We start from the raw sequence: 56,733 nt of genomic DNA, 5'->3' as shown, positions 1-56,733 counted from the left end.
ACCATCCGCCTCACCCGCGGATTCACCTGTGTCGATGCCTCCACGGGCAGGCGGGCCGACCTCGCGACGTGCCCGCTGCTCACCGTGACCATCGAGAACTAGCTTCTACGCGGTATTGCGGCTGCCCTCATCGCGAAGCTCCCGTCCGTGCGCGACGAGCGCGTAGATGATGAGCACGTCCACCGCGATCACGATCAGAGACCACCACGGCTGCACGGGGATCAGGATCATCTGCACAAATGCGCTCAGCGACGCGAGAATCACCGCGACGATCCGGGCCCAACCCGCCCCGCTGAAGAACAGTGCGAGCGCCGCAATCACCTGCAGCGCCCCGATGATGAGATTCCACCAGGCCCAGCCCTCCACATTGAAGATGAAGAGGCTGCCGTTGACGGAGGCGAAGTAGGCATCGGGCCCGACGAGCGCCACGATGCCCTGGATGACGTTGAAGCCTCCGTTGATCACCAGGATCACTCCGGCGAAGACCAGCCAGTCGGCCCACCCCGATGAAGACCGACTGTGTGTGATGTTGCTCATGATGTCGACCACCTTCGTTGTTTGATCTGCCGCCGACCGGGTGATCGACGCAGCCGTTCCCTTGTCGACCACAGTGTGGGAGCTGCGGGATGCCCCGGCCTCACCCTCCACGGATGATGCCGCCCCTCCACACCGCGCCAGAGGATCGAGCCGGGGTTCGACGACGGGCCGGAGCGACATGACACTGGGCGATACTCCGGGGCGGACGTCGGCAGGGGTGCCCGCGGCCTGGCAGGACCGCCTCGCCGCGAGGCATCCGCACTCCCAGTCCGGCTATTGGGTCGTGCTGCTGCTCATTGCGGTCTCGTATGTGTTGTGTGCCACTCAGGCGTCTCCGGATCCGAGCGCACCCGCCCTGCTCGTGCAACTGGCGACCGTCGCGGTCACTCTCTGGGTCGCGCACGTCGGACCGGTGCTTCGTCGCACCGGCTGGATCGTGCTCGCCGTGGCAGCCGTGGCCATCATCGCGGTGCGCCTGGCAGGAACCGAGGGACACGTGCTGGACATCGCGCTGTCCGCCGCCTCGATGCTGGCGTATCTCAGCGCACCGGTCGCGATTCTCTCCCACCAGATACGCCGTGGTCGGGTAGACGGTCAGACCCTGTTGGCGGCCGTCGCGGCCTATGTTCTGGTCGGGATGTTCTTCACATTCGTGTTCAACCTGACTGCGCTGGTGACGGATGTCCCGATCTTCGGCGACGCGCACGCGGACACCCTCACCAGCCAGTTGTTCTTCTCCTTCACCACCCTGACCACCACCGGGTACGGCAATCTCGTGCCCGTCGGCCAGTTTGGCCAGACCGTCGCGATCGTCGAGGCAATCGCGGGGCAACTGTTTCTTGTCATTGCGGTGGCGCGGGTGGTAGCCGGATGGGAGCGACCCCGGCCTTAGTGGCCCGCACGGTCACCCGCCCGGGGTGAGGCTGGCGGCCCGCGCCGACAGGACCATGGGCAGCGATTTCATCGTCGGACCGCGGCTGCCCCGTGCGCCCCTCTGCCCACACTCTCTGCCCGCCCCACGCCCGCCCAGTGAGGAGCAACCGTGACGACGCAAGAGGCGTCGACCTCCAGCACGGAAACGAACAAGCTCAGCGTCCCCCATCGTCGGTGCCGAGCTCGGCCGTGGCCGCGGCGGTGGCCACGGCATGACGTGCCCGATCATTCGCGAGCCGGTCGACTTCTGACCATCGGACACGCGGTCGACCCTAACGAGTGAGTTCGTCCTCAACAAAGGCGGGTTGTGCCAACGTGATCGCGGGGATCGTCGCCACCAGCGCGACGGCGAGCAGGAACACCAGCGGCAGGCTCCACGCGCCGCTCAGGTCGTGTAGCAGTCCGACGAGCAGCGGGCCGAGGGCGCCAAGGGCGTAGGCCACCCCCTGGGCGAAGCCGCTGAGGGCGACCGTGCCACCGTGGGTGCGGGTGCGGGAGTTGATGAGCACGAGGCTGACCGGGAACAGGATCGACCCCAATCCGATGAGCACGACCCATACCAGGGTGAGCGATTCGGGGGCGACCAACAGCCCGAGGAAACCGAGCACGAAGCTCGCGATCCCCGCGACGATCAGCCATCCGACGTTGCGCAGCCGGGCCGCGAGCAAGGGCACCACGAGCGCGCCCGGCACGCTGATGATGCCGGTCACCGCGAGGAGCACGCCGGCCTCAGTTGGGGTCGAACCGGCGACATCACCGAGGATCTCGGGCAGCCAGGCGAAGACCGCGTAGGTGCAGATCGTGCTGGTGGAGAAAAGCAGCGTGATCGACAGGGCCGCGCGCGACCGCCACAGCCGGGTGACGAGCGCGTCAGTCGGGGACTCCACGCTGCCGTCGTCCACAATTCGTGCGCGCCGCTCTCGCACGATGATGACGAGCCACGGCACCAGCGCGACGACCGACGTCACCGACCAGATGCCCAGCGAAAAGCGCCAGCCAGCCTGCGCAGCTAACGGGGCCGCGAGAGCCGCGGGCACGGCCGTGCTCACGCCGACGATGCAGCCGTACACCGCGGTGAGGAGGGCGACCCGGTCCGGGAAGTACCGCCGGACGATGGATGGCAACAGTACGTTTCCGATGCCCGTCCCGGCGAACGCGAGAGCGCTGCCCACAAGAAGAACCACGAATCCCGGCGCGAACGCGCGAACGAGGTGCCCGACCGTCATGAGCACCAGCGCGAGCACGATGCCTCCGTCGAGACCGATGGCGCGGGCGACACGCGGCGCCATGACCCCGGAAGCCGCAAACAGAATGGGCGGCATGGTGCCGAGCAGCCCGACACCGGTGCCCGAGATCGGTATGTCTACGCGAATGTCGCCCAGGATCGGTGATATCGCCGCCACTGCCTGGCGCAGGGTGAACGCAACGAGCACGATCCCCAGCAGCGCCGCGGTGCGTCCGGCCCAGATCGGGAGGCGACGACCATCGGGCATCCCCCGAGTCTAGGTCTCGCCCATGAGCGACTCTCACGATCGACATTGACATCGGAGAGCGGATGTCCCGAGCTCGGGTCAGTCGTCCGAAAACTCTTCCCCGATGAGCCACATGTCGGCGGTGGCCCGGTAGGCCTCCAGGTCATCCGCCGCAAGGATGTCCTGAATAGCCTCCTCGCGTGCAGCCACGTAGACGCTCCTGCCATAAAGATCGTTTCCCACGACCCACGCGCCGTCCCGTGGGATCTACCAGGGCGGACCACTATCTCCGCCTGATCCCGTGACTGGATCAGCACCATCCGTGACGCTGCCATGCAGAATCTGCATCCGACGCCGATAAGGAGTCTCAATGCTCTGGGCGTGCGGGAACCCGGGGCGGCTGGCCCCGTACCCCTCCCAGATCATGAAGTAACAGTCATCGGGTGTCGTCGTGTGAGCAGCAAGAACCCGTGCCAAAGCGCGCGCGGTTGGCTGGAAAATTCCGCCTTCTTGCGGGGCCTCCGCGGCTGACAACGAAGCGACGTCGTTCCACGACGTAGTGGCGTTCATAGCGGTACCCACGATTGACGCCCATGACCGGGGGTGGCCGGTATCCCAGTCGACCGGATTCATCACGCGGGCAAAGGACGCACCGTCCAGACGAAGATGCTCGCCCACGTGCCATCCGCTCCCCTGGCGCCTCAGTAGGTGTTTTGTCTCCGGCGGGATGTTACGGGCGGGGAGGAGTGGCATCTTCGGAGCCTAGAACGCGCAGCCCTCAAGTCCACGGACCCAGCCGTCCGACACGGGATCTGTTGCGTCGCGACCTCACTCCGGGATTCTTCCACCGTTCCGCAGCCAACCCCATTCGATTCCGCCGTGGAGGAAGACGACAGTCCCGTTAGTGTTTCCCCACACGTCGATCCACCCCTCGGGAGTGTTCGGGCGGTCTACCAAGTTCGGCTTACTTCCGGGCTTGATCCTGGAGACGACGTCCGGCGCTACCCAGACGGGCTGGCAGCCCGCGAATCCACCACAGCCACACAGCTCGTACGCCAGTAATGCCCCATCAGCGATGAAATTCGCCGCTCCGTGGGGAGTCGTGGTCTGCCACAGCATCAGAGGCATTCCATCGTGGTCGAAGAGCTCGCCGTCCTCGTTGAACCCGCTGGGGCGTATGGCCGGCTCCTTCGGCACGTCGACTCTGCCCGACGACGGCGCGGCTTCGAGCTCGCGGACAAAATCGGCGAGCGTCGGCTTGTGTTTCTTGGGCACACGCCAATGATCCCGTGGATGCCCGACAAAAGATAGAAATGGTCATCGTCCGACCGAGGGGTATTCGCGCGCTTAGTGGGCGCCGCCGAGCGACGAGCGGAATGTCGCATCATCCAAGGCGGCGACGGGCAGTTCCGGGCGGTCCTTGGCACGGAGCCCATCCAGAAGAAGAACGAGGTAGCGCCGCCACAGGTCGGGGCTCTCGTCGCTCAGCCGGTACACGGCATCGAGCATCGCGAAGATCGGCAGGATGTCTGTGGCGCCGATCCCTTCGCGCGCCACGCCCGCGGCGCGCGCCCTATCAAAAAGCGGTGATACGCCGTCAAGGATTCTGGCGGCGGTCTGATCGAGAGGCGTGCCGGTTGCCGAGCCGAGGAACATCGCCGTCAGGCCGCGATCCCGAGCCTGATTCGACGCGGTCACCTCGAAGAAAGTAACGAGCGCTTGCCACGGGTCAGCGACCTCGAGGGCCTCGTGGACACCGGCCAGTGCTCCCTCGATGGCTTCCTCATACAGCGTCTCGATGATCTGCTGCTTGCTGTCGAAGTTTCTGTAGATGGTTCCCACGCCGACGCCGGCGTGCGCGGCGATGTCCTGCAGTGTCGCCGTGAGCCCCTGCTCTGCGAAGACTTCGCGGGCAGCCTGCACGAGTCGCTGATTGTTGAGAATCGCGTCTGATCGTCGTGCGCGGCTGGGCCTCTCGTCGTCGCTCATCGTTCCAGTCTCGCGGAGTGGGCGAGCACTGAGCTCCGCAGTTGTTCGGCCAAGCACTCGAGCTCTTCTGAAACGGCGGCCGAATCCGTTCGAAGAGGCCCGGCGGCAGAGCTCCGCAGAAAGAGCCTGAAGACAGGGACGAGGATTGCTGCGGGAAGGACGCTGAGGATTCCGAACGGTCTCGGAACCGTCGCGTTGGGCATAGCCGCCAGGCTCCGCTTGAGCTCGTGCACCATCGAGCGGAGCCTGGGCCGATCTTGCGCCAGCGCCTCCGGACCGCCGGCTGCATGGACGGCGAGTCCGAGCGGCACCTCGAATGCGGCGTGGGTGCGGAGCCAGGCATCCATTCTCGGCTCGATGGCGACGGCGAAATTGGCACTGCGGAACATCTCGACGATCCGTTCGAGGCGTTGCGTGGTGCGCCCGTCCGGCTCACCGATCGGCATCGCCAGGCGCGTTAGCCGAGTCTCCGGCCGGTAGCGGACAACGTCGCCGTCCATCACTCCGCCCTGCGTGGGGAAACCGAGAAGTACGCGGTTGTGTCCGACCACGTTTCCCAGCGGTGCGGGGCCAGCGGCCCAGTTCACGAGAAGGAGCACGTCGCCGCGCTGCCCCGCCAAAGAGTGAAGCACCGCGTCCACCTGATGGGTGCGGACGAACACCAGGATGAGGTCCCAATGACCGCTGGGGTTGTCCGTCACGGGAACCGCCACCGACCGTGTGGCACCGTGATCTCCCTCGGCAATCAGCACCCCGTTCTCTCGGATCGAGGCAAGTCGAGAGGCCCGAGCCACGACGGTGACGTCGACTCCGGCTTCGTACAGGCGGACGGCGTGGATGCTCCCGAGGACACCGGCTCCATAGACGAGGATTTTCATGGGGCGACTCCCTGCACTCTGTTGCGGAACAATCTATTCCGCTTCTTGGCAGTGTAACGGAATATTCGGTTCCGGATAATATTCCTCACTCACACGTCGGGACTGTCGCGCCCGCGACCCGCCATCGCCCACTTCAGGATCGGCGCGGCCACTCGCCATTGCGCCGCTTTCCAGATGACTGCCCAGACCCGGATACCGAGTTGCGTCATGGGCACGAACATCCCGACCCGACCGGGCAGGAGCTTCCGCGCCTCCTGGGCAGGACGACGCATCCGGTCCTCGTAGCGAGCGAATGCGTCCCCGATGGGCTCCGTCCCGTCGGCGAGTTCTTGGGCAAGCACTTCCGCGCCGAGCAGCGCGAGCGCCGTTCCCAGCCCTGAGAGCGGGCTTGCGCACCAGGCGCTGTCTCCGAGGAGTACGACGCGTCCGTCGTGCCACTTTGGAACTGCTATCTGGTCGTAGGTGTCCAGAGCGAAGTCTGCGGCATTAGGGGCGCGCGAGACGATCTCAGCGGCCCGCCAACCCACGTCGCGGAATGTTCGTTCCAACAGGTCGAGTTGCGCGGCCCGGTCGCCGCGTGGCGGGAGCGGTTCCGTCGTACGGAACGAAAGGCCAACTTCCTGCGTTCCCGCGTGGCCGGGTCGGGCCTCGACCATCAGCCCGCCGGGTGCATTGTGCATGAGGAACCACCCGTCGAGCGGCGGCGTGTCAGCGCGCTCATCGAGCGTGTACCAGGCGTGCGCGATGCCAAGGGAGTTCCGGAACTGTTCTTCCTCGCCCCATCGGATACCTCGCACCCGCGAGTGGACACCATCAGCTCCCACGACCACGTCAAAGTGATCAACATCGCCAGACCGGAATCGCACACTCACGCCATCCGGTCGGTCGTCCAGTGACTCCACGGTCTCATTGAATCGATAGCGGATCCCGGCGCTTCCGACATTGTGGAGGATGCGGGCCAGGTCAGTGCGCAGGACCTCCTCTTTCGACACGAAACCCTGACCGTCGAAGGCTTCGACCGGCATGGCAGCCAGATGCTTACCCGTTTCGTCGATCCACGCCAGCCCACGCTGTGCCACGAGACTCGCCAGAACGGTGTCAAGAACTCCCATCCGCGCCAATACCTCGCGAGAGCCGGCGCGGAGATCGACGGTCTGCCCACCCTTGCGAAGGCCTGGCGCGATCTCGGCAACGGTTACCCGCCAGCCCTGCCGGTCAAGGAGCACCGCGAGTGCGTCTCCTGCAATTCCTGCTCCGACGATGAGGGCGTGTGCCACAGTTTCTCCATTCGATACAAATGCGACCTTTCTCGCATTAGAGTATGTCGATCGACAAGGTTATGCAAGTAATTTCGCGTTAGCATTGACTCATGGCGCCAGAAACAGGTGAGCTTCGCCCCGGAGGGCGCACCGCAAAGACACGCGAGTCTGTGCATGCCGCAGTACGAGAACTTGTAGCTGAAGGCGGAGCCGCTGCAGTGACAATTGCCGCTGTTGCGACGCGGGCCGGCGTACACCACGCCACGATCTACCGACGGTGGAGAACCCCCGAAGCGCTCGTGCTCGATGTTGCAGCCAGCGATGTCGCAGTGGCATTCGTCATCCCGGCGAGCGGGGACCTCTCAGCCGACCTCACGGCCTATCTCGAACACCTCATCAGCGATCTCTCGCGACCCGGCAGCCTCGGGTTTTTTCGCGCGATGGTGGCCGCCGCTGAGGCTGGTGGCATCGATGCCGCGCAGCAGTTCAGCGGGCCCCGTCTCGAACAGCTTCAGGCGATGCTTGACGCCGACGGGGCAACCGAACTTACCTCGGTCGACCTGTTTGAACTCGTGCTCGCGCCGGTATTCATGTGGGCGCTTCTCTCGGGGATCGGTATCGACTCGGCTGATACAAACGGTCCGAGTGTGGACAGGATCATCAATAACGTGGTCGCTGTGCGGGCCCACCGTAGCGTCGAGTTCGTAGACAACCAAGGCACCTGACGCCTGGCGATGCCACGACGCGGGGCCGTTGCGACCAAGGCAGAATGCAAGAAAGCCCGGCACAATGCCGGGCTTTCTTCGTTGTGACCCCAACCGGATTCGAACCGGTGTTACCGCCGTGAGAGGGCAGCGTACTAGGCCGCTATACGATGGGGCCGTTGCGACAACTTGACGAGTATGCCACATATCGGGGGCTCCTGCCAAAACGTCTCGCCGTTTCGGCGCGCCGCGGGATACCGGGGCGCCCACCCGCCGAGACCGCCCGCCTGCTGCCGATTACCAGGTGCGGATATCCGCGGCCACCGTCGCGGCGAGGTCGGCAGCCATCATCGGATCGAGGCGGGACGTGATCATCATGCCGATCTGGCTCGCGGTCAGCAGGTCGGCCTTCAGCCCCGGGTCATCCACTGCCTGAATGGATGCCACGGAGTTCAGAAACGCCGTCCGCACACGCGTTCGATACGCCCGCACCATGTCGGCAGCTGCTTCGTCGAGATCGTCGAGTTCCATCGCGGTGTTGAGCATGAGGCATCCGCGGGACGCGATCGCGCGGGGCGCGGTGCTAAAGAGCCTGCCGAGCGACGCGAAGTAGGCGAGCAGCTCATCACGGCCGGCGCCAGGCGCCTCGAGCGGACCGAGCAGGGGACCAATGATGCCGTCGAGGTAGCTCTGTGCCGCGCGATCGAACAGTCCCCGCTTGCTGCCGTAGGTCTCGTACATGCTCGACTTGCTGAGTCCGGTGGCGGCCTGGAGCTGCGCGAGGGAGGTGGCGGCGAACCCCCTCGACCAGAAGACATCGCGCGCGGCGGTCACGACCGAAGCGTCGCTGAATTCCTTCGTGCGCGCCATGACGCTCCCCTCGCAGCAGTCGCGCAGTCACATTGACTTTGCGAACCAATCGGTCCAGTATAGCAATCAGGACCGATCGGTTCGAAATGACTGACCAGGAGTTCTCATGCTTATCGCCGCCATCGTCTTCGCCAGCCTCGCCGCCCTGTTCCACATCGCGGTGTTCTTCCTCGAGAGCGTTCTGTGGACCCGTCCGGCAATCTTCGGCCGCTTCAATATCGCCTCGCAGGAAGACGCGAACACGATTCGCCCAATGGCCTACAACCAGGGCTTCTACAACCTCGCCCTGGCGATCGGAGTCGTCGTCGGCATCGTGCTCCTCGCCCAGACCGGCGACGCCTTCATCGTGGGCAAGACGCTCGTGATCTTCGGCACGGCGTGCATGGCGATCGCCGGCGCGGTACTCGCCTCGACCGGACGCAGCTACCTGCGGTCGGCGGCGCTCCAGTTCGTCCCGGCGGCACTCGCTCTGGTCTTCACGATCGCGGCGTAGCCTCCGGCGTCACCGGCGCGAACACCCGCAGCGCGCCGGGCACGACGTCCAGCTGCACGGGCAGCTCCCCCACCCGCTCGCCATCCGCATACGCGACGACACCGGATGCCTCGATCCGCACCGAACTCGCCCGGTGCACGCTCACCCGCGGGTGAGAGAGGTGAGTGCCGGCGAACACCCGCGGAAAGATCCGCAGAAAACTGAGCCGGCTCAGCGGCTTCACCACCATCACGTCCAGCAGCCCATCATCGAGCAGGGCATTCGGGGTGACCCTCATCCCTCCCCCGATGGACACGTTGTTGCCGGCAGACACCAGCAGCGCGGCCGTGTCGAGCTGCACGCCATCGAGGGTCATCCGGTACTCGATCGGCTTTATTCGCACAAGTTCGATGAGCAGGGCCAGGATGTACCGGCTCTTGCCTCGCGGATACCGCAGCGCGTTCGCCCGCTCGTTGACCATCGCGTCGAATCCCGCAGAGAGCACGCTCGCGAACCACTTCGTCTCGCCGATTCCCCAGCGCACACGGACCGCGTCGATGGTGCGGGGCTGCTGTTGGAGCAGCCGCAACAGAACGGCGAGCGCCTCGTCGGGATCGCTGATGGGCAGGCCGAGTCCGCGGGCCATGTCGTTGCCGGTTCCGCTGGGGATAGTGCCGAACGGAATGTCGGTGCCCGCGAGTACGTTCACCGCGAGGCTCACCATGCCGTCCCCGCCGACCACGACGAGGGCGTCAGGCGAACTCGCCAGCGCAAGCTGCGTGGCCTCGAGCAGTGCGGCGAAATCGCTCTTTTCCAGCACTGTGACGTCGTGACCTCCCGCGCGCAGCCCCGTGATGACGCGCGGACCGACCGCGGTTTTCGACCCAAATGATGCGGAGGGATTGATGGCAACAATGAGTCTGCGCGGCACCGGTGTCGTCATCCCCCGATTATGGCGGGTGACGAGCACCGGGCCGCGATGGAGCGGCCACTGGCGCGTGGCGAGCCGCCTGCCTTTGGCGGCCCCTCTGCCCGCTATTTCGCCAGGTCGAGGCGGCGCAGCAACTGCGCGTTCGCCGCCACCACGATCGTCGAGGCGGACATCAGCACGGCGCCCACGGCGGGCGACAACAGGATGCCCCAACCAAAGAGCACCCCCGCGGCCAGCGGGATGCCCAGAATGTTGTAGCCAGCGGCCCACCACAGGTTCTGCACCATCTTGCGATAGGTTGCACGGCTCAGCGTGATTGTGTCGGAGACACCGCGCGGGTCACTGGACGCCAGCACGATTCCGGCAGATTCGATCGCGACATCCGTTCCCGCTCCGATCGCGATGCCGACATCGGCCTGGGTCAGCGCCGGCGCATCGTTCACGCCATCGCCGACCATTGCCACGCGGGTGCCACCCTGTTGCAGACGCTTCACGACGTCGGCCTTCTCGCCCGGCAACACCTCGGCGAAGATCTCGGTGATGCCGAGCTGGGATCCAACCCAGGCGGCGACACCGTGCGAATCGCCGGTGAGCATTGCGACGCGGATGCCCCGGGCGCGCAGCTGCGCGACGGCCTCTGCCGACTCGGCCCGAATCACATCGGCCAGCGTGATCGCACCGAGCACGTCGGTCTCGCTCATCAGGTACACGACGGTCTTTCCCTCGGATGACGCGTCCGCCGCAGCGCTGGCGAGAGTGGAATCCACCTCGAGCCCGCGTTCGGTCACGACGCGGGAGCTCGCAACGGTGAGAACCTGCCCCTCCACCGTCGCCGAGGCGCCCCGTCCCGCGAGCGAACCGAAGGCACCCGACAGCGGAACCGCGAGGGACCGGCCCGACGCCTGCGAGACGATGGCGCGGGCGATCGGATGCTCGGACTGTGCCTCGACCGATGCGGCGAGCGCGAGTACCCGGTCGGCGGTCACGTCGGCGGTCGCGGGCAGCACATCGACGACGCCCTGGCGTCCCTCGGTGAGCGTTCCGGTCTTGTCGAAAAGCACGACCTGCAGGTTGCGGGCGTCCTCGAGGGCTGCCCGACTGCGCACGAGAACTCCGCGCTTCGCCCCGATGGCGGTCGAGAGTTGTGCGACCAGCGGGATTGCGAGGCCGAGGGCGTGGGGGCACGCGATGATGAGAACCGTCACCACCCGCTCGATCACGAACGCCGGGTCATCCGGTGAAATAAACAACCACGCGATCAGGGTGATCACCGCGGCGGCCAGCGCCACGTAGAACAGCAGCGCGGCCGCCCGGTCTGCCAGCACCTGCGCGCCGGACTTGCTCGCCTGCGCATCGGCAACGAGCTTCATGACTCCGGCGAGCGCGGTGTCATCACCGGTCTTGGTGACGCGCACGGTGAGGGATCCGGATCCGTTGATACTTCCCGCGATGACCGTGGAACCGGGCGTCTTGCCCACCAGAGTTGATTCGCCCGTGAGCAGCGACTCGTTGACCTCGGACTGGCCGTCGGTCACCTCGCCATCGACGGGGACGGCGGCTCCCGGTCGTACGAGCACGCTGTCGCCGACGGCGAGCTGCGCGACGGGCACGGCCATGACGTGGTCGCCGTGCATGAGGTCCGCCTGGTCGGGAATGAGTTTCGCGAGCTCACCGAGGGCGTTCTGCGCGCCCATGATGGCCGACATCTCCACCCAATGGCCGAGCAGCATGATCGTGATCAGGGTGGCGAGTTCCCACCAGAAGTCCATGCCGGGGAACCCGAGAGTCACCGCGGCGCTGTAGCCGAAGGCCACCACGATCGCGAGCGAGATGAGCGTCATCATGCCCGGCTGGCGGCCCTTGATTTCCTGCAGCCCGCCCTTGACGAAGACGGTGCCGCCGTACACGAACAGCACCAGCCCGAAGAGCGCGGGGATGTACTGGCTGCCGGGGAAGCGCGGCCCGTCGAGGCCGAGGATGTCCTGCAGGCCGGTACTGAAGACCATGGTCGGGATGGTGAGCACGAGGCTCAGCCAGAACTTGCGACGGAACATCCCGGGATCGTGGTGCGAATGGTCGCCGCCGTGACCCGCGTGCGCGTCATGACCCACATGCGCGTCATGATCCGCGTGCGCGTCGTGACCCGCGTGAGGGTCGTGACCCGCGTGAGGGTCGGACACCGGATGACCCGCGCCGCCGCCCTCGGCACCGCCCGAGGCATCCCGAGCAGAAGGAACGGCCGTGGTGTGATCGTGGCTCATGGTCACTCTCCCCTGTTGTTGTTGAGTTCGTAGACCTTGAGCAGCTCGTCGATCGCCATCTGCTGCTGATCGCCGCCGGCCGCGAACATGTCGGTGACGTGGGTGCGCAAGTGGTTCTCGACGAGCAGCTTGTTGAGGCTGCGCAGCGACTTCTGGATGGCGAGGGACTGCGTGATGATGTCCATGCAGTAGTCCTCGTTGTCGATCATCTTCTCGAGGCCGCGCATCTGCCCCTCGAGGATCTTCGTGCGGTGCAACGCACGCTTCTTGATGTCTGCGATCATGCCTCGATAGTACCCCCCGGGGGTATTAATTGCGAGGGCCGGGCGTACGCTGACAGCCATGCGAATCACAAAATACGAGCACGCGAACTTCGTCGTCGAACTCGACGGCAAGAACCTCGTGGTCGACCCCGGCGGGTACAGCACGTCGCTTCCCGCGCTCAACAATGTCGTCGCGATCGTCGTCACACACGAGCACGCCGATCACTGGACCGCCGACCAGCTGACCCGCATTCTCGATCGCAACCCGGGCGTTCCGATCTTCGGACCGGCCGGATTCGCCGCGGCGGCGGAGGGCTTCGACGTCACGGTCGTGACGGGAGGGGACAAAGCGGATGCCTCGCCCTTCCACCTCGCGTTCTATGGCACTACCCACGCGGTGATCCACTCATCGATCCCGCTCGTCGACAACGTCGGCGTGCTCATCAACGACACGATCTATCACCCGGGTGACTCCTACACAGTGCCTCCGGTGCCGGTGGACGTGCTCGGCGTTCCCTCGAGCGCCCCGTGGCTGAAGATCGGCGAGGTCATGGACTTCATCGCCGAGGTAAAGCCGCGGCGCTCGTTTGCCCTGCACGAGATGGTGAACTCCGACATCGGCAACACGATGGCCCGGGCCCGCATCGCGTCCGCCACCGAGGCCGCCGGCGGCCAGTTCCTCCCGCTCGTCGCGGGCGAGAGCATCGAACTGTAGTCCGCGCGAACGCTCTACCTGAATCGAGGTACCCACGACGATCATGACCGAACTGCGATATCGCGAGCATCAGCCGGGACCGCGGTGGCTCCGAGCGGTGGGAGTCTTCTGTGTCGCGATCCTTCTGCCCGTCTCTGCGGTAATGGCCAATGCCGTTGCCCAACGGTGGGGAACCGGTTCGGCGCTGTGGGTGCTGGCCTGCATGGTGTTCTTCATTGTCGCGATAGGTCTGGCCTCACTCATCTGCCTGGCCAACACGATTGACATCCGCGTAACGCACCGCGACATCACCGGTCTGGTTGTGCCGTTGCGAGTCTTCCGAATACATACTGAAGAAATCACCGCAATCGAGCCAGCCACAGTGACTCCCACGCACGCCGGGGGCATCGGCTACCGGGTCACGCCCTCGGCACGCTACCTGCTCTTCAACGCCGGCCCGGCGGTGCGGATCACGACCCGGACGGGGCGGATCTACGTCGTGCGTTCGCTTCGACCCGACGCGCTGATCGCGGCGATCGAGCCAGCGAAAGCTCCCCGCCAGTAGCGGTGGCCGTCGTCGCGCCCGGACGTCCCGGCGCCATCACCGCCGCGACCGCGAGACCGATGGCCACGGCAAACACTGCCATGGACGCTCCGATGGTGAGGCCGTCCGGACGCACGATGGACTGACCGCGCAGCGCCTGCCAGGTCAGCACCACCAGAACCGCGGAGTAGGTGGCCGCCGCAATCGCCACGAGGCGGCGCTGGGTCACCGCCGATCGAAGGGCTGGCACCCGCCGGGCGACCAGCGCGAGCACTATCGCGATGATCGGAATCACCTGCAGTGCGTGCATACCCACGAAGTGCGGGATCCGCAGGTCACCGGCGACGGTGCTCCAGCCAAGCAGAGGCAGCCCCGGACCGCCGTCCTCCACTCCGACGGCATGCGCGCCCGCAATGCCCTGGAAATCGTCGAGCTGCTGCGCCGTCGGCCCGGTCATCAGGAACGCCAGCGCCATGCCCACCAGCGCGAGGATCGCACCGGCGCGAATTGCCAGCGTGCGGGCGCGGTCGCCCATCGGGTTGCGGAACAGCACGATGCTCACGAGGAACGTCATCATCCACACCACAACGATGGAGGTCGCCATGATCGACCAGAGCGTGGTGTGCAGCGGGGTCGACACGTTGAAGTGACTGGTCTCCCCCACCGCGGCGACACCGACGATGATGACCATCTCCAACAGCAGCCCGACGACGCTGACGGTTCCCGCGATCCACGCGATTCGTCGGAACCGCTGCAGCTGCCCGATCAGCCACGACAGCGTGACCGCGTAGATCCCGATCGACAGCGCGAACTTGAGCGGCTTGAGCCACAGGTCGACGCCGGTGACCTGACGATGGTCCACGAGGGCGGCAATGGATGTGAACACGGCGAGCACGGTCATTAACGCCGCGAGCCAGAGAAGTGGACGGTGCCACCGGACGAGTGTCATGACATTCTTCCTCTCGGAAAACCTAGGGAGTAGCGGATGACCCGCTGTCAGGGGATTCCTCGCCGCGGGAATCCCGTTCCGGCGAGGGGGCACCGTGGTACCGGCGATGAGAGACGTTTTCCTGCGCGATGCGCCGCAGTCCTGCAAAAAACGTGTCGCCGAGAACGGTGCCCACCACGACGACTTCGGCCATATCGGAGCGGTCACCCGACGCCTCGACGGCATCCAGATCCGCTTCGGCAACGATTTCCGCGGCGCGCGCGTAGTCGGCCGCCGTAGCGGTGAGTGATTCCCGCCCCAGTGAGATGTAGGCGTCGATCACGTGACCGGCCATGGCGATGCCCGGGTTGTCTTGCGAGACCGACCATCCCTCGGCGTCGATGAGCCCGACGACGCGGTTGATGCCCGCCGACGCCGAAGTGGCGGTCGCCCGCGAAAACTGTGGTGCACCGTTCTCGTCCGTCTGCGGTTCCCCAACGATGTCCGACTCCGGGATGCTCAGCCCGCCCGCGATGGCGTGCTGCGCGATGCCAAAGGTCCAGTCCAGCGGCATGTTCTTGTCATCGATGGCCGCGATGACGTCGCGGGCGGATGCCACGGACAGCCCGCCCACCTCCAGCAGTGCCCGCACCAGGCGCAACCGCTCGACGTGTTCGTCGCCGTAGCTGGCCTGGTTGGGGCTCGTGCGATCCCCCGCCGCGAGCAATCCCTCCCGCAGGTAGAACTTGATCGATGGCACGGGCAGGCCGCTCTTGGCACTGAGCTCGGAGATCCGCATAACGGATACTGTAACTACTGATAGTGCCGCTGTCTATAGTGACAGGCCCTCGGCGGCATAGTGCGCGGCCAGGCGCCGGAATCCCTCGTCCAGCGAGACCGCGGGAACCCACTGCAGATCGTCCCGCGTGCGGCGCTGGTCGAACCAGTGGGCGGTGGAGAGTTGCTCCGCCAGGAAGCGCGTCATCGGCGGTTCATCCGCTCCCGGCGCCACGCGCCACACCGCCTCGATCGCCGATCCCGCCGCGCGGGCCACGACGGCGGGGACTCGCCAGGCGGGTGCAGCGACTCCTGCCGCGGCGCAGATTCCCGCGAGCAGCTCCGCGACGGGCCGGGGCTCGCCATTGGTCAGCACGTAGGCGTTGCCATGCACGGCGTCGACGCGGTCAAGCGCGGCCGCGATTCCGGATGCCGCGTTGTCGATGTAAATCGTGTCGATGAGGCCGGCACCGTGGCCGAGCAGCGGCAACCGGCCGGATCGCGCGCGGTCGACCACCCGCTCCACGAGCTGGGTGTCACCCGGTCCCCAGACGAGGTGCGGACGCACGACAACGATGCGGAGCTCGGGCGAATCGGCGGCCAGCGCGAGCAGCTCGGCAGCAGCCTTCGTGCGGGCGTAATCACCGCGGGCGTGTGCGGGATCGGCCGGCAGCGCGTCATCCCCCACAATCGACGACCCCGCGTGTGCGACGGACGGCGACGACACGAAGACCATGCGTGGCACGCCGAATCCTCGCGCGGCGGCGATCAGCGCGCGGGTGCCTCCCACGTTGACGGCCTCGAAGTCGGCCGGGTCGCCCGCGAGCGAAACCTTCGCGGCCAGGTGCACGATCGCATCGACACCATCGACGGCGAGGGCGATGTCGGCGGGATTCGTGATCGACCCGAGAAAGTCGGTCGCTCCCCGCACCCCGGACGGGCGTCGCTGGAACGTACGAACCTCGTGACCCGCCTGGAGAATCTCGGCGACCGCCGACCCCAGGAGCCCACTCGCGCCGGTGACGAGCACCCTCACGGGCGGACCATCCGCCCGCCGCCAAGGATCCGCGCGGCCCAGAGCGACAGCTTCGTTCGGTCGATCTTGGAGTTGTGGCGAATGTCGGTCGGCAGGTGCGGAAGCACGATGACGGCCGCGACAGGCTGGGACACGGATGCGCGGACGCTGGCCGCGAGCTCCGGCGAGGCCAGCGACACGCGGCGCGCGGGTGGCTGGGTCTCGATGATCGCGACGATGGCCTGCGTGCCGGCCGGGCCGATTCCGACGGCGGCCGCGCGGGACACCGTGGGGATCTTCTCGAACGACAGCTCAAGGCCCACGGGCGTGACCACGCCGGTGGGAGCGGCGATGACGTGTGGAAGGCGTCCCTCCACCCAGAGGCGTCCGGCGGCGTCGAAGTGCCCCACGTCCCCCGTGCGGTGCCAGCGTTCCCCGGCGATCGCACCGATGCGTGACGCGCGGTCGGTGCGCCAGAGACGGTCGTAGTGGTCCTTGAGGTGCGGTGCGGAGACGACGATCTCGCCCGTGATGCCTGGCTCGGTCGACAGCTCACCGGTGGCCTCGGCACTGGCGTTGAGCGCGCTGATGCGCACGCGCGTGGTGGCGGTCGGGAGCCCGACGCAGACGCCGCCGGGGCCGTCGGCATCGACGGCAAGGGCTGCCTCGCGGATTCCCTCGAGGGTGATGTCCGTCATCAGCAGGCCCTCGGTCATGCCATAGGGCGTGTGGGCGCTCGCGTTCGGCATGAGGGCGGCGATCGCGGTCAGCAGTGGTTCGGATACGGGAGCTCCGGCGGACAGGAAGTCCTGCACACCAGCCAAGGCGCTCCGGTCGAGGTCGGTGAGCGCGGCGGAGGTAGCAACCACGTTCGCGACAGCAGCCGGCGACAGGAACACCACGGTCGCCTCGACAGCCGCGACGGCGGCGGCCACGGCGGACGCGGTGAGTGTCTTGGGCGAGGTCACGTTCATGTCCGGCGTGACCGAGCGGGCGCCGAGTGCAGGACCGAGCAGCGCGAACGGTGCGAATCCGGCGACGAGCCCGGTGCCAACGCCGACCCCGTACTGGCCGGACAGCGCTTCGACGATGGCCGAGAGCTGGTCGTGCGTGTACACGACGCCCTTGGCGGGACCTGTCGATCCCGACGTGAACAGCACCGCCGCGACATCCGTCGCCGCAGGCTCCTCCGGAAGCGCCTGATCGACACCCAGCTCGACGATGTCGGCGAGTGCGTGTGACAGGCCGAGGGCTGCTCCCGTGGATGCCGGGTAGCGCACGGTCGAGATTTTTTGTCCGGGCCAGCCGAGCGCGCGGGCGGCGACCAGCCCGGGCAGCTGCCCGATGACGTGATCGGGCCACGCACCGCGCACGGCGCGGGTGAGTCCCCGCAGGCCGAGGCCCGCATCGGCTATAACCACGATCGCGCCAAGACGCAGGCAGGCGTACAGGACAGCGGTCAGGTCGGCCCCCGGCTGGATGAGGAGGGAGACCCGGTCACCCTTCTTCACGCCGATGCGGTTGAGTCCCGCGGCGATCTGGTTCACGCGCTTCGAGAGCAGCTTCCAGCTGACGACCCGCGGACCTGCTCCCTGTGCGGGAACCATTTCGATGAGCGCTGTCTCGTCGCTGTCACGAAGCTCGTCGAGGTAGTGCCACAGGCGATTGCGCGCGGGCGCGGCGTCGCCGAGCAGCAGTCCGGGAGCGACACCGACCTCCGGGTGCTCCGCGGCGGCATCGAACGACTCGAGGGAGGCGAGTGCTTCGAGCGACTCGAGCCCCGCCTGGTCGGCGAGCCAGGTGAGCACGGATGACGCGTAGTCGACGTCCTCGGCGATGAGGTGTCCCGCACCCTCGAAACGGTGCACGTCGGCGTGGGGCATGCGGTCGACGAGGTCGTCCAGGTACCGGTCGCCGAAGATGGGATCGCGCGGGCCCCACAGCATGAGCGTCGGCACGGTGAGGCGGGTGAGCTCGGACGCGATGCGGTCGAGTTCCGGGGTGCTCTCGTGCGCGGCATCCACGGGGATGTCGGCGACGAATCCACCGATGCCGCCGCGGCGCTCGGCCGTGCGGTACGGCGCGCGGTACGCGTTCTTGACGTCGGACGCGAGGGGCGGATGCGCCAGGGCAAGGGTCGTCTCGAGGAACGCCGGAGTCGCGACCGTGGCACGGCCGAGGATTCCGGGGCCGAGCGCGAGACGCAGGGGCGCGGGAATCGGCGATGACTCGGGCTGGTGAATCGCGGTGTTGAGCATCATGACGCCGGACAGCAGGTCCGGGTGGTTGACGGCCCAGCCCATCGACACGACGCCGCCCCAGTCGTGACCGAGGGTGACCACGGGACCGTCGAGTCCAATGGCGGTGGTGAAGTCGTCGAGGTCACGCACACGGCGGGCCAGTGGACGTGCAACGCCCGTGCGCTCGGAAAAGCCCATGTCGAGCTGGTCGACCGCGATGACGCGCCATGCGGGCTTGCCGTCGAGCGCGGCATCCGTCGCCTGACTGACCAGCGACCGCCACAGGTACGACCACGTCGGGTTGCCGTGAACGCAGAGGATCGTTCCCACGGGCGTGACGCCGAGCTGCGCCAGACGCGGGCCATTGTCGAGAACATGCCAGGTGCGCGGTGCGCCGTCCTGGGCGCCACCGATGACACCATCGGACTCGTGCACGTCGATCAGCCGCGAGAACGCGGGATCGAGCCCGGGCAGGTCACTCGGGGGAAGAGTGGCCGGTGCGGGCACCGTCGCGGCCCGGGGCAAACGCGAGGTCACCAGGCGATTTCCATCATGGCCGTGTTGAGGCCGGAACCGACGCCCATAAGCAGCACGCGGTCGCCCTTCTTCAGGGTGGACGCCTCCTGCGCGAGGGTGATCGGGATCGACGCCGGTCCGACATTGCCGTACAGCGGGTAGGTGACGGGAACGCGGGTCTTGTCGAGACCCGCGGCCTTCACGATGGCGTTGGTGTGCACCGACGAGACCTGGTGCATGATGTAGCGGTCCATGGTAGCCCAGTTCCAGTCGCGCTTGGCTTCCTTCCAGGCGGAGACAACGAGGTCCATTCCGCCCTTCAGCAGCGCCTTGGCGTCGGTGAACATGCCGTCGACGCTGCCAACGCAGAGTTCGTTGAACTCGGTCGCGGCGCGGGTCACGCCACCGAGCATGCGGTGGCCTTCGGGATGCGCGTCTGCCGGGCCGAGCACGGCGGCTGCCGCTCCCGATCCCAGGGTGAGGCTGGCGAACTCGCTCATGAAGTCCTTGCGGTTCATGTCGCCACCGCTGAGCCGGTCGATCGTGTTGTTCTGAATGTCGTCGGCGTCTTCACCGTCGATCACGATGGCGTACTTGATCTGGCCGGCGTCGATGAGCTGCGCCGCGAGGGCCATGCCGTTGACGAATCCGAGGCAGGCGTTGGCGATGTCGAAGTTGGTCGCGGACGAGGGAAGGCCGAGTCCGTGATGAATACGGACGGCGACGGATGGCTCGAGGTGCTTGCGCGTCACGGACGTGTTGATCAGCAGCCCGACCTGCGACGGGTCGATGCCCGCCTCGGCCATGGCCTGCTTGCCAGCGGTGATGGCGGCGTCGTCGAAGAGCTGGCCCTCGGCCCAGTTGCGGCGTTCGTACACACCGGCGACGCGCTGAAGGAGTCCCTTGGGGAGGCGGAGGCGGTCGAGGACCGGTTTCAGCCGTCGATCGATGTCTTCTGAGGTGGTGATCCGCGGGGCGATGAAACTCGCGACCGACAGGAGGGCGACGTTGCGATGCGTCGTCGTTGCGTTTCCGTCCAACGAAAATCCATATCCAGTTGTAGCTGCTGACAAAAAGGTGGCTGAGCGGCGCTCTGATCTAAAACTAGCCGTTTTCCAGACACCGGCTGTACACGCTACAACCTTGGGCTGGACGCCTCCTGCGCGCCGCCTATGGGTTGACAGCCGGGCGTCTGGGGAGCGTTAAGGCACTGGCGCCCGCCGCCGTCCCGCGGAAGTCAGCGCAGGCCCGAGCGGTCCTTGGGAGTGCGGCCCATGTTCCAGCGGGCGACGAAGAGACAGACGAACTGAACGACGACTCCCCCGATCATCACCGGCAGAAGCACCGTGACGTGATCGTTGTGGGTGAGGAGGTTGAGAATCAGCGCGACAACCCACAGGGCCATCCCGGCGAGACTGAATCGAACCCAGCGACTGTTGACCATGATGCGCCCAGCGTATCCGACCCGACTCGGTAATACGCCGGACGCATCACGGTCCTTACCGCCGCCGAAGTGTGGAGTGGCGGCCGCGGCCGCCCGTGGTGGAGGAGAATCCCGCGCGGTACGCGAGCAGGATTGCCCCGATCAAGAGAAGGCTCGCACCCACGATGGACGGCGCGATCGCGTCCGCTCCCGTCTCGGCGAGAGTGTCGGTACCCGTGCCGTTGCCGTTGCCATTCCCGTTGCCGCCGCCACCGCCGTTGCCCGTCCCGCTACCGGGGGTGGCCGACGGGGAAACGCTCGGTGTGGTGCTGGGCACGGCGGACGCGGTGGGCCGCGGTGTTGCGGACGGCGTCGCCACCGGGGTGGGCGTTGCGCTGGGCGTCGCTGACACTGACGGGACGGGTGCGGCAACCGCGGTGCACCCGGTCGGTCGGTTGATGACGTTGGAATCGAGGGTCACGGCACCCGTGCGGGCGAACAGGCGTCCGGTGATCGTCGCGCCGGTCGTCGCGGTGACCGACGCCTGGGCGAGGATGGTGCCGAAGAAGGTAGACGCGGTGCCGAGGGTGGCGGAACTGCCCACCTGCCAGTACACGTTGCAGGCCGAGGCTCCACCGGTGAGTACGACACGGCTGGCGGAGGCGGTGATCAGCGTGCTGGCCGCCTGGAAGATGAAGACCGAGCTCGCGTCGCCGGCGAGGGTGACGGTGCCGGTAAGTCCCAGCTCGTTGCCGGAGTAGACGCCGGGCACGAGGGTGAGTCCGGCGAGGTCGCCGAGCCCCGACGTCAGCGGGGAGCGCCCGGCCGCGTCGTTGTAGGCAGTGGTGACGGCGGCCTGGGCCTGCGCGGCCACGGCGTCGGTGGTGTGGACCGTGCCGTTGGAGACGAGTCCGGGCGGGAATCCGGTGATGGATGACCCGGGGCTGACGCCCAGATCGCCCTGCACCGTGGTCGACAGGGTGTTGGTGACGGCTGTCGCACCGAGCACGGAGAAGCTCTCGGCGGTGCCAAGTCCGACGGACGACTCCGCGGCGTGGGCAGGAGTGCCACCGCTGAGAACCAGCAGGGTGCCAGCCGCTATCGCCAGCGCCAAAGCGAGCGGCACCTCAAGCTTCATCCGGATCGAACGAGCAGTCATTTCTATCCCCCACTGCGCGAAAGAAGGTGCCGCACAGATGCGGCGCTAGCAAACACGATGTTCGCTAAACCTCTTGCCGTGACGCTAACAGGAGAGCCATTGTGGGCCCGAGGGTGGTCAATTCGAGCATCTCGGTCTAGTATCGCGCGGCGCCCCCGAAACTAGGGCGTCTACCTCCGCGAGAGGGCGAGACAAAAGAGCCGGTGACAGGATCAATAGATCCCCGCCACCGGCTCGATTCTCACGTCGGGGGCCTACGCGGCCGCGGTTCCCGCAGCGATTTTGCGCGCGGCCAGTGAGACCGCAAGATCGAACGCGTGCTCGGTTGCACCGGTGTTGACGATGTTTTTTCCCACGATGTCGAACGCGGTTCCGTGGGCGGGGGTGGCGATCGCCACCGGCAGCCCACCCTGAACCGTCACACCGGCGTCGAACCCGATGAGCTTCATCGCGATCTGTCCCTGGTCGTGGTACATCGTGACGATGCCATCGAAGTCCTTCCGCTTGGCGGCGAAGATCGTGTCCGACGGGAACGGACCCGTGGCGTCGATACCCGCTGCGCGCGCGGCCTCGACACCGGGGGCGATCTCGTCGATCTCCTCGCGGCCGAAGTTGCCGTTCTCTCCCCCGTGAGGGTTCAGCGCGGCGACACCGATGCGGGGAGCGTCGAGGCCGGCGGCGCGCAATACCTCGTTGAGGAGCTCGATGGCAGCGGTCACCGCGGGGGCCTTGATCAGGGCGGCAACCTCGGACAGCGGAATGTGCGAGGTCACGCGGGCGGTGGTGATTTCATCGAGCACATTGAGTTCGGAGGTCACCCCGGTGGCGCCGAGCTCCTGGGCAAACCAGCGCAGTTCATCCTCGTGGTGCATTCCCGCAAGCTTCAGGCTCGTCTTGTTCAGCGGCGTGAAGACAATCGCGTCGACCTTGCCGGCGTTGGCCAGATCGAGGGCACGGCTGAGCTGGTGCATCGCGCGCTCCCCCGCTTCCTTGCTGACCTCTCTGATCGGGATGGGGATCTCGGGATACGAGTTGTCGTCCAGCAGCGTGGCGAACCCGGGCTTCGGTTCGTCGCTCAGGGGAATCGTTACCCCGGCGGTGGCGGCGGCGCGATCCAGCTCCGCGGCATCGGCGAGGACATAAACCTCCGCCGACTCGAGCGTTCCGGGACGGGCGAGCAACTTTGCTGCGAGCTCTGGTCCGACTCCGGCGGGGTCACCGAGGGTGAGGGCGATGCGCGGTCGACGCGCGGCGGGCGTTGTTGTCATGATGCGACCTTCTTGTTGTCGGGGGTGGGTGTGGATGAAGTTGTCAGCGCCAGAGCCTCGTCGAGAACAGCAGCGAGGTTACCGATGTCATGTCCGAAGCGGCCGAGAAAAATCCCGTCCAGCTCGGAGAGAAGGGGAAGCAGGCCGGGACCGGCGCTGCCTCCGTAGATAAAACTGACGCCGAGATCGGGATACCGCGCAACGACGAGCGCGCGCAGCTCATGGATGACTGCGTTGACGTAATCGGGGGCGGCCGGGGCATCCGCTCCTATCGCCCACACCGGCTCATACGCGATGAGCACGTCGGCGGTCTGAGCGGATGGCACGACCGCTGTGATCTGGTCGAAGCAGAACCGAGCCGCCTCCTCCGGCGTGCTGACATCAAGCTCACCCACGCACAGCAGCGAGGTCAGGCCCGCGGCGGTGGCGGCGGCGTGCTTGCGCTCGATGACCTCGTCAGTTTCGTGGAACAGGGAGCGGCGCTCGGCATGGCCGATCTCCGCGATGCGGACTCCAATCTCCGCCAGCATCGGCGCGGGCGTCTCGCCGGTGAAGGCTCCCGTGGAGTATCCGAGATCCTGTGCACCAACGAGCACCCCGGTGCCTGCCAGCAGAGCAACACTGCGGGGAAGGAGGGGCGCCGAGGGAATCACGAACGGAATGACTCCATTGGTAGCGAGTTCCGGGCGCGCCACCACCGTGTCCCGCAGTTCGGACAGCCAGTCCAGAGTCTGCGCGAAACCGAAGTAGGCCTTGGTGCTGACCCCGACGAAGATCGTGGATGGCACAGTCAGTCCTGCGGAGCTTCCTCGTAGCTGCTGATCGCAGCGACCTTCTCCGCAGACGCCGAGGACTCGTCGAAGCGGTAGTCGAGCCACTCGCCCACGAGACGCTTGGCCAACTCGATGCCGATGACGCGCTGGCCCATGGTCAGCACCTGCGCGTTGTTGCTCAACACGGAGCGCTCTACCGAATAGCTGTCGTGTGCCGTGACCGCTCGGATGCCGGCAACCTTATTGGCCGAAATTGCGACGCCGAGCCCGGTGCCGCAGAAGAGCAGGGCGCGGTCGGCCGCCCCATCCGCGACAAGCCGCGCGGCGGCAACGGCGACGTGGGGGTAAGCGGTGTGCCCATCGGCATCGACCCCGACATCCACGACCGAGGCGACCCGGGGGTCAGCTTCAAGCATCTTCTTCAGCACGTCCTTGTAGTCAACTCCGGCGTCGTCGTTTCCGATGACAATGCGTAGTGGTTCGCTCATGGTTCTAGTCCTTCTGTGTCGGATCGGTCGCCATGGCATCACTGATCGTCACGGCTATGCGGGAAAGCGAGGTGGCCCCGGCATCGGGGTGGCCGAGGCTGCGCTCGACATGGGGACGCGCGCGTCCCAGGCGCGGTTTGAGCTGGGCCGTGGCGGCGGCGGCCTGCAGTGAGGCCTCGGCCGCGATTGCCCACGCCGCGGGTAGGGGCAGGTCATCGCCGACGGAGGCACTCAGTCGTTCGGCGAACGGAACGAAGGCGTCGACGAGGGTCTTGTCCCCCACCTGCGCCTTGCCGAGTTTCTGGATGGCGGCGAGTGCCGCATCCACCGCGACGCTGACAGCCGCCGGATCAATCGCGGTGTCGGAGGGAAGACTCGCGCCGGCAGCGGTGAGCGCGATCCCCCACAGTGCGCCGGAGGTTCCACCTCCGTGTTCGGACCACGCCTCGCCGGCTTCGGCGAGAAGTTCCTTGAGGCTGCCACCTTCGGCGACAACAACCTCGGCCGCGCTCACCGCGCCGCTGACCCCGCGGCTCATGCCGATGCCGTGATCGCCGTCACCGGCGACGGCGTCGATTCGCCCGAATTCTTCTTCCGACGCGAGGATCATCGCGTGCACCACCCGGGCGTAGCCGAGGGCAGCAGCGGCACCGGCGGCGTCGATCGTGCTGGCTTTCTGGCGGGACGCGGCGACGGTGGCCCCCGCCGCGACCGCGGTATCGAGATCCGCTGCGATGCGCGCGGTGCGGTAGCCGGGAGTATCCGCGGGCGCGTCCCACAGGTTTTCCAGCTCGTCGTCGACCCAGAACAGCGTCAGGGACACACCTGCCATGTCGAGGCTGGTGACGAGCTCGCCGCTCTCGGACGAAGCGATCTGCACACCGGCATCCGATAATAAGGAATGAATCGCACCGAAAACCACGAACATTTCCTCGTACTTGAACGAGCCAAGGCCATTGAGCAGCACAACGGCGCGCTGCCCTTCCGGTGTGGTGATTCCCTCGGGCAGTTCGCCGAGAAGACGGGACACGAGCAGCTCGGCCAGTTCTGGAGCGGTCGTCACGGGCACCTCGCCGAGACCCGGCTCCCCGTGAATGCCGAGGCCGATCGCCATCATCCCTTCGGGCACGGTGAAGAGAGGCTCGGTCGCGCCCGGCAGAGTGCACCCAGTGAAAGCGACGCCGAACGTGCGGGTGCGATCGTTGGCACGGTGAGCGAGGCGCTCCACCTCGTCGAGGGAGGCCCCCGCCTCCGCGGCAGCTCCCGCGACCTTGAAGACGGTGAGGTCGCCGGCGATTCCCCGACGCTTGCCGATTTCGTCGGCGGATGCACTGGCGACGTCGTCGGTGACGGCGATCATGCGGGCGTCAATCCCGTCGCCCTTCAGCCGCTCGACTGCCTGGCCGAACTGCAGCACGTCACCGGCGTAGTTGCCATAGGCCAGCAGAACGCCGGCACCTCGCTCGACGGCATGCGACACACGGTATGCCTGCCCGGACGATGGCGACGCGAAGATGTTGCCGCACACAGCGCCGGAGGCGAGACCCGGGCCAACGAGGCCGGCGAACGCGGGATAGTGTCCGGAACCGCCGCCGATGACGACGCCGACGCGACCGTCGGGAATGACAGTGGAACGGATGACTCCGCCGCTCGCGCGGCGCACGTGCCGCGGATTGGCGAGCACGAACCCGTCAATGGCGGCATCGGCGAAGGTTGTCGAATCGGTGATGAGGTAGGTCATGCGCGGGTCTCCTGCGACGTAGCGGGCAATAGGGTGCGGAGGTAGTCGGCGTTCAGGCCGCTGACGGCAAGTCCGTCACCGCCGTAGTGCTCGCAACAGATCACGCCCTGGAAGCCGAGGGCGAGAGCGTCACGTACGGCCTCGCGGTAGTTGATGAAGCCGAGCATGAGGGGCGCGGGCGCGGTGAAGATGCTTCCCGTCGCGGCATCCTCATCCCGGTAGTAGTTCTTTACCTGCCAGTAGTTCGTGTACGGCAGCGTCTTGGCGAGCATGTCGCGCCAGTCTTCGATCTCACGGTGCATGCGCACGATGTTGCCAATATCCGGATTGAGGCCGACGTTCGGGAGATCGATGTCGTTAATCAGGCGCACCGCCGAGTCGGCGCTGCCGAGGAAGGTGTCTTCGTACATCTCGAGGGAGACCTGCATGCCGTAATCCGCGGCATGGTTGCCGATCTCGCGGAATCGAGTGACGGCAAGCTCCCAGGCATCGAAGTCCTCGATGGGGTCGCCGTCGCTCTTCGCGTTCCAGAACCAGAGTTGCTTCTTCTGCTCAACGGTGAGGGGCCGGTGCAGTCCGAGGGACAGCACCCCGGTACCGAGGGCCGCGGCGGCGTCCACGGTGCGATGCGTGTACGCGAGATTGTCGTCTCCGGTGAGGGGGTCAATGACACTGCGCCTCGTGATGGACAGCGCGGGGGCATCCATCCCGGCACTCGACAGAGTCTGCTGGAAATCTGCGAAGCGCTCAGGCGTCAGGTCTCCAATGCGCACCCAGCTGTCGGTGAGGTCGATCGAGGCGAACCCGACAGAGGCGACCTGGCGGAGGGTATCCAGCCAGACGTCGACGGACGCGTCCTGCACGCTGGGGTGGGAGAACTGGTGGAGGGCGGCCGCGATGGGCCAGCTCTCTCGAGTGAATGACATAGACACCTCGTCGTGTGGTTCGGCTGAGCCAAAATCGTAGGTCGTACTTCCTATACGATCCACCCGACGGTACGGATTGTCAAATGTGGGGAGTGCTGGGTTAGTGCTCTCCGGCGGCGTCGGCGACCGCTCGGGTGCGCACTCCGCAAATGTGTTCGTCCATCCCGGCGCGGGCCGCGTCGGCGTCCCCGGCCTTGAACGCGTCGAGCACCCGGGTGTGCTCCGCGATGGCCGGGCCCGCGTCGCTCACTCCGAGCCCACCGAAGAGCCGGAATCGTTGCACGTGACCACCAAGAGCCGTGTACGCCGCGAGCAGGAACCGGTTGCCCGTGCTTTCGGCGATCAGGCGATGGAAACGCTCGTCAGCCTGCCAATACGGGCGGATCGTCGCGACCGAGTCGGCCTGCTCGGACGACCGGTCAAGGTCGACGATGGTCTGTTCGAGCTGTGCAACGAGAGCGTCCGTCGACCGCGAGCAGGCGAGAAAGGCATTCTCCGGCTCGATCAATTGTCGGGCGTTCATCAGCTCGACGACTTCCTCGAGCGAAAAGAGGGGGGCGACGCGGTAGCCCTTGAGCGCCGTGCGGATAACCAGGCCCGTTGATTCCAAGCGTGCAAGCGCCTCCCGGATGGGCGTTTGTGAAATCTCCAGGTCGCGGGCGAGCGAGTCGATGTTGAGGGCTTCGTCAGCCTCGAGGCGCCCATCCATGAACGCCACCATCAGCTCGTCGTACACGTGGTCCGCGAGAACTTGACGGGATAACGTGCCGCGCGACGAGGGTCCGATTGCCATGCTTCAGGGTAACGCCGCGAGGATCACTCGGAGAAGCTGAACTTGCACAATTCGATTTCGTGGATCATTCTTCCTATAGGAAGTTTTCCGTCGGGCCGCGACGGCATATTGTTTTGTAGCCTCCCTCGGCTATCCGCCCAGAGGTATTTCAAAGGAGAAATCGCACAGTGCATTCAACTCTCTTCACCGTGATCAGCGGGATCCTCGCGATCGTGCTGTTGGTGATCCTGATCACCCGCGTGAAACTGCATCCGTTCTTCGCGTTGCTGATCTCCAGCATTCTGCTGGGCATCGTCAATGGGCTGGATGTCACGACCGCCGTCTCCACCTTTACCGATGGCTTTGGCAAGCAACTTTCGGTGACCGGCGTGGTAATCGCCCTCGGTGCGATGCTGGGTGGCATCCTGATTCGCTCGGGCGGCGGCGACCGCATCGCCGACGTCATCATCGGTAAGCGCAAGATCATCTGGATGCCCATCAGCGTCGGTCTCGTCGCGCTGATCATCGGACTTCCCAACCTCTTCGAAGTCACCTTCGTCCTGCTCGTGCCGCTCGTGTTCTCGATCGCCAAGCGCCTGCACGTCAGCCTCCTGGCCGTGGGAATTCCCATGGCGGCGGGACTCATGACGGCACACGGCTTGCTTCCCCCGGGCCCGGCTCCGATCCTCGCCGCGACCGCATACGGCGCCAACATCGGAACTACCACGCTGTATGGCGTCATCGTCGCTGTCCCGGTACTGCTCGTCGGTGCCTGGCTGTTCCCCCGCGTCATGCGAAAGTACATCGGCAAGGACGTGGGCATGGACCCGTCGTCCCCTGCCGCCAGCGCTCACATCGGTGGAGATCTGACGCTGGCCCGTCTTCGCGAGCCAAGCCTGGCCGCTGCCCTCAGTTCCGTCCTGCTTGCCCCCGCCCTCATGATCATCGGCACCATCGGGCTCGACGTCACCCCCAAGGGTTCGTTCCTCGTTCCGTTCTTTGAGACCATCGGCAACCCGGTGCTGTCACTGACCTTCGCCGTCATCCTCGCCTTCATCGTTCTGGGAAGGGGCTCGGGATTCACCCTCGTCGACATCCAGGCGATTGTGCGTTCAAGCATCGTGCCGATCGTCAGCTTGCTGCTGATCATCGGCGCCGGTGGCGGCCTGAAGACGATCCTCACCGCGATCGGACTGAGCGACATCATCAGCGGAGCCGCACAGACCTGGGCCATCCCGGCCGTGCTTTTCGCCTGGATTGTGGCAGCGATTTTCCGCATCGCGCTCGGTTCGGGAACAGTTGCCGTCTCCGCCAGCACGGGAATCGTCGCTGCGCTTATTGCGGCAGATCCGTCGGTCAACCCTGCCCTGCTGGTGCTCGCAACCTGTACCGGCGCCATGATCTTCTCGCACGTCAGCGATGGAGCCTTCTGGTTGTTCAAGGAGTACTTCGGGCTGACAGTTCCGCAGACTCTGCGCACCTGGAGCCTGTTGGTCACTGTGCAGTCAGTCGTTGGGCTCGGAGGCATCCTCGTTCTCGGCGCCTTCGTCGGCGGGCTTGCCTAGCCGCACGCTGAAGTACCGGCACCGGCCCGCGCTCCCCCACGGGGATCGCGGGCCGAGCTCGTTTAATCCGCATTAACCACAAAAGCCCCGGTATGGCCGGGGCTTTCTTGCTGTGGTGATGAGTTGTGTTGCGGGTAAAAACAGACGGCTGAGGCATCCGTCCAAAGTCGCACAGTTCGGTCACGGGCTAGATATTCAGAGTAACACCGCCACCGGAAATGGGCGGATGGGAGTGCGGCCGTCCCCTGGCGACCGATGGACGTCGCTCTATTTCAACGACGTAAACACTGCGTTGCAAACATGATTCAACATGAGCAACCGTCACAGCAGAGCAGTAGCGTCTCTCGGTAAGCAGAACGTTAACTCCCGCTTAGCGGAATGAGCCTCATGATTTCTGAATCCACGGCAGCCGTCGTCAACTCCCCGGAGCCGACGAAGGACCAGCTGGGCGAGCGCCTGAGGACCGCGCGTGAGCGCGCACGGTTGTCGACCCGGGACGTTGCCGCCCGTGCGGGAGTCAGCGCCGGCTTCATCAGCCAGCTCGAGAACGGCAAGCGCGGCGCTTCGGTGGGCGTGCTCAAGCGGATATCCACGGCCGTCGGAATCTCCGTTGCCGACCTGCTCTCGGACGAGGCGCCCGCGTCCCGTCCGGTGCTGCGGGCCCACCAGCGGCCCGTGCTCTCCAGCGACGGTGGTCTGCAGAAACTGTTGCTGTCACGACCGCCCATCCAGCAACTCGAGGTGTACGAGGGCACGTTCGAGGTCGGTGGGTCCACGGGTGCGGAAGCCTACGCCCACGACAACGCTCAGGAGCTGTTTTACGTGCTGAGCGGGCACGTTCAGATCTCGATCGGCGAGGAGAACCACATCCTCGGACCGCGCGACAGCATCGAATACCTCTCCTCCATCCCCCACCGCGCGGTCAACATCGGCGCGACCGAAGCGCAGGCCATCTGGATCACCTCGCATTTCACGCCCCCACAGGACCTCAACCCGTTCACCGCCCCGGCGCCAGCCCACCAGACCTCAGGGACTTCCTCATGACAACTTCCGAACGCTTACTCATTACCGGCGGCCACGTGTTCACCCCCGCGGGCGTCGTGGAAGAACCCGTCCTCATCGAGAACGGCGTCATCACGGCGATCGGGCCCGATGCGCTCGCTGTGCCGGGCGCCACCGAGATCGATGCGGCGGGCGGCACCGTCTCCCCCGGTTTCCAGGACAGTCACGTGCACCCGTATCACGCGGGCCTCGACATGATCGCGTGCGACCTCACTCCGTACGTCACCGCCGACGGCTACCTCACGCGCATCGCGGAGTACGCCGCCGCCAACCCGGATCTCCAGTGGATCACTGGCGGCGGCTGGTCGATGGATTCGTTCCCCGGTGGGCTTCCCAGCGCCGCGGCCCTCGATGCGATCGTGCCCGACCGCCCCGCGTTTTTCCCCAACCGCGACGGTCACGGCGCCTGGGTCAACTCCAAGGCCCTCGAGATTGCCGGAATCGATGACTCGACGCCGGACCCGTTTGACGGTCGCATCGAACGGGACGCGGACGGTCATGCGATCGGCACGCTTCAGGAAGGCGCGATGGGATTTGTCGCCAGCCACGTGCCTCTCCCGAGCCAGGACGACATGGATGAGGCCCTCGCGATTGCACAGCAACAGCTGTTCTCCTGGGGTATCACCGGCTGGCAGGACGCCATCGTGGGCGCCACCAACGACACCCCCGATCCGCTGGACTCCTACCTGCGCGGTACCGCGTCCGGCGTGCTCAAGGCCCACGTGGTTGGCGCAATCTGGTGGGACCGCAACCGGGGGCTCGAGCAGATCCCCGAAATCGTCGCGAAGCGCGAGCGCGCTCTTGCCGGCGGATTCCGGGCGACGACGGTCAAGATCATGCAGGATGGCGTGGCCGAGAACTTCACCGCCGGAATGCTCGAGCCGTACCTCGATGCGTGCGGCTGCCCGGGCGAGAACACCGGCAAGAGCTTCGTCGATCCGACCACGCTCAAGGAACTCTCGATCGAGCTGGATGCCCTTGGCTTCCAGCTTCACTATCACGCCCTCGGCGACCGGGCCGTGCGCGAGGCGCTCGACGCGATCGAAGCCGCCCGTGACGCGAACGGCGACAGCGACCTGCGCCACACACTCGCCCACATCCAGATCATCCACCCCGACGACATCCCCCGGTTCGCGGAGCTCGGCGCGGTGGCGAACATGCAGCCGTTGTGGGCGCGGCACGAGGCGCAGATGGACACCCTCACGATTCCCTTCCTCGGCACCCGCCGGGCAGGCTGGCAGTATCCCTTCGGTTCGCTGCAGCGGGCGGGGGCGCCGCTCGCCTCGGGAAGCGACTGGCCCGTCAGCACCGCCAACGCCCTGGAGATCATCCATACCTCCGTGAACCGGGCGCCCGCCGGGGCGACCGGCGCTGCCGCCCTCCCCTTCCTCGGGGAGCAGGCGCTGTCCCTCGCCGATGCGCTCATCGCCCACAGCCTCGGCACGGCGTTCCTCAACCATGACGAGGCACGCTCCGGCAGCATCGAGGTGGGCAAGGCGGGCGACATCGTGATCCTCGACCGGGACATCTTCGCTGCCCCCGTTGCCGAGATCGGTTCCGCGAGTGTCGCCTACACGATCATCGGTGGAGAGGTCGTCTACTCGGCGAGCACCACGGAAGCGGTGTCGGCGTGAGTGTCATCGATACCGGCGAGTCCGCGACGGCAGCCCTCGCCGGCGCACCCGGATCTGTCGAGCTGCGGTCGCTGACCAAGCGATACGGAACGGCAACGGCCGTCTCCGATCTCAGCCTCAGTGTGCAGGCAGGCGAGTTCCTCAGCCTTCTTGGGCCCAGCGGATGCGGCAAGACCACGACCCTGCGGATGATTGGAGGCTTCGAGTTCCCGGACGACGGTTCCATCCAGATCTCCGGAAAGCACGTCGAAAACCTGCCGCCGCACAAGCGTCCGGTGAACACCGTCTTTCAGGCCTATGCCCTTTTCCCGCACCTCACGGTCGCCGACAACGTGGCGTACGGACTGCGCCGCAGCGGGGTCGCCCGCTCGGAGATGGCCGACCGGGTACGTCGATCTCTCGACATGGTGCGGATGACGGCATTCGCCGATCGCAAACCCGCACAACTCTCTGGCGGCCAGCAGCAGCGCGTCGCGCTCGCCCGCGCCCTGGTCAACCGCCCCGCGGTGCTCCTGCTCGACGAACCCATGAGCGCCCTCGACCGAAAGCTGCGCGAGGAGATGCAGGTCGAGCTCAAGCTGCTCCAGAGCGAACTCGGCACCACCTTCATCTTCGTCACCCACGACCAGGAGGAAGCGCTCTCCATGAGCGACCGGGTCGCCGTGATGAAGGACGGCGGCATCGAACAGATCGGTACCGCGGCCCAGGTATACGACGCGCCGGAGTCCGCCTTTGTCGCGGGGTTCATCGGACGGCAGAACGCGTTCACCGGCACGATCGAGGGCTTTGATGCCACGGGGACAACTGTGCACACGCCCGATCTGACGCTGCGCTCGTCCCGGCAAGCGAGGGGTGAGATTCCCGCCGCCGTGGGCGGAGCCGTGACCGCCTCGGTGCGTCCCGAGGCGGTAATAGTGGATGCCTCGGCGGCGGCCGCCACCCACGGCATATCGTCGCCGCCCAACACGGTGCACGGGGTGCTGCGCGGGGTGTCCGAACTCGGTCACAGCCTTCAACTCGTCATCCATACCGCCAGTGACGCCCAAATCCTTGCCCGTTTGCCGCGCTCAGCCAACCCGCCCACCGAACTCGGCTCGCCCGTTGTCTGCTCGTGGATAGCGGACGCCGTACGCCTCTTCACCTCCTGAACGACTGTCCTTCCGCACTCCGCATTCCGCATCGCCTCCCCCATCTCCCGATTCGAAAGTGAAGCAATGGACCAGCCACAGAACATCCGCATTCTCCTTCCGGAAGCCCTTAAGAACTCCCTCTCCCGGCGCACGGTGCTTGGCGGAGCGGCCGCCGTCGGCATTGCCGCCTTCCTCGCTGCCTGCGCCAGCCCTGGCGGCGGCGGCTCGGCGGGTGGTGCGCTCAACATCTACACCTGGGGCGAGTACGACGATCCCAAGGTGCTCTCGGCCTACACCAAGTCGAAGGGACCGACTATCACCCTCGACTCCTATGGCTCCAACGCCGAGATGATTTCCAAGCTCAGCGCCGCGAAGGGTACGACCGGCTACGACATCTGTGTTCCCACCCATTCGTCCGTCAAACAAATGGCGACCGCGGGTTTGCTCACGGAGCTCGACCTCACCAAGCTCCCGAATATGAAGAACCTGAACGCCGGCGTTGTCGACACCCCCTTCGACCCGGGCAACAAGTACTCGGTGTGCAAGGACTGGGGATCGACCGGCTACGTCTACGACACCACCGTGATCAAGCGGGAACTGACGTCGTGGGCCGACTTCCTTGATGCCGCACAAAACGAAGCCTCGGGAAGCTTCTCCCTTCTGGAGGACCAGGGCGAGGTGGCCTTCACCTACTTCTACGCCAATGGCATCGATCCCAACACGACGAACAAGGCCGACGTCGAGGCGTACCGCAAGTTTGTTCTTGCCAAGATCGCGCCTCACGTTCAGACGTTCGAGTCATCCACCAACGCCTCAATTTCGACGTCGGCGCGTGCCCTGATCCACTGCTGGAACGGTGACGCCCGACTCGGCCTGCTCACCAACAAGGAACCCGACCGGTACAAGTGGGTGTGGCCCACCGAAGGTGCGAACCTCTGGCAGGACAACTGGGCGATCGTCAAGGGAGCCCCGCACGAGGATGCCGCTTACCAGTTCATCAACTATGTGCTCGATCCCACCGTCTCGCTCAAGGAGCTCACCTACGTGGGATACAACACGGGCATTGAGGGCATCGAGGCCGCAGCGACCGCCGCCGGCGTCGAGCGCACGGACCTGATCTTCATCAGTGACGAGATCATGTCAAAACTGGTCTACAGCCAGATGACCTCCATGGATGGCACGATCATCAGCATTTACGACGAGCTCAAGGCTGCGGCGGGCGCATGACCACGATCGAGGCGCCGGCGGCGGAGGTGCCGATCGCTCCGCCGCCCGCCTCTCGGCGGTGGCTCCGGGTGCCGCGAGGGATCGGCGCCCTCCCGATCGGCCTGTGGATCCTGCTGTTCTTCATCCTGCCGTTCGGCCTGGTCGTCTGGTACAGCTTCGGCTACAAGCCCGATATCTACACCACTCACGACAACGATGTGCTCTCCTTCGACCGCTACGTGGAGGCTGCGTCTCCCGCGTTCTTCGCGATCTTCGGGCGGACGCTGAACATCTCCGTCATCGGCACGATCCTCTGTCTGGTGATCGCGTTCCCGATGGCGTACTGGATGGCCGTGAAGCTCGCGGCCCGCTGGCGTGGGGTGGTCCTCGCGCTCGTGTTGATCCCCTACTGGACGAACTTTCTCGTGCGCACCATCGGGTGGCAGATCTCGCTCAGCCCCGATGGTTTCGTATCGAATGTGCTGCAGAGCGCGCACATCATCGACACCCCGCTGAAGGTCCTGTACACCTCCGGTGCTGTGCAGCTCGGTGTCGTCTACAACTACCTTCCCCTGATGATCCTGCCCCTGTACGTCGCACTGGAGCGCCTGGATCCCAGGCTGCTCGAAGCGAGCCGCGACCTGGGCGGCACGGCATGGAGCACGTTCTGGCGGGTCACCGTTCCCCTGACGTCCCCGGGCGTGACGGCGGGCCTTCTCCTCGTTTTCGTCCCGCTGATGGGTGACTACATCACCCCCACCGTGCTGGGCGGAGCCAAGGGAAGCATGGTCGGCCAGATGGTGGCCGGGCAGTTCCAGAGCGCCCAGAACTGGGCGCTGGGGGCGGCAATGGCCGTGCTGCTGATGTTCGCGATCTTCGGCACAAGCGCGGTCGTGGGCGGCCTCCTGAAGCTCGTCGGCCGGATCACCACGGCCGCAACCTCCCTCACGCTGTCACCGAAGGAACCGTTATGACCACGCCCCGCATCGGTCGCCGACGCCGAAAGTCTCCCATCGACGCTCTGCTGTCCATCTGGGGTGTTCTTGGCCTCGCATTCCTGTTCTTCCCGATCGTCGTCATCGTCATCTTCTCGTTCAACACGGGGCGCACCCTGCAGGCGTTCGAGGGCTTCGGCATCCAGCCCTACCTCGACGCGCTCGCCAACCCCGCCATTACCAACTCGATCTCGGTGTCGCTGATAACAGCCGCCGGGGTCGCGGTGGTGTCCACGGTGCTGGGCACGTTCGCAGGTATCGCCCTCGCCCGCCGTGCTGGCTGGTGGACGCCCGGACTTCTCGTGCTGCTCGGTCTCGTGATGGTCACCCCGGAGATCGTGAGTGCGATCTCGCTGCTGCCCTGGTTCGTCACCCTCGGCGTCGACTGGGGGCTGACGGGATTCAACATCGGACAGGTGCGTCTCATCATCGCCAACTCACTGTTTTCGAGTGCAGTCGTTACCTTCATCGTGCGCGCGAGGATGACGGGAATGAACGAGTCCCTCGAAGAGGCGGCAGCCGATCTGTATGCCTCACCGTTCCGGCGATTCGTCGACATCACGCTTCCGCTGATCCGACCGGCGGTCATCTCCGGTGCCCTGCTCGCATTCACGCTCAGTCTCGACAACACCGTCGTCTCCTCGTTCGTGTCCGTGGCAGGTTCCACGCCCTGGCCCGTCTACATCTTCGCCTCGCTGAAAGCGTCGCTGCGGCCAGAGATCGCCGCCATGTCTACACTCATGCTCGTGCTGACCCTGATCGTGCTCGGAGTCGTGGCCCTCGTGTTGCGCCGGGATCCGGGCGGATCCGGCAGCGGGGCAGCGGGCCTCGCCGGAACGATGGTGGGCCGATGAACGCCCCGTATCCGGAACCGGTGAACGGCGGCGTCTCGTTCTGGTGGAACGACCTCGGACGCTCCCCCGACCGGGCGCCGCTTCCCGGCTCCACGAGTGCCGACGTGTGCATCGTCGGTGCCGGTTACACGGGCCTCTGGACCGCCTACTACCTCAAGAAGGTGGCCCCGCACCTGCGCATCGTGATCCTCGAGCAGCGCTTCGCCGGGTTCGGCGCCTCGGGACGCAATGGTGGATGGCTCACCAACGAGATCACCGGTGGACGCGGGTCCTATCTCGCCTCGCACGGCAGGGATGCGGTGGGCCGCCAGCAGACGGCAATGAACGACACCGTTGACGAGGTCATCAGGGTGGCCGCGCTCGAGGGCATCGACTGCGACATCGTCAAGGGCGGTGAGTTCACCGTCGCGACAAGTCCCGCGCAGCAGTCACGCCTGCTGGGCGCCGTCGCCGAAGCCGCCGAGTGGTCGATGACCGATGTCGAGTTGCTCAGCGCGGCCGAGGCCACCTCCCGTATCAATGTGCACGGCACGACGGGCGCCATGTGGCACCCGCACTGCGCCCGCATCCACCCGGCCAAGCTTGCAGCGGGACTGGCCCGGGTGGTCGAGGCGCTCGGCGTCGAAATCTACGAGGACACCCGGGTCACCGAGATCCGGCCGCACGAAGCAGTCACCGGGTTCGGCACCGTCACGGCCGACACGATTGTGCGCGCCACCGAAGGCTTCACCGCGCAGCTCAAGGGTCTTGGTCGCACCTGGCTGCCCATGAACTCGTCCCTCATCGTCACCGAGCCGCTCCCCTCCGACACCTGGGATCAGATCGGCTGGAACGGGTACGAGACTCTGGGCGATCAGGCGCACGCCTACATGTACGCCCAGCGCACCGCTGATGATCGCATCGCGATTGGCGGTCGCGGCGTTCCCTATCGCTACGGTTCGGGCACCGACAACGATGGCGCGACCGACCCACGCACGGTGGGCCTCCTGCGGGACATCCTGACGCGCTTCTTTCCCGCCACGGAATCCGCGGCGATCGAACACGTCTGGTCCGGTGTGCTCGGCGTGCCCCGCGACTGGTCCGCCACCGTGGGCCTCGACCCAGACACCGGACTGGCCTGGGCCGGCGGCTATGTCGGTACCGGCGTGACGTCAACGAACCTCGCCGGGCGCACCCTTCGCGACCTCATCCTCGGCACCCCCAGCGAGCTCACCGAACTCCCCTGGGTCAATCACCGCGTGCGAAAATGGGAACCCGAACCACTTCGCTACATCGCCGTGAAGGCGCTCTACGCCGCATACTCCGCGGCGGACCGGGCGGAAGCGAGCAAACGGAGCACCACCTCCCCGATCGCCACCATGGCCGACATCGTGTCGGGCCGGGGACACTAGCGGTACAGCGGCCGGAGGTACCTACTCCCCGCGCGAGAGCACGACCGCCGAGCCATCCGCCCGGGGGTCGCTCGCGGCGGTCACGCCGTCGATTCCCACGGCGATGGCATTCGCCTGGCCGACAAGGTCACCGAGGTCTGGCACCGAACGCACGGGCATCCCCTGTTTGCTGATGCTTGTCAGGGACGTCTGAGCGACGGATGCCTCGGCGAAGACCGTGTCCGCACTCTCGCCGTCATCACTGACACCCACAATGGCGCGCGGCGCGTCAACGGCGGCGGAGACGTCTGCTCCGTCCCACAGGCGCAGGAGCAGTTGCGTGTGCACCTGGGGCTGCCCTTGCCCACCCTGGGCAGCGAGCACCAACCGGAGGTCCTCTCCCTCGGTGACGATGAGCGGCATGAGGGTATGCCGGGGCCGTTTGCCCGGCTCGATGACGTTAGGGGATGCCGGATCCAGAGAAAACGACGTGCCACGGTTGTGGAACAACACTCCCGTGTTCGGTTCGAGTACGCCCGATCCGAAGGCCCAGTACACGCTCTGGATAAGCGAGACCGCCATGCCGTCCGCGTCGAGAACCGATATTCCCACCGTGTCACCGGCCGCGCGCGGCACGCCGGGGCGCGCCAGAGACGCGGTCGAACGGGACAGCTCCGACCGTGGATCGAGCAACCGGGCGAGGTCGACGGCAGCGAATTCTGGATCGGCGAGGAGCTCGTCCCGCAGGGCGTTGGCGTCGCGGAAGATGCTCATCAGCTCGCCAAGCCCGGCGCCCAGCGGATCCGCGATCGGAGTCCCCTCGAGTGCGGCGAGCGCCCGCAGCACCATGAAGCCCTGGGTGTTGGGACCACTCGTGTGCACGCCGAATCGTCCGAACGTGCCACTGATGGGCTCCTCGACCTGCGCGTCCTGGCGCGCAAAGTCGGCAAGCGTAGCGACCGACGCGTGCGCCCGGAGGCCGGCAACGAGCTGGGCGGCGATGTCTCCGGTGTAGAAGTCCTCGGCTCCGTGCCGCTGCAACCGACGGAACGTTTCGGCGAGACGAGGTTGCCTAAGGGCGTCGCCGAGACCCAACGGTCGACCGCCGGGGACGAACAGGGCACCGGCACCGGGGTCCGACGCCAGAAGGCCATGGGCTTCCGCGATGTTGCGCGCAAGATCGCGGGCAACCGGCACGCCCTCGTCGGCGTGCACCACCGCCGCATCGAAGCAGTGTGACCACGGCAGTTGCCCGCCGAGTCCGTGAAGGACGTCCCACCCGCGCACGCCGCCGGGAATGGTGACGGTGTCAACACCACGGGCGGGAAGTCGGCTCCCGTGGACGGCCCGCAGGCGTTCACCGGTCTGTGCCTGTGGCGCGCGTCCGGATGCATTGACGCACCGCACCACGCCGTCCGGTGTTCGCACGAGGGCGATGAGGTCTCCGCCGAGCGCGACATTATGTGGGTACACCACTGTCAGCACTGCGGCGGCGGCAATGGCGGCATCGATCGCGGAGCCGCCCTCCGCGAGCACCGCCTCTGCGGCATCCGTTGCCAGCACGTGCGGTGTCGCGACCGCACCGCCAAACGTCCGCGGCAGCTGGCGGCTACTCATCCTTCCGCGCGGGCACGCTCACCCGCTTACGCCCCTCCGGCAATCCGGATCAGCTTCTTGTTGGCGAATTCTTCGAGCGCATACCTGCCCATCTCCCGACCGGAACCCGACCGCTTCACTCCCCCGAACGGCAGTTCGGCCGCGTCGCCGAGAACGAGATTGATCCAGACCATGCCGGCATCCATCTGGTCAGCGACGCGGAGCGCCTGTTCTTCATCGGTCGTGTAGACATACGAGCCGAGTCCGAACGGGGTGTCGTTTGCGATGCGCACCGCCTCGTCCTCCGAGGTCACGCGGTACAGCGCGGCAACGGGACCGAAGAACTCTTCGCGATAGGCATCCATGTCTGCCGTTACATCCGCGATCACGGCGGGTGGGAAGAAGTTTCCTACCCGGTCGCCGCTTGCCAGCACGGTGGCGCCCTGCGAGATGGCCCGTCCCAGTTGCTCGTCGAGACGCTCCGCTGCCGCCGCGGAAGAAAGAGGGCCGAGCAGCGTTCCATCGGCAAACGGATCGGCTGGCTGGGCAGCGGTGAAGACCTCGGTGAACTTCGCCGCGAAATCGTCGTATAGGTCATCGATCACAATGAAACGCTTGGCGGCGTTGCAGGACTGGCCGTTGTTGTCGAGTCGGGCGTTTACCGCGTCCTGCACGGCCGCGTCCAGGTCGTCGGTCGAAAGCAGGACGAACGGGTCGGAACCGCCGAGCTCAAGTACCACCTTCTTGAGGTACTGCCCGGCGAGTTTGGCGACCGCGGCTCCTGCGCGCTCAGACCCCGTCACCGACACGCCCTGTACACGAGGATCGGCGATCACCGTGGCGATCTGGTCGTTGTCGGCGTAAATGTTCACGTAGACGCCGGTGTGTGCACCCGACTCGGAGATTGCCACATCGAAGATGTCGGCGATGGCTGCGGCCGATTCGGGACATTGCGGCGCATGCTTCAGGAGGATCGTGTTGCCCACCACGATGTTGGGACCGGCGAATCGCGCCACCTGGTAGTAGGGGAAGTTCCACGGCATGATGCCGAGCAGCACCCCGAGGCCCGAGCGACGTACGAACGCCGACCCTGTCCCGTCGCTCAGCTCGATCTTCTCGTCGGCGAGAAAAGCGGCACCGTTGTCCGCGTAGTACTGGTAGATCGCCGCAGCGAAGTCGACTTCTCCCAGCGCCTGTTCGAGCGGCTTACCCATCTCGCGCACGATGATCTCTGCAAGTGCATCGCGACGCTCGGTGTGCAGCTCCGCGACGCGTCCAATGAGTGCCGCCCGGGCATCCACCCCGGCCGTGCGAGACCAGGTCGCGTACGCGTCGTGGGCCGATCCAATCGCTGCGGTGAGGTCCTCGTCGGAGATGGTCGCGTACTCGCGGATGGTTGCGCCCGTGGCCGGATTGATGACTGCGTAATGACTCATGCCGTTGCTCCCTGGGTGTGCTGGATGGATGGTTGTTGCTCAAGAATTTCGGCCGCCATTCGACGACCAACGCGGATGCCACCGTCGACGTGCTGGTATCCCTCGGCCGCGACATCGCTCGAACCAAAACGGATCGGCCCGACCGGTTCGAGTTGGAGGGCGCCATACCGGGTGAGGCCGCCCAGGTCGAAGCTTGCGGCGTAGGCGCCCTGGGTCCAGTATTCCGATGCCCAGTCGCTCTCGTAATACACGGCCGGATTCAGCGCTGTCGGCCCGTAGTACGCGGCAAGGGAGGCGAGAATGCGTTCCTTACGCTCCTGGGGGGTCAGCCGCAGCAGCGCGTCGGCCTTCTCGTCAGACACAAATCCGACGAGCGTCCCCCGGGCTTCGCCGAAGTTGGAGTTGTCGTACGCCTCGTGCACCAGCTGATACGGGCTGAAGGCGGTGCCCGACAGTCCATCGGCGCGCCAGAACGGGGTCTCGTAGGTCGCGTGAACCTTGATAACGAGCCCGAGGGACTGGTGCTGTTGCAGTTGCTGGCGCAGGGGCGGCAATGCCGGCACGTACTCGAGGCGCGAGTGCAGGTTCGGCGGCACAGCCACGATCGCGTAGCGCGCCTCCACCGTAATTCCGTCGCCCGCGGACACGGTCACGCCGTCTTCCGTCCAGCGGATGGATGTCGCGGGAGTGTCGAGCAGCACGTCGTCACCCAGTGCTTCCGCGAGCAGCAACGGTACCTGTTGTAAGCCACTCACGACCCGCTTGTCGAGGATGAAGTCGGCGTCGACGAGGTTGCTGTAGCTACCGGCGCTGGCCGCGATGTAGAGCGCTTGCAGCAGGGAGAACGAGTGTGCCGGTTTGGTGAGCATCGCGTCGGCAACGAACAGTGCGATGTTCGCGATCGCCTCGTCGTCGGACGTCTGCTGTCCAAGCCACTGCCGGAAGCTCACATGGTCAAACTCTGCCGCCCGGGGATGTGCCCATGGCTCGGCCGGATCGATCTCGGCAACGAGCGTGTCGAGAAGGGCGATCAGGCGCTCGAGCTCGGCCTGGGTTTCGGCGCTGGCCGGGAAGATGTCGCCGGTATAGCGGTGCGTGGCGCCATCGGCACCAAAGTAGAGGTTCTCGCCATCGCGGTACCGCGAGTAGGTCGCCAGTCCGAGCTCGTCCAGCGTTTCGAGAAGTGCCGTCTGGTCGGGCGACACCCACTGGCCGCCGAGTTCGAACAGCTGCCCCTCAACGTGGTCGGTCCACAGCCGCCCCCCGACGCGGTCCCGCGCTTCGAGCACAACCACGGACAGACCGGCGGCGCGCAACCGTGTCGCCGCGGTGAGGCCCGTGACGCCGGCCCCGATGATGACTACGTCGCGATTGAGGTGCATGGAACGACTCATTTCGAAGCTAATGGGACCAGCAGCGGTGTATTTCCTCACCTAGGATCGCAGAAAACGGAGGTTTTCGCTTCTCTAACTCTCAAACCCCTTGCCTCAGCTCAAGAATCGAATCCAATTCCAAACAGTTCCATTCCGCGGATGAGGGGTCCGTCCTTTCCACCGTTTGCATCCGAGCGTGCCACTGCCGCGCGCATCGTCTGAATGGCCGGGAACGCAACGGGTTCCGGCGGCACGGGAAACGGCTTCGTCGTCGGAAACCGCAGGCGCGTCCGGGGCGTTGACTCTCCGGACAACAGGTCGAGCATGACCGCTGCACCAAACCGGGTAGCGCCGACTCCCAGGCCCGTGTAGCCGGCGCTGTAGGCGACCTTGCCACCACGAGCCAGCCCCTGGAACGACACAAACTTCGTCGACATGTCGATCATTCCGCCCCACGCGTGGCTGAACTTCGTGCCGCGCAGTGTGGGATAGGTCGTGAAGAAGTGATCCGCGAGCCGTTCGAACGTCTCCGGCCGCTGGTCATACTCCGGCAGAATCTTCCGTCCGCGGTGATACACAGCGTCGTAGCCACCCCAGAGGATGCGGTCGTCGGCGGTCTTGCGGTAGTAGTGGAACTGGCGCGACGAGTCGCTGATTCCGTACCGGTCAACCCAGCCGATGTCGTCCAGCTGCGCCGCCGAGAGCGGCTCCGTGACGAGCACGTAATCGTAGATCGGAACTGTGCGCAAAGCGTTGCGTTTGAGCATCGAGGGAAATCCATTGGTCGCCAGCGCGACCTGGCGGGAGCGGATGACTCCGTCCCGGGTCACGACGGACACACCGTCCCCATTATCGGAGATCCGGGAGACCGGCGTCTTCTCTAACACTCGCACTCCCAGCCGGACACATACCTCCAACAGGCCCCGGGCGAGTTTGACGGGGTGCACCAGCGCCATCCCGTCGTGATGCAGTACCGCCGCGCGAACGACCGGTGACTTCGTCACCGTGCGCAGGGATTCGCCCTCAAGCAGGTTCTCCCCCGCCGCCCGAAGATCCTCTACCTGGTGCGGCTCGGTTGCCACCGTGAGTGCGCCCTGTTCTTCCCACTCCGCGTCGATGCCGTAGCGAATCAGCGTTTCCCTGAGCGCCGCGAAATTGTCGGCGGCGAGCGCCTCAATGGCCTCGAGCTCATCGGCGAAATGGCGTTGCCCGTTGTCCTCGCCATGAGTCAGTGACGCCTCCACGAAGCCCCCGTTTCGGCCGGACGCCGCCCAGGCAATCCGTTTTCCTTCGACCAGCACGACATCCCGGTTCGGGTCTCGCTCCTTTGCCATCAGGGCAGTCCACAACCCGCAGAAACCGCCCCCGACCACGACGAGATCGGCGCGAGTGTCACCTGCCAGGCGTGGCAGAACATCAGGGCTGGTGCGGTCCAACCAGAACGGGACCGTGGATGCACCCGCAAGGGACGCGACGAGTTCCGCTCGCGGATGACGGAGCGTATGGCCGTAGGCGGGTTCGATCGTCATGAAACGACCCCGACTGCCTCGCCGGGAAGCGTGATGTACACCTTGCGCAGCGTCTCGGTGACGGTCCACCGAGTGCGCGTCCCCGCGCTGAGCCGTCCGATCGTGCCGGGATCCAGGCGCAGTGCCTTATCGGGTTCGTCGAGAAATTCGACGACCGCCGTTCCACTCAGAACGACAAATACCTCGTCGGTCTCCGTGTCGGTGACGACACCGGGCGTCAGCTCCCAGACTCCGACGCCAACCCCCGCGACGTCGACCACCTCGCCGATCGAGGCGACCGGTGTGCCCCCGGCCACGTCGGACGGATCCAGCAGCAGCGGACCTAGCCGCATGGAGCGGGCGTCGAGCACGGCGTTGGCCTGAAGGTCTTGGGTCATGCCACGAACTTAGCGGTGACCGCACATCGACAGAAAAATACCCCCGACTTCCAGAGGAAATCAGGGGCGCACTTGCTGGGGTACCTGGACTCGAACCAAGAACAAAAGAATCAGAATCTTCCGTGTTGCCAATTACACCATACCCCATAGGCCTCACCGTAGCGGGGCCGACTCGTTACTCTAACGCACCTCGGGCGCTGGTACCAAAATGAGGTGCTCCCCGGGCGCGGCACGCGAGGTCGGGACGCCGTCGACGTCGGCTTCACCCCGCGTGACAGGCGCCGATAGGCTCGCCTCATGGACGAGAACACCACGATCATCGAGATCGATCTGCCCACCGAGAACTGGCTCCTCATCGACGCCGTCATCGACAACGTCGCCTCGATCGCGGCGGAAGATGACGACGAGGAGACCGTCGCGATCTGCGAAGAGATTCGTGTGAAGGGACTCGAGCAGATTCCCGACTGGCCCACCGAAGAGACCGAGCTCGAGAACTGGCCCGCCGAGGGCCAGCGCTCGCTGATCCGTCTCACCGCCGACGAGTGGGCCTTCGTCATCGAGGCCGTCGAAGAAGACGCCGAGGTCAGCGAGCAGATCGCGGCCGAGCCCGTCGAAGACGATCAGCAGGATGAACCGGATGACCCGGACTGGACGATCCTCGCAGCCGAGGCACGCGAGCTCGCGGCATACCTCACGGAGCGCGTCGCCTCCTGACCGCGGGAATCCCGCTGCGCGGCGCCACTCGCGGCACCGCCCGACACGGGGTGCAGGCAAACGCGCAGCGGCACGGGCGCATAATGCTCGGGGACCGCTGATCGGAGAACCCCACGCCCCCTCTCACCACTTTTCTCACGACGTGGAGCTTCGACCCCACGGCCGCCTGCGTCATCGTGCTGGCCGGGGTGCTCTACGCCCTCGGAATACGGTCGGCGGCCCGTGCCGGGGTGCACTGGAAGCGCGGGACATCCACCGCCTTCTACGTCCTTGGACTCGGCTCGTACGCGTTTGTGTCATTCGGGTTCCTCAGCGTGTACACGGTCGAGCTGCGCTGGGCATTCACGACGAAGATCGCGGTGCTGCTGTTCGCCGTCCCGGCGCTGATCTCCCTGGGCAAACCGGTGGCGCTGGCGCGCATCGGTCTGTCCGGATTGCCCGCCCGGGTCACCGAGCGTGTTCTCGCGTCCTGGCCTGTGCGACTGGTCGGCAACACGATCTTCGCGCCGCTGCTGGCGCTTGTGGCCTTCTCGTTCTTCCTGACTCCGCTGTCGGGCGCGCTGCGCGAGAACGGCACGGGCGAGGCAGTCGTGACCGTACTGGTGCCTTTGATCGGGTTGCTGATGGTGCTGCCGATCGCCGAGCAGACCACCCACCGCACGAGCATGTTCATCACGGCGGAGTTCATGCTGCTGTTCCTCGAGCTGCTGCTCGACGCCATTCCCGCGATTCTCCTGCGCCTGAACGACGGTGTCCTCGACCATGTGCCGGCGGTTATGGGATCGCTGCCCACCTGGTTCCCCAGCGCGCTGCACGATCAGCATCTGTCGGGTGACTTTTTGTGGTTCATTGCCGAGGCGGCGGATGTCCCGGTGCTGATCTTCCTGTTCATCCGCTGGTCGCGCGTGGACAAGCACGAGGCAACCGACTTCGATGAGCTCAGCGACGACGAGATGGCGGCCCTGACCGCGGAGCACCTGCGGCGCTAGCGCCCCGTCGGACGCTACAGCAGGTCGAGCGTGATTGCCGCGGCGGTGCGGGCTCCCGCGCCGGCCGCGACGATGAGCTGCTGGGGGCCCGGCGGGGTGGAGTCCCCCGCGGCATAGACGCCGGGAACGCTGGTGCGTCCGTCCGCGTCGACCACGAGAAGGCCCTGGTCGTCCTGGGCGAGACCGAGCTGATCCGCGTAGCCGAGGTTGGGGGTCCAGAGGGGGCGCACGAACACGGCGACACGGGGAACTGTCTCGCCATCGGCCAGGGTGACGCCGGTGACACCGGTGCGGTCCCCCGCGACATCCGCTACCGGTCGACGGTCGACACGGATGCCCCGGCGCGCGAGCATCGCCTCGTCGTCGTCGCTGACGATGCCGACGCCGTTGGTGAAGACGATGAGGTCCCGGCTCCACTGGGAGAGGTGGCGCGCGCGGGCCGCGAGGTCGTTCGTTTCCCCCAGCAGCGCGATGGGCTTGTCGGAGTATTCGTAGGCGTCACAGGCCACGCAGCTGTGGATGCTCGTGCCGTAGAAGGTGCGGATGCTGGGCAGCGCGGGGAACGTCTCCGTCAGCCCCGTGGTGATCAGCACCGTGCGGGCGTGCGTCGAGCCGGACTTGTCGGTCACGACGAAGCTGTCACCGTCGCGCTCGATCGAGGAGACGACCGTGCGGCGGAACTCGGACTCGGGGTAGGCGGCAAGTTCGTCCCGGCCGAGGCTGCGGAGCTCGAGCGGCGAGACGCCGTCCCGCGAGAGGAATCCGTGGGAGGCGAGGGTGGCGGCGTTGCGGGGTCGGTTGCTGTCCAGCACCAGCGTGGTGCGGCGGGCGCGCACGAGGTTGAGCGCCGCGGAGAGCCCGGCGGGGCCGGCCCCGATGACGATGACGTCGCGGGTCGCGGCGGACGGGTCATCCGCTTCCGCACCCGCTACCGACGCACCGACCTCGCTCACAGCTGCGACTTCAGCCGCTCAAGCCTCGCCAGTGTCGAGGCCTGGCCGAGCAGCTCCATCGATTCGAACAGCGGCGGGCTGATGCGACGACCGGAGATGCCGGCGCGCAGCGGTCCGAACGCGATGCGCGGCTTGAGGCCGAGCCCGTCGATCAGGGCGACGCGAAGCGCTGCCTCGATGGACTCGTGCGCCCACTCGGTGAGGTTGGCAAGGGCGGTGATGGATGCCTCGAGCACGGGCACCGCGTCGGGCTTGGGCAGCGCGTCGGCCTCGTAGACGAGGTCCTCGTCCGCCGTGAAGAGGAAGGCAAGAAGTCCGGGCGCTTCGCCGAGGAGTTGCATCCGCTCCTGCACCAGCGGTGTGGCCGCGAGAAGCATCTCCTCGTCGGCCGCTGTCGTCACGATGCCGTCGAGGTACGGAATCAGGCGCGAGGCGAGATCCTCGACCGAGAGCAACCGGATGTGGTCGCCGTTGATCGACTCGGCCTTCTTCACGTCGAAGCGGGCCGGGTTGGGGTTCACGTCGACGACGTCGAACGCGGCCACCATCTCGTCGATGGAGAACACGTCACGGTCGTGGCTAAGTGACCAGCCGAGCAGCGCCAGGTAGTTGATCAGGCCCTCGGGAATGAACCCGCGGTCGCGGTGGTGGAAGAGGTTAGCTTCGGGGTCGCGCTTGCTGAGCTTCTTGTTGCCCTCGCCCATGACGTAGGGCAGGTGGCCGAAACGCGGGATCGCGCTAGCGACACCGATCTCGATCAGCGCGGTGTACAGCGCGATCTGGCGGGGAGTGGACGACAGCAGGTCCTCGCCGCGCAGCACGTGCGTGATGCCCATGAGCGCGTCGTCGACGGGGTTCACGAACGTGTACAGCGGGGCGCCGTTGGGGCGCACGACCACGAAGTCGGTGAAGGACCCGGCCGGGAAGGTGATTTCCCCGCGCACGAGGTCGTCGAAGCTCAGGTCGGTGTCCGGCACGCGCAGGCGCAGCGCGGGCTGGCGTCCCTCCGCCTTAAACGCGGCGATCTGCTCGGCCGTGAGGTCACGCTCGAAGTTGTCGTAGCCCTGCTTGGGGTCGCGGCCGGCGGCGATGTTGCGCGCCTCGATCTCTTCGCCGGTGGCGTAGCTCTCGTAGAGGTGGCCGGAGGTCTTCAGACGCTCGATGATCTCGAGGTAGATGTCCGACCGCTGCGACTGGCGGTAGGGCCCGTGCGGTCCCCCGACGTCGATGCCCTCGTCCCAGTCGATCTTCAGCCAGCGCAGCGCGTCGAGCAGCTGGAGGTAGCTCTCCTCCGAGTCGCGCGCCGCATCGGTGTCCTCGATGCGGAAGATGAGCTTGCCGCCCGTGTGCCTCGCGTACGCCCAGTTGAACAGGGCTGTGCGGATGAGACCCACGTGGGGCGTGCCGGTCGGCGACGGGCAAAACCGCACGCGGACATCGGCACCGGATGCGGTGGTGAAAGTGGCAGACATATCGCCCTAATCCTATTGCCAGAGGAATTTGCCGACGGATGCCCCGGGGTTCACAAACGCGTACCCACAGCCAGATCCCCCGAAGTTGAGGTAGAACGGCGTCTCGGTCTCGTCCAGCTGGAGCAACAGGGTCCAGTCGGTCTCCTCGTCGGGGAACTCGTCGAACTGGAGGAACCCGGGGGTGCCCCCGATCTTGTTGCCGGCGAGCGCCGCGGCGTGCAGCGACCACGCGTCATCCGTCATCTCCTCCGAGGCCTCCTCGTCGATGAACTCGGGATCGATGCCGGGAGCCGTGTGCACCCCGTAGATGACCTCGCGCGGCTGCAGCTTGGACTTTCCCTGCACCTCTTCGAACTTGCGGGCGGTGGGGCCGGTGGTGAGATTGCGCACCTCGACCTCGGGCGTGCCGTTCGGCTGGATGATGAGGGCGTTTTCTCCGGCATCGGGCACCCACGTGTCATCCGCGAAGTTGTCGTCGTCCTCGGTCATGAAGAGGTAGGCCATCTTGCCGCCGGCGCCGGGCACGACCGACTCGTCGATCGCGATCTGGCCAATGAACCGCATGGGAGTGCCGAGGCTTCGGCTGATGGGCCACTGTGCGCCGTCGATCCAGACGGGCTGGCCGCCGAACTTGGTGACGGGCTCCGTGATGTCGGTCGCCGTCTCTTCGAACGAGAAGTTGATTCTGTTCACCATGGAACTGGGAGCCTTTCGAGTTGGAGCTGTGAGGGTTGTGCGGTGGGGCTGGACAAGTGTGGGTGCGGCGCGGCCGCGCGTCAGGTCAGCTCGACGAGGGTGAGCGCCAGGCCGAGGATGACGATCCACGATACGAGACCGGCACCGATGGCGCGTACACCGGAACGGGCGAGCGTCTCGAGCCGCAGCGACGCACCGATGCCGAACAGGGCGGCGGCGAGAAGCAGCGACTGCACCGTATCAGCGATCGAGAGCACGCCGGGCGGAATCGTGAGGAACGTGCGCACCAGCACCATCGCGACGAAGCCCACGATGAACAGGGGAACGATTGCCGGCTGCGTGCCGGTGGCAGTTCCCCGGTGCCGGGTGACGATGGAGGTGACGGCGACCATGGGCGCGAGCATCAGCACCCGGGTGAGCTTGACGACGACCGCGGCGGCGAGGGCGGCTGCTCCCGCCGTCTGCGCCGTGGCAACGACCTGACCGACGTCGTGCACGCTCGCGCCTGTCCACCGACCGAAGTCGAGGCTGTCCAGGCCCAGCAGGCCCGAGAGGAACGGCAGCACGACGATGGCAAGCGTGCCGTAGAGCGTCACCAAGGTGATGGGTGTCGCCGTGTCCTTCGCGTCCGAGCCGCGGGCCGCGCTCATCGCACCGACGGCGGAGACACCGCAAATGGCGAAGCCGGCAGCGAGGAGGAACGGCTGGTCGCCTTCGAGCCGGAACGCGCGCGCCACGAGCCAGGTGATCCCGAAGCTCGCGAGCACCAGCAGCACGATTGCGACGATCGCTACCCAGCCGAGCGCGGCGATCGCGTCGAGGCTGAGCTTCAATCCCAGCACGACAATGCCCAGGCGCAGCAGCCGGCGGGAGGCGATCGCAAGGCCCGGCTTCAGCACCCCATCGAGGGCGGGACGGGCGGATGGCACGCACCCGGCGATCACGCCGAGGATGAGCGCCGCCGTCAACCACGGCAGGCCCGGCAGCAGCGCGTGCAGACCCCAGCCCGCGGCGGCGCCCACGAGCGCGAGCAGGAGCCCCGGCAGCCAGGCCGGCCCCGGCAGCGCCCGCACGGGGACGGGCACCCGCCCGGCGTCACCCACCACGGGTCAGCGGTTGCGTGCGGGGTTGCTGAGGCGCCCGATGCCCTCGATGTCGATGTCGACGGTCTGGCCGTCGACGAATCCCCCGAGACCGGCGGGCGTTCCGGTGAGAATGATGTCGCCGGGCAGCAGCGTCCAGACATCCGAGGCGAAGGCGACGATCTCGGCGACGCTGTGGATCATGTCGCGGGTGTTGCCGTGCCTGCGGGGTTCCCCGTCGACGTAGGTCTGGATCTCGAGCGCCGACGGGTCCAGCTCGGTCTCGATGACCGGTCCGATCGGGCAGAACGTGTCATACCCCTTCGCCCGCGCCCACTGGCCGTCGGAGAGCATGACGTCGCGCGCGGTGACGTCGTTCGCGATCGTGTACCCGAACACGTAGTCCGCGTAGTTCTCGGCCTTGATCTGCTTGGCGACCCGGCCGATGACGATGGCCAGTTCCCCCTCGTGCACGATCCGCCCCTCGACGGGCGGAATCTGGATCGCATCCCCCGGGCCGACGATCGCGGTGTTGGGCTTCAGGAACAGCAGGGGGGTGTCGGGCCCCGCGACATCCATGTCCGCCTTGTGCTCGCCGTAGTTCATGCCGACGCAGACGATTTTGGAGCGTGGGATGACCGGAGCCAGCAGCTTCACCGAGGCGAGCGGCACCCTCTCCTCCGTCGTGTCGTACCCGACGAACATCGGATCGCCCTGCAGGACGACGATCTCGTCGCCGTCGATGATGCCGAACTGGGGGTTACCGTCTGTGGTAAATCGTGCAATCTTCACGCCTGTGAGCCTAGTCGCGGGGTGGAATTCACCGCGCGCGACTAGCGTGGGGCCATGGAACATCGATATCTCGGAAAAAGCGGACTCAAGGTTTCGGCGATCACCTACGGCAACTGGCTGACGCACGGCTCACAGGTCGAAAATGACATCGCCACCCAGTGCGTGCATGCAGCTCTCGACGCCGGAATCACCTCTTTCGACACGGCCGACACGTACGCCAACACGGCGGCGGAGACCGTGCTCGGCACCGCCCTCAAGGGGCAGCGGCGCGAGTCGCTGGAGATCTTCACGAAGGTCTACTGGCCGACCGGCCCGATGGGCCCGAACGACACCGGGCTGTCGCGCAAGCACATCATGGAGTCCGTGAACGCGTCGCTGAAGCGCCTCGGCACCGACTACCTCGACCTGTACCAGGCACACCGGTTCGACACCGAGACGCCGCTCGAAGAGACCATGCAGGCCTTCGCCGACGTGGTGCGTCAGGGCAAGGCTCTCTACATCGGTGTCTCCGAGTGGACGGCCGACCAGCTGCGCGCCGGGCACGCCCTCTCCAAGCAGCTCGGCTTCCAGCTCATCTCGAACCAGCCGCAGTACTCGGCCCTCTGGCGTGTCATCGAGGACGGCGTCGTTCCCGTGTCGCGCGAACTCGGCATCTCGCAGATCGTCTGGTCGCCCGTCGCCCAGGGTGTGCTCACCGGCAAGTACAAGCCGGGCGCCGAGCTTCCCTCGGGCACGCGCGCGACCGATGTCGCCGGCGGTGCCAACTCGATCCAGTCGTGGCTGCGCCCCGCCGTGCTCACCGGTGTGCAGAAGCTCGTCCCGATCGCCGAGGCAAACGGCCTCACCATGGCGCAGCTCGCCGTCGCGTGGGTGCTGCAGAACGACAACGTCGCCTCCGCCATCATCGGCGCGTCGCGTCCGGAGCAGGTGGCCGAAAACGTGAAGGCCGCCGGCGTGCGCCTGTCCGAGCGCACGATGGAAGCAATCGACGAGGCAATCGGCGACGTCGCCGAGCGCGATGCCGCCCAGACGGCGGCGAACGCGCCGAAGACCCGCGTCGTCTAATCCCTCGACAAACCACGAAACGCCCGGTCCCCTCGCGGGGGCCGGGCGTTCTCGTTTGTGTGGCGGGTGCTTACGCGTCGAGGCGCATCATCCAGCCGTGACGGTCTTCGCCGCGACCGTACTGGATGTCGATCAGTTCCTTGCGCAGCGACATCGTGAGCTCGCCGGCCGGGGCATCCGCTGATCCAATCTCGAAGTCTTCGCCCTTGAGCAGGCCGATCGGGGTGATGGACGCGGCGGTACCGCAGGCGAACGCCTCGACGATGTCGCCGGATGCCACGCCCTCACGCCACTCGTCGATGGTGACGCGACGGCGCTCCACCGTGTGGCCGCGGTCCGCGGCAAGCTCCAGCACCGAGTCGCGCGTGATGCCCTCGAGGATGCTGTCGGACTCGGGGGTGACGAGCGTGCCGTCCTTGTAGACGAGCACGATGTTCATTCCGCCGAGCTCCTCGAGGTACTTGCCCTCGAGTGCGTCGAGGAAGAGCACCTGGTCGCAGCCGTGCTCGTAGGCCTCCGCCTGGGCGATGAGCGACGAGGCGTAGTTACCGCCGGTCTTGGCGGCGCCGGTTCCGCCCTTGCCCGCACGGGCGTACTTGGTCGACAGCCAGATGGACACGGGGGCGACGCCGCCGGTGAAGTAGGCGCCGGAGGGGCTGGCGATCACGTAGTAGTTCACCTTCGCGGCGGGACGCACCCCGAGGAACGCCTCCTTCGCGAACATGAACGGACGCAGGTAGAGGCTGGTCTCGCCGCCGTCGGGCACCCATGCGCCGTCCACAGCGATGAGCTGCTTGATCGACTCGATGAAGTACTCGGTGGGAAGCTCCGGCAGGGCGAGGCGCACGGCAGAACGCTGCATCCGCTTGGCGTTGGCCTCCGGGCGGAACGACCAGATGGAGCCGTCGGCGTGGCGGTACGCCTTCAGGCCCTCAAAGATCTCCTGGCCGTAGTGCAGCACGGCGGCCGCGGGGTCGAGAGCGATGGGTCCGTACGGCTGGACGCGGGGACGGTGCCATCCGCCCTTCTCCGACCAGCAAATGTCGACCATGTGGTCGGTGAAGAAATTGCCAAAGCCGGGAGCGGCGAGAATCTCCGCGCGCTCCTCGTCGGACTTGGGGTTTACGGACTTCATCACCATGAAGGTGAGGTCGCGCTGGGCCATCTGCAGCTGAATCGTCATGGGGTCGTGTCTTTCGTCGAGAAGTATGTCTATTGTGCGCTCAGTTGCGCCAGGATGGCGTCGCCGATGGCCGGGGTCGGCCGGCTCTGCGAACCACGGGCCGAGAGATCGGCGGTCACGGCCGCGCTGACGCGGGCCGAGGCATCCGGATATCCCAGGTGGTCCAACAGGAGTGCGACCGAAAGGATCGCCGCCGTCGGGTCTGCTGTGTGTTGACCGGCGATGTCGGGCGCGGATCCGTGGACCGGCTCGAACATGCTGGGAAAGGCGCCGTCCGGATTGATGTTGCCCGAGGCTGCCAAACCGATGCCCCCGCTGATAGCGGCCGCAAGATCGGTGATGATGTCGCCAAAGAGGTTGTCCGTGACGATGGTGTCAAATCTACCGGGATTGGTGACCATGAAGATAGTTGCGGCATCGATGTGGAGGTAATCCACGGTGACATCGGGGTATTCGGTCGCGACCGCATCCACAGTGCGCTGCCAGAGGCTGCCGGCAAAGACCAGCACGTTCGTCTTGTGCACGAGGGTGAGCTTCTTGCCGCGCTTGCTCGCCGTCTCGAAGCCGAACCGCACGAGACGCTCGACGCCGTGGGCGGTGTTGACCGAGACCTCGTTCGCGATTTCGTGCGGGGTTCCCACCCGGATGGCTCCGCCGTTGCCGACGTAGGGTCCCTCGGTTCCCTCGCGGACGACAACGAAGTCGACGGCGCCCGGATTGGCCAGCGGCGAGGCAACACCGGGAAACAGGCTGGTCGGACGCAGGTTGACGTAGTGGTCGAGAGCGAACCGCAGCTTGAGCAGCAGTCCGCGCTCGACGATCCCGCCCTTCAGGCGCGGGTCCCGGGGATCTCCCCCGACGGCACCGAGGAGGATCGCATCGTGCCCGCTGAGGGAGACGATGTCGTCGTCGCTGAGGATGTTGCCGGTGGCGAGAAAGTGCCCGGCACCAAAGGGGTATTCGGTGGTCTCGAAGGTGACGTCGGCGGGGGCAGCTGCGTGCAGAACCCGCACCGCTTCGGTGATGACCTCTGGTCCGATTCCGTCGCCGGGAATGACCGCAAGGCTCAGTGTCTTTGGCATGCATTCACATTAGTGCCCGCCGGTCAACCCTCTATCCGGCCTCAGGGTCCGAATAGGATGAGGCCTCATGAGTATTGGAACCGGAATTTTCTTGTTCGTTGTAGGCGCGGTTCTCGCGTTTGCCATCAATGTGCAGGTCAGCTGGATCGACCTGGACCTCGTGGGTGCACTCCTGATGGGTGCCGGTGTGATCGTCTTCGTGATCGGTCTCATCTTCATGCTCCGCAAGCGTTCGTCGACCACCACGGTTCGTTCGGGCGTCGACGCGGGCAGCGGAGAAGCCGTCACGCAGCGCAGCACCTCCACCACCCCCGACCAGACCCTCTAACAACCAGTCGCCCTCGCGGCGTGAATGACGAAGGGCCCGGACGCATCGCGTCCGGGCCCTTCGTGGTTCGCGGGTGCTCTAGTCGGTGATGTCGATCTCGCGCATGAGGGTCGCGTCGATGGCGACACGAACGGTCTCGAGGAGCCCCTCGGGAACGGGCGAGTCCACCGTCAGCACACTGAGTGCCTGTCCGCCGGCGGCGTGACGGGCGATCTGCATGCCGGCGATGTTGATGGATGCCTCGCCGAACTCCTTGCCGTAGACGGCGACGATCCCGGGGCGGTCCGTGTAGACCATCACGATGAGGTGCTTGGGGATCGGCACCTCGACGTCGTATCCGTTGATGGCGACGATCTTCTCGGTCTGCTTGGTACCCGTCAGGGTTCCGGAGACGGAGATCTGCGAGCCGTCGCTGAGCGCGCCACGGATCGTGAGCAGGTTGCGGTACTCCTCGCTCTCCGACTCGGTGATCAGGCGCACGACGACACCGCGCTGCTCGGCGAGCAGCGGCGCGTTCACGTAGCTGACCGACTCGCTGACGATGTTGGAGAAGATGCCCTTGAGGGCGGCGAGCTTCAGCACGCTGACGTCGAGTTCGGAGATCTCGCCGCTGATGACGACATCCACGCTGGTGAGCGGGCTGCCGGCGAGACCGGAGAAGACCTGGCCGAGCTTCTCCATGAGCGGAATGCCCGGGCGCACCTCGGGAGCGATGACGCCGCCGGCCACGTTGACCGCGTCGGGAACGAGCTCTCCGCCGAGGGCGAGACGCACCGACTTCGCGACGGAGACACCCGCCTTCTCCTGGGCCTCATCGGTGGATGCACCGAGGTGCGGGGTGAGGATGATGTTGTCGAGACCGAGCAGCGGTGACTCCAGGGGCGGCTCCGACACGAACACGTCGAGACCGGCGCCGGCGATGCGGTTGGACTTGAGCGCTGCGTACAGTGCATCCTCGTCGATCAGTCCGCCGCGAGCGACGTTGACGATGAACGCGGTCGGCTTCATGAGGGCGAACTGATCGGTGGAGATCATGCCCGTCGTTTCCGGCGTCTTCGGCATGTGGATGGTGATGAAGTCGGACTGCGCGAGCAGCTCCTCGAGGCTCAGCAGCGTGACGCCGAGCTGTTGCGCGCGGGCGGCGGTCACGTAGGGGTCGAACGCCACGATGTTCATGCCGAACGCCTGCAGGCGGGCGGTGATGAGGGCACCGATACGGCCAAGGCCGATGATGCCGACGGTCTTTTCGTACAGCTCGGTACCGGTGAACTTGGAGCGCTTCCAGGTTCCCGCGGCGAGGCTCGCGTGGGCGGCCGGGATGAACCGGGAGAGGCTGATGATGTGCCCGACGGTCAGCTCGGCGGCCGAGATGATGTTCGACGTCGGTGCGTTGACCACCATGACGCCGGCGGTGGTCGCCGACTTGATGTCGACGTTGTCCAGTCCGACGCCCGCGCGGGCGATGACCTTCAGGGCGGGCGCGGCGGCGATTGCCTCGGCGTCGACCTGGGTCGCGGAGCGGATGAGGATGGCGCTGGCATCGGCTAGTGCCGCCAGCAGCGCGGGACGGTCGGTGCCGTCCACGGAGCGAACATCAAAGTCGGGGCCGAGGGCCTCGACGGTAGCGGGTGAAAGTTCTTCGGCAATCAAGACGACCGGCTTGGCCACGAATCGAGTCCTTACTTGGAGGGGTGTTGCGACTTGGAGGATAGAGCGACTCAGAGGCTTGGGGTCTCAGAGGTTGGTGCGGCAGGCGGGGATGGTGCTCGCCGCAACCCCTGAGAGTTTAGTTGGCGCGCCAGTGGCGCAAGCACAGGCATCGACTTAGGCCGCAATATAGACGGATGGATGACCCGGCGCTGCAGCTAACTCTCTGGTGCCTCCGCGCCGCCCTCGCCGCGGTATTCGTGTTCATGGGGATCGCACACTTCCTGCCGAAACCGGCGCGCGGGATGGCCGCCATGATTCCGCCAACACTGCGGCGCAGGGGCATCCCGAGCCCGCGTTTTCTCGTGAGATTCACGGGACTGTGCGAAATCGCCGGGGGAATCGGGCTGCTCGTTCCGGCCACGCGGTTCGCCGCGGGCATCGCGCTCGTGCTGTTTCGCGTCGCGGTATTTCCCGCCAACACGTATGCCGCGCAGCACCCGGAGAAGTTCGGCGCCGCCGCCATTCCGTTCTGGCCGCGCTATGCCGGGCAGCTGGTGATCATCGCTCTCGTGCTCCTCGCGTCGGTCGTCTGACTACAGGCCGCGTCGCTCGTCTGACACCAAAACGGGCGAGTCCGGCAGAGCTCCCGGCCGCCGCGCACCAAAACGGGTCAATTCGGCGCGATCTGCCCGCCACAACACGACATCCCGGGCGAGTTCGGCGCCTCGGTGCGCTCGACATCCGCAACACGGGCGAGTGCGGCCAAG

The 56,733-nt window shown here is 66.2% G+C and carries 56 protein-coding genes and 2 tRNA genes (1 of these 58 only partly in view); 20 read left to right on the top strand and 38 right to left on the bottom strand.

Annotated elements, in window-relative coordinates; genetic code table 11:
• Positions 1-102, top strand: partial view of a hypothetical protein gene (locus tag HB677_RS10930; protein ID WP_213815743.1) — the 3' portion only. 453 nt of this gene lie to the left of the window's left edge; 102 of the gene's 555 nt are visible here — the last part of the coding sequence; the start codon falls outside the window, past its left edge; its stop codon occupies positions 100-102.
• A 3-nt stretch (positions 103-105) separates the two neighbouring features.
• Here HB677_RS10930 and HB677_RS10925 read toward each other — a convergent pair whose 3' ends face one another.
• Positions 106-717: a hypothetical protein gene (locus HB677_RS10925; protein WP_255546541.1), complete on the bottom strand. Its 612-nt coding sequence runs from the start codon at positions 715-717 to the stop codon at positions 106-108.
• Here HB677_RS10925 and HB677_RS10920 point away from each other — a divergent pair.
• Positions 716-1,429, top strand: a complete 714-nt coding sequence (locus HB677_RS10920; protein ID WP_213815742.1) for an ion channel — start codon at positions 716-718, stop codon at positions 1,427-1,429. The two genes, HB677_RS10925 and HB677_RS10920, sit on opposite strands and share 2 nt — an antisense overlap.
• Positions 1,430-1,637: 208 nt before the next feature.
• Positions 1,638-1,721, top strand: a complete 84-nt coding sequence (locus HB677_RS18445; protein ID WP_374193817.1) for a hypothetical protein — start codon at positions 1,638-1,640, stop codon at positions 1,719-1,721.
• Between the two features lie 21 nt (positions 1,722-1,742).
• On the opposite strand, the gene HB677_RS10915 is transcribed toward HB677_RS18445, so the two are convergent.
• The 5 genes from HB677_RS10915 to HB677_RS10895 all read right to left on the bottom strand — a co-directional run bounded on the left by HB677_RS10915 (position 1,743) and on the right by HB677_RS10895 (position 7,086).
• On the bottom strand, positions 1,743-2,963 hold the full coding sequence (locus tag HB677_RS10915; RefSeq protein ID WP_213815741.1) for a CynX/NimT family MFS transporter: 1,221 nt from the start codon (positions 2,961-2,963) through the stop codon (positions 1,743-1,745).
• An 807-nt stretch (positions 2,964-3,770) separates the two neighbouring features.
• Positions 3,771-4,217: a hypothetical protein gene (locus tag HB677_RS10910; protein WP_213815740.1), complete on the bottom strand. Its 447-nt coding sequence runs from the start codon at positions 4,215-4,217 to the stop codon at positions 3,771-3,773.
• A 72-nt stretch (positions 4,218-4,289) separates the two neighbouring features.
• A complete protein-coding gene (locus tag HB677_RS10905; RefSeq protein WP_213815739.1) occupies positions 4,290-4,931 on the bottom strand; it encodes a TetR/AcrR family transcriptional regulator in 642 nt (213 codons plus the stop codon).
• Entirely contained in the window at positions 4,928-5,809 is an 882-nt protein-coding gene (locus HB677_RS10900; protein ID WP_213815738.1) for a ketopantoate reductase family protein, read from the bottom strand. The genes HB677_RS10905 and HB677_RS10900 overlap by 4 nt, the downstream gene beginning before the upstream one ends.
• Before the next feature lie 89 nt (positions 5,810-5,898).
• The gene (locus tag HB677_RS10895) at positions 5,899-7,086 is read right to left on the bottom strand and encodes an FAD-dependent monooxygenase (RefSeq protein WP_213815737.1); all 1,188 of its coding nucleotides are present in this window, start codon (positions 7,084-7,086) and stop codon (positions 5,899-5,901) included.
• 92 nt (positions 7,087-7,178) lie between these two features.
• Between HB677_RS10895 and HB677_RS10890 the strand changes: the two genes are divergently transcribed.
• Complete coding sequence (locus tag HB677_RS10890) at positions 7,179-7,793, top strand: TetR-like C-terminal domain-containing protein (protein WP_255546540.1); 615 nt, start codon at positions 7,179-7,181, stop codon at positions 7,791-7,793.
• An 84-nt stretch (positions 7,794-7,877) separates the two neighbouring features.
• Here the strand turns inward: HB677_RS10890 and HB677_RS10885 are convergent.
• Positions 7,878-7,950, bottom strand: a tRNA-Glu gene (locus tag HB677_RS10885).
• 119 nt (positions 7,951-8,069) lie between these two features.
• A complete protein-coding gene (locus tag HB677_RS10880; RefSeq protein ID WP_213815735.1) occupies positions 8,070-8,642 on the bottom strand; it encodes a TetR/AcrR family transcriptional regulator in 573 nt (190 codons plus the stop codon).
• A gap of 106 nt (positions 8,643-8,748) precedes the next feature.
• Between HB677_RS10880 and HB677_RS10875 the strand changes: the two genes are divergently transcribed.
• Positions 8,749-9,135, top strand: a complete 387-nt coding sequence (locus HB677_RS10875) for a DUF1304 domain-containing protein (protein WP_213815734.1) — start codon at positions 8,749-8,751, stop codon at positions 9,133-9,135.
• On the opposite strand, the gene HB677_RS10870 is transcribed toward HB677_RS10875, so the two are convergent.
• From HB677_RS10870 to HB677_RS10860, 3 genes are all read right to left on the bottom strand, one after another.
• Positions 9,119-10,057 carry a diacylglycerol kinase family protein gene (locus HB677_RS10870; RefSeq protein WP_213815733.1) on the bottom strand — a complete coding sequence of 313 codons (939 nt, stop codon included), beginning with the start codon at positions 10,055-10,057 and terminating at the stop codon, positions 9,119-9,121. The genes HB677_RS10875 and HB677_RS10870 overlap by 17 nt on opposite strands.
• A 92-nt stretch (positions 10,058-10,149) precedes the next feature.
• The gene (locus HB677_RS10865; protein WP_213815732.1) at positions 10,150-12,306 is read right to left on the bottom strand and encodes a copper-translocating P-type ATPase; all 2,157 of its coding nucleotides are present in this window, start codon (positions 12,304-12,306) and stop codon (positions 10,150-10,152) included.
• Positions 12,307-12,308: 2 nt separating this feature from the next.
• Positions 12,309-12,590 (bottom strand): metal-sensitive transcriptional regulator, encoded by a 282-nt coding sequence (locus HB677_RS10860; protein WP_213815731.1) that lies wholly within the window; start codon positions 12,588-12,590, stop codon positions 12,309-12,311.
• Positions 12,591-12,648: 58 nt separating this feature from the next.
• Here HB677_RS10860 and HB677_RS10855 point away from each other — a divergent pair, with 58 nt between their 5' ends.
• Both HB677_RS10855 and HB677_RS10850 read left to right on the top strand, forming a co-directional pair.
• Positions 12,649-13,284, top strand: coding sequence for an MBL fold metallo-hydrolase (locus HB677_RS10855; protein ID WP_213815730.1), 636 nt, complete (start codon positions 12,649-12,651; stop codon positions 13,282-13,284).
• Positions 13,285-13,327: 43 nt separating this feature from the next.
• Entirely contained in the window at positions 13,328-13,828 is a 501-nt protein-coding gene (locus HB677_RS10850; protein WP_213815729.1) for a hypothetical protein, read from the top strand.
• On the opposite strand, the gene HB677_RS10845 is transcribed toward HB677_RS10850, so the two are convergent.
• The 13 genes from HB677_RS10845 to HB677_RS10785 all read right to left on the bottom strand — a co-directional run bounded on the left by HB677_RS10845 (position 13,734) and on the right by HB677_RS10785 (position 27,854).
• Positions 13,734-14,756, bottom strand: coding sequence for a hypothetical protein (locus HB677_RS10845; RefSeq protein WP_213815728.1), 1,023 nt, complete (start codon positions 14,754-14,756; stop codon positions 13,734-13,736). The two genes, HB677_RS10850 and HB677_RS10845, sit on opposite strands and share 95 nt — an antisense overlap.
• A gap of 22 nt (positions 14,757-14,778) precedes the next feature.
• Positions 14,779-15,534, bottom strand: a complete 756-nt coding sequence (locus HB677_RS10840; RefSeq protein WP_213815727.1) for a MerR family transcriptional regulator — start codon at positions 15,532-15,534, stop codon at positions 14,779-14,781.
• Positions 15,535-15,567: 33 nt separating this feature from the next.
• The gene (locus HB677_RS10835; protein WP_213815726.1) at positions 15,568-16,548 is read right to left on the bottom strand and encodes an NAD(P)-dependent oxidoreductase; all 981 of its coding nucleotides are present in this window, start codon (positions 16,546-16,548) and stop codon (positions 15,568-15,570) included.
• Positions 16,545-19,304 carry an alpha/beta fold hydrolase gene (locus tag HB677_RS10830; protein ID WP_307852566.1) on the bottom strand — a complete coding sequence of 920 codons (2,760 nt, stop codon included), beginning with the start codon at positions 19,302-19,304 and terminating at the stop codon, positions 16,545-16,547. Before HB677_RS10830 ends, HB677_RS10835 begins: the two co-directional genes overlap by 4 nt.
• Positions 19,301-20,323, bottom strand: a complete 1,023-nt coding sequence (locus HB677_RS10825; protein WP_213815725.1) for a 3-oxoacyl-ACP synthase III — start codon at positions 20,321-20,323, stop codon at positions 19,301-19,303. The genes HB677_RS10830 and HB677_RS10825 overlap by 4 nt, the downstream gene beginning before the upstream one ends.
• A gap of 197 nt (positions 20,324-20,520) precedes the next feature.
• Entirely contained in the window at positions 20,521-20,727 is a 207-nt protein-coding gene (locus HB677_RS10820) for a hypothetical protein (RefSeq protein ID WP_213815724.1), read from the bottom strand.
• Positions 20,728-20,782: 55 nt separating this feature from the next.
• On the bottom strand, positions 20,783-21,865 hold the full coding sequence (locus HB677_RS10815) for an ice-binding family protein (protein ID WP_213815723.1): 1,083 nt from the start codon (positions 21,863-21,865) through the stop codon (positions 20,783-20,785).
• 254 nt (positions 21,866-22,119) lie between these two features.
• Positions 22,120-23,133, bottom strand: a complete 1,014-nt coding sequence (locus tag HB677_RS10810) for a 4-hydroxythreonine-4-phosphate dehydrogenase PdxA (protein ID WP_213815722.1) — start codon at positions 23,131-23,133, stop codon at positions 22,120-22,122.
• Entirely contained in the window at positions 23,130-23,921 is a 792-nt protein-coding gene (locus HB677_RS10805; protein WP_307852565.1) for a triose-phosphate isomerase family protein, read from the bottom strand. The genes HB677_RS10810 and HB677_RS10805 overlap by 4 nt, the downstream gene beginning before the upstream one ends.
• 2 nt (positions 23,922-23,923) lie before the next feature.
• Entirely contained in the window at positions 23,924-24,394 is a 471-nt protein-coding gene (locus tag HB677_RS10800; RefSeq protein WP_213815721.1) for a ribose-5-phosphate isomerase, read from the bottom strand.
• 4 nt (positions 24,395-24,398) lie between these two features.
• Complete coding sequence (locus HB677_RS10795; RefSeq protein ID WP_213815720.1) at positions 24,399-26,135, bottom strand: dihydroxyacetone kinase family protein; 1,737 nt, start codon at positions 26,133-26,135, stop codon at positions 24,399-24,401.
• The gene (locus tag HB677_RS10790; protein WP_213815719.1) at positions 26,132-27,061 is read right to left on the bottom strand and encodes a sugar phosphate isomerase/epimerase; all 930 of its coding nucleotides are present in this window, start codon (positions 27,059-27,061) and stop codon (positions 26,132-26,134) included. Before HB677_RS10790 ends, HB677_RS10795 begins: the two co-directional genes overlap by 4 nt.
• Positions 27,062-27,161: 100 nt before the next feature.
• Positions 27,162-27,854 (bottom strand): GntR family transcriptional regulator, encoded by a 693-nt coding sequence (locus tag HB677_RS10785; protein WP_213815718.1) that lies wholly within the window; start codon positions 27,852-27,854, stop codon positions 27,162-27,164.
• 167 nt (positions 27,855-28,021) lie between these two features.
• On the opposite strand from HB677_RS10785, the gene HB677_RS10780 reads away from it, so the two are divergent.
• The 8 genes from HB677_RS10780 (at position 28,022) to HB677_RS10745 (ending at position 37,670) form a co-directional block, all read left to right on the top strand.
• A complete protein-coding gene (locus tag HB677_RS10780) occupies positions 28,022-29,398 on the top strand; it encodes a gluconate:H+ symporter (RefSeq protein WP_213815717.1) in 1,377 nt (458 codons plus the stop codon).
• Positions 29,399-29,785: 387 nt separating this feature from the next.
• Positions 29,786-30,442, top strand: a complete 657-nt coding sequence (locus HB677_RS10775; protein ID WP_213815716.1) for a helix-turn-helix domain-containing protein — start codon at positions 29,786-29,788, stop codon at positions 30,440-30,442.
• Positions 30,439-32,094, top strand: coding sequence for an amidohydrolase (locus HB677_RS10770; RefSeq protein ID WP_213815715.1), 1,656 nt, complete (start codon positions 30,439-30,441; stop codon positions 32,092-32,094). The genes HB677_RS10775 and HB677_RS10770 overlap by 4 nt, the downstream gene beginning before the upstream one ends.
• Entirely contained in the window at positions 32,091-33,242 is a 1,152-nt protein-coding gene (locus HB677_RS10765) for an ABC transporter ATP-binding protein (RefSeq protein WP_213815714.1), read from the top strand. Before HB677_RS10770 ends, HB677_RS10765 begins: the two co-directional genes overlap by 4 nt.
• 66 nt (positions 33,243-33,308) lie before the next feature.
• Positions 33,309-34,451, top strand: coding sequence for a PotD/PotF family extracellular solute-binding protein (locus HB677_RS10760; RefSeq protein ID WP_213815713.1), 1,143 nt, complete (start codon positions 33,309-33,311; stop codon positions 34,449-34,451).
• Positions 34,448-35,404: an ABC transporter permease gene (locus tag HB677_RS10755; RefSeq protein WP_213815712.1), complete on the top strand. Its 957-nt coding sequence runs from the start codon at positions 34,448-34,450 to the stop codon at positions 35,402-35,404. The genes HB677_RS10760 and HB677_RS10755 overlap by 4 nt, the downstream gene beginning before the upstream one ends.
• Complete coding sequence (locus HB677_RS10750) at positions 35,401-36,279, top strand: ABC transporter permease (protein WP_213815711.1); 879 nt, start codon at positions 35,401-35,403, stop codon at positions 36,277-36,279. The genes HB677_RS10755 and HB677_RS10750 overlap by 4 nt, the downstream gene beginning before the upstream one ends.
• A complete protein-coding gene (locus HB677_RS10745; RefSeq protein WP_213815710.1) occupies positions 36,276-37,670 on the top strand; it encodes an FAD-binding oxidoreductase in 1,395 nt (464 codons plus the stop codon). The genes HB677_RS10750 and HB677_RS10745 overlap by 4 nt, the downstream gene beginning before the upstream one ends.
• Before the next feature lie 21 nt (positions 37,671-37,691).
• Here the strand turns inward: HB677_RS10745 and HB677_RS10740 are convergent, their stop codons facing one another.
• The 6 genes from HB677_RS10740 to HB677_RS10715 form a co-directional block, all read right to left on the bottom strand.
• Positions 37,692-39,266, bottom strand: coding sequence for a gamma-glutamyltransferase family protein (locus tag HB677_RS10740; protein ID WP_213815709.1), 1,575 nt, complete (start codon positions 39,264-39,266; stop codon positions 37,692-37,694).
• A gap of 26 nt (positions 39,267-39,292) precedes the next feature.
• On the bottom strand, positions 39,293-40,681 hold the full coding sequence (locus HB677_RS10735; RefSeq protein WP_213815708.1) for an NAD-dependent succinate-semialdehyde dehydrogenase: 1,389 nt from the start codon (positions 40,679-40,681) through the stop codon (positions 39,293-39,295).
• Positions 40,678-42,075, bottom strand: coding sequence for an NAD(P)/FAD-dependent oxidoreductase (locus tag HB677_RS10730; protein WP_213815707.1), 1,398 nt, complete (start codon positions 42,073-42,075; stop codon positions 40,678-40,680). The genes HB677_RS10735 and HB677_RS10730 overlap by 4 nt, the downstream gene beginning before the upstream one ends.
• Positions 42,076-42,173: 98 nt before the next feature.
• A complete protein-coding gene (locus tag HB677_RS10725) occupies positions 42,174-43,583 on the bottom strand; it encodes an FAD-binding oxidoreductase (protein WP_213815706.1) in 1,410 nt (469 codons plus the stop codon).
• Complete coding sequence (locus HB677_RS10720) at positions 43,580-43,960, bottom strand: cupin domain-containing protein (protein ID WP_255546538.1); 381 nt, start codon at positions 43,958-43,960, stop codon at positions 43,580-43,582. The genes HB677_RS10725 and HB677_RS10720 overlap by 4 nt, the downstream gene beginning before the upstream one ends.
• Positions 43,961-44,035: 75 nt before the next feature.
• Positions 44,036-44,107 (bottom strand) — tRNA-Gln (locus tag HB677_RS10715).
• A gap of 150 nt (positions 44,108-44,257) precedes the next feature.
• On the opposite strand from HB677_RS10715, the gene HB677_RS10710 reads away from it, so the two are divergent.
• Together HB677_RS10710 and HB677_RS10705 are read left to right on the top strand one after the other, a co-directional pair.
• Complete coding sequence (locus HB677_RS10710) at positions 44,258-44,674, top strand: hypothetical protein (protein WP_213815705.1); 417 nt, start codon at positions 44,258-44,260, stop codon at positions 44,672-44,674.
• Positions 44,675-44,862: 188 nt separating this feature from the next.
• Positions 44,863-45,663, top strand: a complete 801-nt coding sequence (locus HB677_RS10705; RefSeq protein WP_213815704.1) for a cytochrome c oxidase assembly protein — start codon at positions 44,863-44,865, stop codon at positions 45,661-45,663.
• A gap of 14 nt (positions 45,664-45,677) precedes the next feature.
• Here the strand turns inward: HB677_RS10705 and HB677_RS10700 are convergent, their stop codons facing one another.
• The 5 genes from HB677_RS10700 to HB677_RS10680 form a co-directional block, all read right to left on the bottom strand.
• Positions 45,678-46,616: an FAD-dependent oxidoreductase gene (locus HB677_RS10700; protein ID WP_213815703.1), complete on the bottom strand. Its 939-nt coding sequence runs from the start codon at positions 46,614-46,616 to the stop codon at positions 45,678-45,680.
• Positions 46,613-48,088: a glutamate--tRNA ligase gene (gltX, locus tag HB677_RS10695; RefSeq protein WP_213815702.1), complete on the bottom strand. Its 1,476-nt coding sequence runs from the start codon at positions 48,086-48,088 to the stop codon at positions 46,613-46,615. The genes HB677_RS10700 and gltX overlap by 4 nt, the downstream gene beginning before the upstream one ends.
• A 12-nt stretch (positions 48,089-48,100) precedes the next feature.
• Entirely contained in the window at positions 48,101-48,784 is a 684-nt protein-coding gene (locus HB677_RS10690; protein ID WP_213815701.1) for a DUF1963 domain-containing protein, read from the bottom strand.
• A gap of 80 nt (positions 48,785-48,864) precedes the next feature.
• Positions 48,865-49,890, bottom strand: coding sequence for a putative sulfate exporter family transporter (locus HB677_RS10685; protein ID WP_307852563.1), 1,026 nt, complete (start codon positions 49,888-49,890; stop codon positions 48,865-48,867).
• A gap of 3 nt (positions 49,891-49,893) precedes the next feature.
• Entirely contained in the window at positions 49,894-50,658 is a 765-nt protein-coding gene (locus tag HB677_RS10680) for a fumarylacetoacetate hydrolase family protein (protein WP_213815700.1), read from the bottom strand.
• 54 nt (positions 50,659-50,712) lie between these two features.
• Here HB677_RS10680 and HB677_RS10675 point away from each other — a divergent pair, with 54 nt between their 5' ends.
• Positions 50,713-51,723 (top strand): aldo/keto reductase family protein, encoded by a 1,011-nt coding sequence (locus HB677_RS10675; RefSeq protein ID WP_213815699.1) that lies wholly within the window; start codon positions 50,713-50,715, stop codon positions 51,721-51,723.
• A 70-nt stretch (positions 51,724-51,793) separates the two neighbouring features.
• Here the strand turns inward: HB677_RS10675 and HB677_RS10670 are convergent, their stop codons facing one another.
• Together HB677_RS10670 and HB677_RS10665 are read right to left on the bottom strand one after the other, a co-directional pair.
• Positions 51,794-52,888 (bottom strand): branched-chain amino acid aminotransferase, encoded by a 1,095-nt coding sequence (locus HB677_RS10670; RefSeq protein WP_374193816.1) that lies wholly within the window; start codon positions 52,886-52,888, stop codon positions 51,794-51,796.
• A 47-nt stretch (positions 52,889-52,935) separates the two neighbouring features.
• On the bottom strand, positions 52,936-53,988 hold the full coding sequence (locus tag HB677_RS10665; protein WP_213815697.1) for a 3-isopropylmalate dehydrogenase: 1,053 nt from the start codon (positions 53,986-53,988) through the stop codon (positions 52,936-52,938).
• A gap of 67 nt (positions 53,989-54,055) precedes the next feature.
• Here HB677_RS10665 and HB677_RS10660 point away from each other — a divergent pair, with 67 nt between their 5' ends.
• A complete protein-coding gene (locus HB677_RS10660) occupies positions 54,056-54,316 on the top strand; it encodes a DUF6458 family protein (protein WP_213815696.1) in 261 nt (86 codons plus the stop codon).
• A gap of 78 nt (positions 54,317-54,394) precedes the next feature.
• On the opposite strand, the gene serA is transcribed toward HB677_RS10660, so the two are convergent.
• Positions 54,395-55,984 (bottom strand): phosphoglycerate dehydrogenase, encoded by a 1,590-nt coding sequence (serA, locus tag HB677_RS10655; RefSeq protein ID WP_213815695.1) that lies wholly within the window; start codon positions 55,982-55,984, stop codon positions 54,395-54,397.
• Positions 55,985-56,160: 176 nt separating this feature from the next.
• Here serA and HB677_RS10650 point away from each other — a divergent pair, with 176 nt between their 5' ends.
• Positions 56,161-56,559 (top strand): DoxX family membrane protein, encoded by a 399-nt coding sequence (locus tag HB677_RS10650; RefSeq protein ID WP_213815694.1) that lies wholly within the window; start codon positions 56,161-56,163, stop codon positions 56,557-56,559.
• The last annotated feature ends 174 nt before the right edge of the window (positions 56,560-56,733 follow it).

It is taken from the genome of Glaciihabitans sp. dw_435, from assembly GCF_018449675.1.
In the GTDB taxonomy this organism is placed as follows: Bacteria; Actinomycetota; Actinomycetes; order Actinomycetales; family Microbacteriaceae; genus Glaciihabitans.
The sequence above is the reverse complement of the archived record's forward strand: the minus strand, read 5'-3'. Positions and strand labels throughout refer to the sequence as shown.

Coding starts and splice junctions, on each gene's coding strand:
- HB677_RS10840 (WP_213815727.1), bottom strand. CDS start 15,534: ATGCGGATCTCCGAGCTCAGTGCCAAGAGCGGCCTGCCCGTGCCATCG.
- HB677_RS10920 (WP_213815742.1), top strand. CDS start 716: ATGACACTGGGCGATACTCCGGGGCGGACGTCGGCAGGGGTGCCCGCG.
- HB677_RS10785 (WP_213815718.1), bottom strand. CDS start 27,854: ATGGCAATCGGACCCTCGTCGCGCGGCACGTTATCCCGTCAAGTTCTC.
- HB677_RS10880 (WP_213815735.1), bottom strand. CDS start 8,642: ATGGCGCGCACGAAGGAATTCAGCGACGCTTCGGTCGTGACCGCCGCG.
- HB677_RS10815 (WP_213815723.1), bottom strand. CDS start 21,865: ATGACTGCTCGTTCGATCCGGATGAAGCTTGAGGTGCCGCTCGCTTTG.
- HB677_RS10855 (WP_213815730.1), top strand. CDS start 12,649: ATGCGAATCACAAAATACGAGCACGCGAACTTCGTCGTCGAACTCGAC.
- HB677_RS10690 (WP_213815701.1), bottom strand. CDS start 48,784: ATGGTGAACAGAATCAACTTCTCGTTCGAAGAGACGGCGACCGACATC.
- HB677_RS10790 (WP_213815719.1), bottom strand. CDS start 27,061: ATGTCATTCACTCGAGAGAGCTGGCCCATCGCGGCCGCCCTCCACCAG.
- HB677_RS10675 (WP_213815699.1), top strand. CDS start 50,713: ATGGAACATCGATATCTCGGAAAAAGCGGACTCAAGGTTTCGGCGATC.
- HB677_RS10875 (WP_213815734.1), top strand. CDS start 8,749: ATGCTTATCGCCGCCATCGTCTTCGCCAGCCTCGCCGCCCTGTTCCAC.
- HB677_RS10745 (WP_213815710.1), top strand. CDS start 36,276: ATGAACGCCCCGTATCCGGAACCGGTGAACGGCGGCGTCTCGTTCTGG.
- HB677_RS10850 (WP_213815729.1), top strand. CDS start 13,328: ATGACCGAACTGCGATATCGCGAGCATCAGCCGGGACCGCGGTGGCTC.
- HB677_RS10660 (WP_213815696.1), top strand. CDS start 54,056: ATGAGTATTGGAACCGGAATTTTCTTGTTCGTTGTAGGCGCGGTTCTC.
- HB677_RS10890 (WP_255546540.1), top strand. CDS start 7,179: ATGGCGCCAGAAACAGGTGAGCTTCGCCCCGGAGGGCGCACCGCAAAG.
- HB677_RS10720 (WP_255546538.1), bottom strand. CDS start 43,960: ATGACCCAAGACCTTCAGGCCAACGCCGTGCTCGACGCCCGCTCCATG.
- HB677_RS10925 (WP_255546541.1), bottom strand. CDS start 717: ATGTCGCTCCGGCCCGTCGTCGAACCCCGGCTCGATCCTCTGGCGCGG.
- HB677_RS10860 (WP_213815731.1), bottom strand. CDS start 12,590: ATGATCGCAGACATCAAGAAGCGTGCGTTGCACCGCACGAAGATCCTC.
- HB677_RS10725 (WP_213815706.1), bottom strand. CDS start 43,583: ATGACGATCGAACCCGCCTACGGCCATACGCTCCGTCATCCGCGAGCG.
- HB677_RS10650 (WP_213815694.1), top strand. CDS start 56,161: ATGGATGACCCGGCGCTGCAGCTAACTCTCTGGTGCCTCCGCGCCGCC.
- HB677_RS10865 (WP_213815732.1), bottom strand. CDS start 12,306: ATGAGCCACGATCACACCACGGCCGTTCCTTCTGCTCGGGATGCCTCG.
- HB677_RS10730 (WP_213815707.1), bottom strand. CDS start 42,075: ATGAGTCGTTCCATGCACCTCAATCGCGACGTAGTCATCATCGGGGCC.
- HB677_RS10760 (WP_213815713.1), top strand. CDS start 33,309: ATGGACCAGCCACAGAACATCCGCATTCTCCTTCCGGAAGCCCTTAAG.
- HB677_RS10670 (WP_374193816.1), bottom strand. CDS start 52,888: ATGGCCCAGCGCGACCTCACCTTCATGGTGATGAAGTCCGTAAACCCC.
- HB677_RS10740 (WP_213815709.1), bottom strand. CDS start 39,266: ATGAGTAGCCGCCAGCTGCCGCGGACGTTTGGCGGTGCGGTCGCGACA.
- HB677_RS10845 (WP_213815728.1), bottom strand. CDS start 14,756: ATGACACTCGTCCGGTGGCACCGTCCACTTCTCTGGCTCGCGGCGTTA.
- HB677_RS10915 (WP_213815741.1), bottom strand. CDS start 2,963: ATGCCCGATGGTCGTCGCCTCCCGATCTGGGCCGGACGCACCGCGGCG.
- HB677_RS10755 (WP_213815712.1), top strand. CDS start 34,448: ATGACCACGATCGAGGCGCCGGCGGCGGAGGTGCCGATCGCTCCGCCG.
- HB677_RS10820 (WP_213815724.1), bottom strand. CDS start 20,727: ATGGTCAACAGTCGCTGGGTTCGATTCAGTCTCGCCGGGATGGCCCTG.
- HB677_RS10900 (WP_213815738.1), bottom strand. CDS start 5,809: ATGAAAATCCTCGTCTATGGAGCCGGTGTCCTCGGGAGCATCCACGCC.
- HB677_RS10810 (WP_213815722.1), bottom strand. CDS start 23,133: ATGACAACAACGCCCGCCGCGCGTCGACCGCGCATCGCCCTCACCCTC.
- HB677_RS10870 (WP_213815733.1), bottom strand. CDS start 10,057: ATGACGACACCGGTGCCGCGCAGACTCATTGTTGCCATCAATCCCTCC.
- gltX (WP_213815702.1), bottom strand. CDS start 48,088: ATGTCTGCCACTTTCACCACCGCATCCGGTGCCGATGTCCGCGTGCGG.
- HB677_RS10665 (WP_213815697.1), bottom strand. CDS start 53,988: ATGCCAAAGACACTGAGCCTTGCGGTCATTCCCGGCGACGGAATCGGA.
- HB677_RS10710 (WP_213815705.1), top strand. CDS start 44,258: ATGGACGAGAACACCACGATCATCGAGATCGATCTGCCCACCGAGAAC.
- HB677_RS10770 (WP_213815715.1), top strand. CDS start 30,439: ATGACAACTTCCGAACGCTTACTCATTACCGGCGGCCACGTGTTCACC.
- HB677_RS10795 (WP_213815720.1), bottom strand. CDS start 26,135: ATGACCTACCTCATCACCGATTCGACAACCTTCGCCGATGCCGCCATT.
- HB677_RS10905 (WP_213815739.1), bottom strand. CDS start 4,931: ATGAGCGACGACGAGAGGCCCAGCCGCGCACGACGATCAGACGCGATT.
- HB677_RS10775 (WP_213815716.1), top strand. CDS start 29,786: ATGATTTCTGAATCCACGGCAGCCGTCGTCAACTCCCCGGAGCCGACG.
- HB677_RS10735 (WP_213815708.1), bottom strand. CDS start 40,681: ATGAGTCATTACGCAGTCATCAATCCGGCCACGGGCGCAACCATCCGC.
- HB677_RS10750 (WP_213815711.1), top strand. CDS start 35,401: ATGACCACGCCCCGCATCGGTCGCCGACGCCGAAAGTCTCCCATCGAC.
- HB677_RS10800 (WP_213815721.1), bottom strand. CDS start 24,394: ATGAGCGAACCACTACGCATTGTCATCGGAAACGACGACGCCGGAGTT.